Genomic DNA, 57,671 nt, shown 5'->3' on the forward strand with positions numbered 1-57,671 from the left:
GGAATGAAGGGTAGGGTGGGCTTGACCGGCCAGTCGCCATCGGCGGCATGCAGGTCGGTGTGGCACACACCCGATGCCACTACTTTCACCAGCACCTGGCCCGTCGTGACCTCGGGAATGGCGACTTCCTCGATGCACAGGGGCTTGCCGAACTCGCGGACGACAGCGGCTTTCATGGTTTGCATGGGTGGCTTTCAGAACGAATGGGTACGAAGCCTTCACTTTAAAAAGCGGCTTGGCGAGCGGTGTTGCGCTGGATCAAAAAAGCACGCCATCGCCGCGGCCATTGATGCGCATCAACGCCGTGAGACGGTGGGTGCATCACAGTGGCTGATGCGCCACTCCGCGACCCTGTCGAATGTTCCGGCCGACTGCGCTTCACGCGAGGTCGAACTCAAGCTCCTGTTGTCGCCCTCGGACGTCGACACGTTCCGGACGGCCGTGACCACCCGATTGGCGCCGCATAAGCCGCTGCCCGGCGTCTCCCGCCTTCACACCACCTACTTCGACACGCCCGACCTGTTCCTGCGCCGACAAGGGCTGGAACTGCGCGTCAGAAAGCAGGGCGGGCGGTGGACCGAAACCGTCAAGACGATCGAATCGTCCGGCCGTGGTTTCGGACTGCACGACCGCGGCGAATGGGAGGCCCACATCGACAGCGCGGAGCCCGATCTCGCGGCGTTGCGCATGCGGATCGAGCCGGATGCGAGGCCGGCTCTGATCCTGGCGGAACCGGGTCTGGCGCAGCGGCTCGTGCCGGTGTTCGATGTCGTCGTGCGCCGCTCACTCTGGCAGTTGTCTCCGCCGGAAGGCACTCGCATCGAACTGACGCTCGACGAAGGCGAGTTGCGCTGCGGCGCTGCGCGCGAGCCGATTTGCGAGGTCGAGTTCGAGCTGAAGGCTGGCGCGCCTGCGGCGCTGTTCGACGCGGCCCTGCTGCTGCAGGACGACGTGCCCTTGCGCATTGGTCGTCTGGGCAAGGCAGACCGGGGATATGCGCTGCTGGCGGGTCGGACCCATGGGTCGCGCGCAACGATGACGACGACGACGACGACGACGACGACGGCGAGGGTTACCTCCGCACAGCCGGTGCTGTTCGCGCGCGATGTGACCGTCGAACAGGGCTTTCAGGCCATCATCGAAAATTGCTCCGCGCACGCTTTCGGCAACGAGGCGGGCGTCATGCGAGGGACCGACCCCGAGAGCGTGCACCAGATGCGCGTGGGCATTCGGCGACTGCGTTCCGCGTTGCGCCTCTTCTCCCCCATCATCCCCACGCCGGCGTTGCTCGGTGGCGAGCTGCGATGGCTTTCGGCGGCGCTGGGCGCGGCACGCGACGCCGAGGTACTCGCGGGCGAGACCCTGCCGGCACTGACCGCCGATTCGGACTTGGACTCGGATTCCGATTCCGATCGCACTGCCGCAGTGCAATGGACCTCTCTTTTGCAGACGGCTTCGCTTTCTGCCGACACGTATCGCAGCCGCGCCGCCCACGCACTCGCATCGCCTCGCTATGCGCGTCTGACGTTGGGGTTGGCTGCGTGGCTCGGATGCGAGTCCTGGCAGTCGTCGTCGGGCAAGCGTGCGCGCAAGGCATTGCAGCAACCGTTGCACGCGCTGGCACGGGGCGCCGTCATGCGGCTTCATCGCAAGCTGCGAGACACCGGCAAGCGCTTGGCGCGCGCCACGCCCGAGCAGCGCCACCGGGTGCGCATTGCGGCCAAGCGCCTGCGCTACGCCATCGATTCTTTTCAGTCGCTGTATCCAAGCAAAGCGACGCATCGCTATGTCAGGCGCCTAGGCAAGTTGCAGGACGCGCTCGGCCAACTCAACGATGCGCAAGTGGCCGGGCGACTGCTGCATGACTTCGTGCAAAAGGAGCAGGAGCTGGAGCACTCCGTGCAGTCGGTGGTGAGGCAACTCGACCGCCGCAGCGATCTTGCGGAGCCTGAACTGCTGCGGTGCTGGAAGGCATTCAGGCGGGCTGAACTGCCGTAGCGCGGTTCCTGATGCGCTAGTAGAAGATTAGCGAGATGAGCCGCATGATCATGCGGTCGGTGGCGGCTCGGCGAGCCGTGCGGCGCCGCGCTGCGGAAGAAGTCGGTTCGGGCTACGTCTTGTGCCGTGCGGCTTCGACCGTTCGCTCGACGGCTTCCTTGGCCGAGCGTGCAGCGGCGCCCGTTGCGGTCACTGCCGTGTTCAGCGCGTCGCGTGTGGCTTGCGCTGCTTTTTCTGCTTCTTCTTTGCTGGTTTGCGTCGCGCGCTGCAGCGAGTCCTCGGCCTTGGCCAGCGCCTCCCTGGTGGCGGCGGTAGCCTTTTTGCTTTCCGCCTCCGTGGCCCGAGCGGCCTCCCGGGTTCCTTCTAGCGCCCGGCCTGACGAAGCGGAGGCCTTGGCCTCGAGGCGAGTGGCGGCTTCGGCTGCCTTTTGCGCTGCGCGACGGACCCCTTCGGCAATCGACCTGGACACCTTGCCCGTTGTCGCCTGGCCCTGGCGTGCGGCGAGTCGCGCCGCATTGGCGGCTTCACGCGCTGCGCTTTCCGCTTCGTGCGCTGCCTTGATGGCTGCGCTTTTGGCGCTCGACGCCACGCCCGGCGGGGCGCTCGACTGGCTCGGTGCCGCAGCATCGGCGGCCATCGCGGGCGTGCTGAGCAACATCACGATGGCGGCGGCGACAGCCGCAGCAGCGACTGCGGCGGCGGTGAGCGCGATGAGTCTCGGAAGTCGTGGGGTCGGTTTCATGGAGGCGTCCTTGTTCGGTGCGGCGATTCTTCGGCTGGCGCGTCCGGCGGGGCTTGCGCCAGATCAAGGCCGGACGCTGCGGCGCGTGATGAACTGAAGCATCACTGCACCCTGCGAGACAACACATTGCGATCCCCAAGCCCAAAGGAGCACCTGAACCTCATGAGCGGTGGGCCGCTCGCCGCGCCAGCACCGGCACCCCCCGTCGGGTTGAAAGAGGCCGAAGCACAACGCCGACTGGTGCGTGACGGCGCGAACGAGTTGCCGGTTTCCCGCCCACGCAGCATGTTGCGGCTGGCGCGCGAGGTGGCGTTCGAGCCGATGTTCCTGTTGCTGGTGGCGTGCGGCGCCCTCTACCTGGCCCTGGGCGACCTGCAGGAGGCGCTGATGCTGCTGGGCTTCGTCTTCGTCGTGATGGCCATCAGCTTCGTCCAGCAGCGGCGCAGCGAACGCTCGCTCGATGCCTTGCGCGACCTGTCGAGTCCTCAGGCTCGCGTCGTCCGCGATGGAAAGGAGCGCACCGTCGCAGCCCGCGATCTGGTGGTGAGCGACATCGTGATACTGGCCGAGGGCGATCGCGTGCCGGCCGATCTGTTGCTCATCGTTTGCGCCAATCTTGCGGTCGACGAATCCTTGCTGACCGGGGAGTCGGTGCCTGTCGCCAAGCAGGCGGCGTCGCTCGCAGGTGCGGTGTTTGCCGGTACCCTGGTCACGCGCGGCACGGCGCAAGGCCGGGTCACTGCCACGGGCGTGCACAGCGCGCTGGGCCGCATCGGCCAGTCGCTTGCTGCGATCAAGACCGAGGCCACCCCGATCCAGCAGGAGACGCGACGTGTGGTCACGCGCGTTGCCATCGTCGGCCTGGTGTTGGCGGCTGCACTGGCCATTGTTTTCGGCTTGCTGCGTGGCGACTGGTTGCAAGGGCTGCTCGCCGGCCTGACGCTGGCAATAGCGTTGTTGCCGGAAGAGCTGCCGATGGTGCTGACGCTGTTTCTCGGCCTCGGTGCATGGCGCCTTTCCCGCGAGAAGGTGTTGGCCCGCAGCATCCCCGCGGTCGAACTGCTCGGCGCCACGACCGTGCTGTGCGTGGACAAGACCGGCACGCTGACGGCCAACCGCATGACGGTCAGGCGCCTGTGGTCCGAAGCGGCGGTGCACGACATGGGGCGCGACACGGTACGCGACAGCGCGAAGGCGGATGCCACGCCGCTGCAGGAGGAACTCCATGGGGTGCTGGAGTACGCGGTGCTTGCCAGCCACCGTCGCGCTTTCGATCCGATGGAATCGGCCATCGGCGAGGCCGGTCAACACCTGCTGGCGCACACCGAGCACCTGCACACCGACTGGACCTTGATCGACGACTACCCCCTGTCGCCCGAGATGCTGGCGATGTCGCGGGTCTGGCAATCGCCGGATCTGCGGGCGCTCCTCATCGCGGCGAAGGGCGCCCCCGAGGCCATCGTCGATCTATGCCATCTGGACGCCCGTCGCAGTGCCTCGGTCGCCGAGCAGGTCGTTGCGATGGCGGCAGACGGATTGCGCGTGCTGGGCGTGGCCCAGGCGACTTTCGCTGCCGGTGCGCTGCCCGGTCTGCAGCACGACTTCGACTTCCAGTTTCTCGGGCTGGTCGGACTCGAAGACCCGGTGCGCCCGGACGTGCCGCAGGCCATCGCCGAATGCCGGGCCGCCGGCATCCGCGTGGTGATGATGACCGGCGACCATCCGGCCACGGCGCTGTCGGTGGCCAAGCAGGCAGGCCTGGGCACCGATGCACCGGTCATCACCGGCACCGAGCTTTCCATGCTGAGCGATGCCGAACTCGATGCGCGACTGGCCGAGACGCTCATCTTCTGTCGCGTGCAGCCCGAGCAGAAGCTGCGGCTCGTGCGCGCCTTTCGTGCGCGCGGCGACGTGGTCGCGATGACCGGCGACGGTGTCAACGACGCGCCTGCGCTCAAGGCGGCCGACATCGGCGTGGCAATGGGTGCGCGCGGCACCGAGGTGGCGCGCCAGGCTGCGGCGCTGGTCTTGCTGAACGACGACTTCGCATCGCTCGTGACCGCGGTTCGCTACGGTCGGCGCGTGTTCGCCAACCTGCGCAAGGCCATCGTCTTCGTGGTGGCGGTGCACGTGCCGATCATCGGCCTGTCGATCCTTCCGGTGCTGTTCGGCTGGTCGATGTTGCTGATGCCGGTGCACATCGTGTTCTTGCAACTGATCATCGACCCGGCCTGCTCGATCGTGTTCGAGGCCGAGCCGCTGGAGCCGGATGCGATGACCGTGCCGCCGCGCCGGCCCGACCAGCGCCTGTTCGACAGCGTGGTGCTGATGCGTGGTTTGTGGCAGGGCCTGGGCTTGCTGCTTCTGCTGCTGGCAACCTATGCCGGGGCCCGGCTCATGGCGCCATCGGATGCGGGCCGGGACGACATGGCGCGGGCGCTCACCTTCGTCGTGCTGGTGCTGGCCAATCTCGCGTTGATCCACACCAACCGATCGTGGAGCCGCACTGTCTGGTGGGGCCGTGCGGTGACGGGAGGTCAGTTCGGCTGGATCGTTCTGGCAACGCTGGCCATGTTGGGGGTGGTGCTGAGCGTGCCCGTGGTCGGTCGGCTGTTCGCCTTCACGATGCCGCCGCCATTCATGCTGCTGTGTGGACTCGGCGTGGCGGCCTTGAGCCTGCTTTGGTTCGAAGGCGTGAAATGGCGCATCCGTGTGCGGAGCCACCATGTCGACTGATCGATCGGCTCAGAGACTTTGTTCCGCAGCGGTCTGGCATGCAGCGCAGCGCACGGCGGTCGGCATTGCCGTCAAACGCTGCAGCGCGATGTCGCAGCCGCAGTCGATGCACTTGCCGTAACGGCCTTCGGCGATCAGTTTTTCGGCGAACTCGATCTCGGCCAGCCGGGTCTGGTCGATCTCGATCTCTTCGACCCGAACGTTTTGCGCCTGCAGCGTTTCGGCGTCGTCGCTGAAGTTGTGAACCTCGCTTGCGCCAGCCTGCCGTGCCGTCCTGAGGTCGTCGTTGGCAAGACGTATTTCGCCTTGTGCGCTTTGTTTCATCGCATGAAGTTGCCGCGAGAGAGCGTGAATGTCCTGGGCAGTGAGTTGGGTCATGAAGCGAATCCTTGAGGGAAGGGAAGGGAAGGGAAGCGAAGGGAAGGGAAGGGCCGACGGGGTCTGCGCGACCCAGAAAGCATTCACTCTAGAAGCCTGTCGTGAAGGAGGTGTTGCGCTGGATCAAGGCGCAGCATCCGCACCTGACTGAAGATGGGCTCTCTATGCGCGTGCTGATCATCAACGGACATCCCGACCCGAAGGCTTCGCACCTTTGCGACGCGCTGGCCGATGCCTATGCCGACGGTGCGCGTGCCGCAGGTCACGAGGTCGCGCGCATCGATGTGCGTGCGCTCGAATTCCCGCTGCTGCGAAGCCGGCACGAATGGGAGTCGGAGCCACTGCCGCCCTCGCTGCAGGCGGCGCAAAACGCCATCGGGCATGCACAGCATCTCATGGTCGTTTTTCCGCTGTGGCTCGGCGACATGCCGGCGCTCTTCAAGGGATTTCTGGAACAGGTGATGCGTCCCGGTTTCGCGGTCCCCAAAGCGGAGAGCTTCAAGTCGAAGCCGCTGGCGGGCCGCACCGCGCGCATTGTGGTCACCATGGGCATGCCGGCGTTTCTCTATCGCCTGTACTACCGGGCTCACAGCCTGCGGCTCCTCAGGCGCAATGTCTTCGGGCTCGTCGGCATCAAGACCGTGGGCGATGCCGTGGTCGGTTCGGTCGAGACCTTGACCGAGTCGCAGCGCGCACGTTGGCTTGCTCGCATGCACCGCTGGGGGCGTCGACTGGGTTGATGCAGGTCAAGCTCGCGGGGCGACTCTGCGTCCGGCAGCGGCGCCCGCGCCAAGGTAGACCGGTACACCGGCTGATCGACGCCTCAGCGTGACGGGTGATCGAGCAGGTCTCTCGCCAGTCGCGCCTTGCGGGCTTCGACCCACCAGCCAGGCGTCGCGCCCGTCAGCGTTTCGGTCACCGAGGTGAATGGGTGGAAGTCTTGCAGAAAGGTCGCCACGAGGTGACCGTCCCGCAGATCCACTTCCGCCGATGCGCCCAGCCAGTTCTGGGTCAACGGATGGATAGCGCGTGGGTTGTGAACCAGCAATGTGCCTTCGTTCCAGCACTCGTGCTCGGCGCCGCGCGAACCGACTTCGTAGGCAAAGCAGGTGGCGCTGCCGGCAGCTCGATGGTGCGGGCGGCAGCGGCCGTGACGCAGGATTCGCACGGCGTCGCTGTGGTGCGCGCCTTCCTGGCCCATGCGGTTGAATTTGGAAACCATGGCGCCGTCGCTGCACAGCAAGACGGCGGCGATGTTCTCGGCGCCGGGTTGTGCAAAGAAGCCGGCTGGGAACATGCAGTCGATTTCTCTGGACTGTGCGGCGGACCCATGAATCTCCAAGTGGCTCTCGAAGTCGACATAGTCGTGATGCCGCGAACCGAACAGGAAGTGAAGCAATGCCATGGGCAGCTTGTTGCCCGAGGCTTCGCCCCTGTGCAGATCGTGGATTGCAATGACCAGCGGCTTGTCGGCAACACTTGGCGAGCGCCATGGCGCCTGCAGCAGTTTGCGAATGAGGGCGCCACCTGACCCGATGGAAACGTCGTGCGGGATGCGTGTCGAAAGGACTCGGCGACGACTGCCTGCGTCGAGTGCGGTGGTCGCTTCCACAGCGGCAACGAGGCCGTCACGGCGCAGCAAGAAGTTAGGGCTGTGACGGCTCGCGTCGACGGTGTGGCCGGCGTCGCGAAACATGGCGAGCAGGTAGATGTCACACATCGCAGTGTCGAATCCGCTGGTCTGGAAGTAATCCTGAAAGTCGCGACTCTCCTGATGACACAGCACATGCAGATCGCGGAGCATGTTGCGCGCAGGCGCCAGTAAGGGCGAGTCGCGAAGCGCCAGAAACTGGGGGTGCAACTGCGCGTCGGGCCTCCCGGTCGCAGCGAACAGGTCGGTTTCGATATCGTTCATCGGAGGTCGCTCCTGGCCGCACGCTCGGGCAGCCGAACCGGTATGTAGGCAAGCCCCTTGTCGCGCCGCACCAGCAAGGCGGCAGTGCGCCCGGCCGGCAGGCGCGAGAGGATGTGGACGTAGGCATCGACCCGATCGACGGCGGTCTCGTTGATGGCGACGATGACATCGCCGGTCCGAACCCCTTCACTGCGCGCAGCGCCGGCCGCTTCGCGTACCAGCAATCCGTTCACCTCGCCAAGTCGGATCCGTTGCGCAGGCGACAGCTCGACGAGCCGCAGTCCGAGCCCGTCGTTCCACGCCGGCGGCGTCAACGCTGCCGCGCCCTTGCCGGCGATCCCGTTACCCGCCGTGGGCTCCTCCGCCAGCGTGACCCCGAGGGTCATCGAGCGACCGCCGCGCCACAGTTCGAGCCGCACTCTGGAGCCGGGCGGGCGTTGCGCGAGATTGCGGCGCAGGTCGGTGTAGTGCGGCATGCGCGCACCGTCGACCGCGCGCACGATATCGCCACGCAACAGGCCTGCGGTGGCCGCTGGGCCTGTGGCCTCGACCCGAATCACCACCGCGCCCGCCGCTTCTTCGAGGCCGAAAGAACCGGCTAACCCCGAAGTGACTTCCTGAAAATCCGCGCCCATGCGGGCGCGCCGTACCGAGCCGTGGTCGCGCAATTGCACCGCCACTTCGAGCGCCAGGTTGATGGGCACTGCAAAAGACAAGCCCATGTAGCCGCCGCTGTCGCTCAGGATCATCGAGTTGATGGCGACGACTTCACCCCGTGCGTTGAACAACGGGCTGCCTGAACTGCCTGGGTTGATGGCGACATCGGTCTGCACGAAAGGCAGATCGTTCGCACCCGGCAGGTAGCGCCCGGTGGCGCTCACCACCCCCGCGGTCACCGTGTTGTGAAAGCCGAAAGGCGAGCCGATGGCGGCGACCCAGTCGCCCACGGCCAGTGCCGACGAATCGCCGAACACTGCGACGGGCAGGTCGGTGGCGTCGATGCGCAGCAAGCCGGTGTCGGTGGCCTTATCGACGCCGAGCACGCGCCCGACGAAGCGGCGGCCGTCGCTCAGGTAGACCTGTACTTCATCGATGCCGGTGATGACGTGCGCACTGGTCAGGATCAGGCCATTGCGGTCCATCACGACACCTGTTGCGGTGTCTCGAAAGCCACCGACAGGCAAGCTCGCAGGAAGTGGCCTGGGCAGGCGGTCGGCAAAGTCGCTGCCGGGTTCGACTTCGAGTTCGCCGTCGTCGGTGGCCGAGTTACTGGCAAAGCTCAGCGTGGTGATGTCGACGACCGCTGCGCTTCGCGTTGCGAAGACTGCGGCGAATGAGGGTGGCGAGCCGGCAACGGGGCTTGCCGCGACAGGTGGCGCCACCGGCTGCGCGCCGATGGCGATGCACGCACTCGACATTGCAATGCAGGTCAAAGCCTGTATCGCGTGGCGAGCGGTTGCAGCAAGCCGCGACTTAGGGAGAGCGGAGCGGAACATCGTTTTGTGCGTTTTGCAGGCCTGACGGGAAGCCCAAGGCTAGAGGAGCTTGGGCACCCGGGACTTGCGCCAGATCAAGTGCTTCTTCGTGCATTCAGAGGATGCTGTGCGCTTCAGGAGCTGCTCCTCAACCGGCGATGTCTTCGGGCACCGCACTCAATAAAAAGGCAAATCCATGTCGCTTTTTCATGCCGTCGTCTGGGTCGACCATCACACCGCGCAAGTCCTGCAGTTCGACGCTGCGCAAGTGCTCGAAAAGCAGGTCAAGGCTCACGAGCACTACACGCGCCAGCATGGCAGCGAGGTCCGTAGCGAGCATGAGTTCTTCGGTGCCGTGTGCGATGCGATGCAGGGCATCACCGAGGTGCTGATCGCCGGCTCCCACACCGCGCAGGCGGACTTCCGCCACTACGTCGAGAAGCACCGCCCCGAGGTGGCGCATCACATCGTCGGATGGGAGACAACCGGCAACTTGACCACCCACGAACTCGTCGCCCTCGCACGGCGCTACTTCACGACGCATGCGGGAATGGCCAGCCCAATGAAGTCTTGATGGGCGCGCTGGGCTCACGCCCGCTGTCTGCCGGCGTTTCCGTGCAGGCCCTGCGCGCCTGGCTGGCCGATGCCACCGGTCAAAACGTCGACATGGTGGAGACGCACATCTCGTGGGTTCTGCTGACGCCCCGGCTGGCTTTCAAGCTCAAGAAGCCGGTGCGGCTGTCGTTCGTCGACTTCAGTACGCTGCAGGCACGAAAGCACTTTTGCGACGAAGAGCTGCGGCTCAACAAGCGCCTGGCGCCGTCCTTGTATCTGCGGGTTCTCTCGGTTCGCGGCACGCCTTCACAACCTCGTATCGGAGGCGGAGGAGAGCCGATCGATCACGTCGTGTGCATGCGGCGCTTTCCTGATTCGGCGCTGCTGCGCGATCTCGTGGTGAACGATGTCGTGGTCGGAGCGGCCGGAATGCTCGACAGCTTCGCCCAACGACTCGCGTCGTTCCACGCCCGTGTCGAGCGCGCTGCAGCGGACTCTGCCTTTGGCGAGCCTGCGCAGATCATGCGAGCCATGCACGAGGTCCTTAACGCATTGCCGACCGATGCTGAAGGCGCAATCGCAGATCGGCTTGCAAAGCTCCGAGCCTGGACGCAGGACCGCGCGCAGGCGTTGCAGCCGGCGTGGCAAGCGCGCCGACTCGCCGGTGCCGTACGCGAATGCCATGGCGACCTTCATCTGGCCAACATCGTGCGGCTCGACGGCGAACTCACCGCGTTCGATTGCATCGAGTTCGATCCCGCCCTGCGCTGGATCGACGTGATGAGCGACGTGGCCTTCCTGACGATGGACCTGGCAGCGCACCATCGGCCGCGGCTTGCCTTCCGCTTCCTGGACGCATGGCTGCAGCACAGTGGCGACTACGCCGGCATGGCCGTGTTTAGTTTCTACGAGGTGTATCGGTCGCTGGTGCGGGCGCTCGCGTCTTCGCCCGCTGCAGGGCATGGCGGCATGCAAGATGTGCCCGACTACATCGCCACGGCGGAACGCTTGACGCAATCCGCGCAGGGTGGCCCACGCCTGCTCATCACTTATGGCTTCTCGGGCTCCGGCAAGTCGAGCGTCGCCTTGCGCTTGTTGCAGGGAGCGGGCGCCGTGCGCATCCGGTCCGACGTCGAACGCAAGCGCCTGTTCGGCCTGGATGCGCTCGCGCGTTCGTCCAGGCACGGCATCGACCTCTACGCCGACGAAGTGACGCGCCGCACCTTCGACCATCTGCAGTCGAGTGCCGCGGCGGTGCTGCGAGCGGGGTACCCGGTGATCGTCGATGCGGCATTTCTCGGGGGCGAACAGAGGCGGGCGTTTCGTGCGCTGGCCTCGTCGCTCGGCGTGCCATTCGCGATCCTGCATTGCCGCGCGGCTGAAGCGACATTGCGGCAGCGCGTCGCACGCCGGACCGCACTGGACAACGATGCGTCCGATGCAGACCTCGACGTGCTGGAGCGCCAGCTCGCGACCCACGAGCCGCTGAGTGCCGAAGAACGTGCACTGACGTTCGATGTTTGCACCGACATCGACATCGACATCGACATCGACATCGACGCCGATATCGCAGCCCTCTGCGCGCGCTGGCAAGACCAACATTCGCCGGCGGATCAATGGTCGTCCGTGAGGAAGTAGCCAGAAAACCGCGTTCGCTTGATCTTGCGCAATCGTCCGATGGACCTCGGAAGTTTGAATGTGATCTCCGCCGGGTGTCCGGCGCAGCCGGAACTTTCAATGAAGCTGCCCTCAACTCTGCGCGACATGCTCGATGGCCTCGGTGAGCGTGCGGCGACATCGTTCGCCGTGCGGCTGCCAGACGGCACCGCCTTCCATGTCGGTGACGCCAACCCTGCGTTCACTGTCGTCTTCCATACCGACGCCGCACTCTTCTCGACAGCCACCCGTGGCCACATGGGGCTGATGGAAGCGTACTTCGATCAGACGGTCGACGTGGAGGGTGATTTCGGTGCGGCGTTGGCAGCCGGCATGGCATCCGGCTTCGACCGGAAGTCCGGTGCGGTCAACGGCATGGAGAACGAACTGCTCGAATTGCGTCATTCGAACCGCGACCCGGCCAAAGCCAAGCGCAACGCACGCGCGCACTACGGACTCGGGACCGACTTCTACCGGCTCTGGCTGGATGAGCCGTTGCTGATGTACACCTGCGGCTACTGGCCCACAGGTACGGAGACGCTGGAGCAGGCACAGCGCAACAAGATCGATCATGTCTGCCGAAAGATCCGTCTGCAGCGCGACGACAGCTTCGTCGACATCGGCTGCGGATTCGGCGGCTTCATGTTTCGCGCGCACGAAACGACCGGCGCGTCGGGCGTGGGCGTGAACACGACCACCGAGCAAGTGGTGTGGCTGCGCGACGAGATCACCCGGCGCGGCCTGGCCGACGCGCTGAGCGTGCGCGAAGCGGACTTTCGGGAGGCCGACCAGCAGTACGACAAGGTGGTCTCCATCGGCACGCTCGAGCACGCAGGGCGCGACCAGTTGCCCGAGGTCATTCGCGCGCACGCCGCCTTTCTGAAGCCCGGCGGGATCGGCATCCTTCACTTCATCGGGCATGTGGGGCACTACGAAACCGAGCTGTTCATTCGCAAGCATGTCTTCCCGGGTGGCTGGATTCCAAGTCTTGCGGACGTGATCGTCGAGATGGAGCGCAACGGACTCGAGGTGCTCGACATAGAGAATCTGCGGCGTCACTATGCGCCCACGCTCGATGCCTGGGCCGAACGTTTCGAGCAGCGCTGGCCCGCTGTCCATGAGCTCGACCCGGATCGGTTCGATGAACGATTCCGACGTGTCTGGCGCACGTATCTCACTGGCTGCGCGGAGATGTTTCGCTCACCCGGCGGATACACCCACCTCTTTCAGATTGTCTTCAGCAAGGGCAACGTGACAGCCAACAGCTATCCGATGGGTAGGGAGCATGTGTATGAGCGCTGAAGCGGCGAGCTATGGCGAACGTCGGCAACGGCTGCTCAGGACTTTGCACAGCGATCCCGTGCCGGAAGCCGCTCGCATCGGTCTGAGCAAGCAGACCTCCAATCTTTTCCGGGCTCGCCGGGAAGGTGCCAAACATCGCTTGGACCTCAGTGGCTTCAAGCATGTCCTGTGCGTCGACCGCATGGCGGGCACGGTGCAGGTCGAAGGCCTGGCGACCTACGAAGACATCGTCGAAGGCACATTGCCCTATGGCGCAATGCCTGCCGTGGTGCCGCAGCTCAAGACGATCACGGCGGGCGGTGCGGTAGCGGGCGTAGGCATCGAGGCGACATCGTTCAGGCAGGGGCTGGTTCATCACACGCTGGTCGAGTTCGACGTGTTGTTGCCGGGTGGCGAGATCGTCACGTGCACGCCCACCAATGCGTACCAGGATCTGTTCTTCGGCTTTCCGAACTCCTATGGATCGCTGGGCTACGCACTGCGCCTCGTACTTCGAATCCTGCCGGTTAAACCGTGCGTGAGGGTGGAGCACATTCCGTTTGAATCCGCCGCTGGCTTCTTCGCCGCGCTCTCCGAGGCGTGCGAGGGAGACGCGGATTTCGTCGATGGCGTGGTGTTCAGTCCCTCGACATTCGTGCTGAACGTCGCACGATTCGAAGAGGTCGGAGGACCACTCAGCCGTTATGACTTCGAGAAGATCTATTACCGGTCCCTGCTCGAAAAGCCGGTCGATCATCTGAGTGTTCAGGACTATCTCTGGCGCTGGGACACCGACTGGTTCTGGTGCTCCAAGAACTTTGGCGCACAGAACCCGGTAGTGCGCCGCCTGTTCGGCCGGTCGCACCTGAATTCAAAGACCTACGCGCGCCTGATGCGGATGGGTGCACGGGTGGGATTGACCCAGCGCCTCGCGCGTTTGAGCGGCATGTTTGCCGAGTCCGTGATTCAGGATGTCGATATCCCCATTGCATCGGCGGGTGAGTTTCTGGACTTCCTGCAGCGCGAGATCGGTATTCATCCCGTATGGATTTGTCCGGTGCATGCGCCCGATCCCAGCGCAAACTTCTCGCTGTATCCGCTTCGGGCCGGGCAGCTGTATGTCAACTTTGGGTTTTGGGATGTGGTGAGAACACGCCAGGTGCACGAGCCCGGGTATTTCAACCGCCTGATAGAGCAGGAAGTGCTGCGGCTCGGCGGCATCAAGTCTCTGTACTCCGACTGCTACTTCACCCGTGACGAATTCGGGCACGCCTACGGCATGCCGCGGTACGAGGCGCTGAAGCAGAGATACGACCCAAAGCGTCTGGCGCCGCATCTGTACGACAAATGCGTGATGGGTCGTTGACGTTCAACGAGTTGATCGACCGCAATTTCGCTTATTGCCATTTGCACGAGGCTATTCGAATGAAAAACGTTTCTTCAAAAGTCGCTGCAAGGCGACTGCGCTTCGCCGGATTCCTGGTTGTCGGCGTGCTGTCCTTGTACGAGGTTGCAGCGAGTCAGCCACGCGGCGAGTTGCTTTATTCGACCAATTGCATCGCGTGCCACAGCACTCAAGTGCATTGGCGCGACAAGAAGCTGGCGACCGATTGGGGCTCACTGCGAGAACAGGTGCGACGTTGGCAGGACGTCGCATCGCTCGGCTGGCGCGACGACGACATCATCGAAGTGACGCGCTATTTAAATGACCTGTACTACAACTATCCGGCGTCGAACGCGGTCGGCAGCCGACCGCCAGAGTCATCGACCGCCAGCAGTTCGCATTGAGTTTTGTCGCTCGCCGACAGGCAGAACATTTGATCTGCGACAAACGTCTCATCCGCTGAACGAGTGATCCTTTCGGCTTGCAACGAAAGAAGCGCATGCCACATCTCGCCGCCCGAATCATTCGCCAGGAACACGCAGCACTTGCTGCCATGTTGCGCTCCGCGGTCATGCTGCTGGCGCAGCACCGCCGCAAGGGCACGCTGCCCGACTTTGCGGTGCTGCGCGCGATGCTGTTCTACGTCGACGAGTTTCCAGAGCAGCGCCATCACCGCAAGGAGACGGAGTTGCTGTTTCCCAGATTACGCGCCAGGACGCCGATGTCGCGCGAATTGCTGGACCGGCTCGACGACGACCACGCGCGTGGCGAAAGAAAGATCCGCAACGTGGAACATGCATTGCTCGGCTTCGAGATGATGGGCGAGTCGCGCCGGATGGACTTCGAGTCCGCGCTGGAGCGGTATACCGATTTCTATCTGGAACACATGGCTCTCGAAGAGCGCGAGATCCTGCCGTTGGCCGAAAGGGTGCTCACGCCGGAAGACTGGCGCGAGCTCGACGCGGCCTTCAGCGCCAATCGCGATCCGCTCACCGGTTGCACGCCCGACGCACCGTACCAGGCGCTCTTCACTCGCATCGTCAACATGGTGCCGGCGCCGATCGGCCTTGGAGCGGAGGTGTGAGCGGAGGGCGTAGCGGCCGTGCCTGAATCCGGGGCGGTTTTTGTTTCGGGTATCGTCGGTGGCAGCCCGTTGCCCGGATGGTGAAACTGGTAGACACATCGGACTTAAAATCCGCCGCTTCCTGAATAAGGAGCATGCCGGTTCGATTCCGGCTCCGGGCACCAACCAGACACAAGGGAGCACTTCATGCCTCGCTACAACGCTCCGTTCGAAATTCATGTGCACGGCGATGTACCGTTGCGCGCCGATGTGACCTTTGCGCAGATCCAGGAGGCGCTGACGCCGCTCTGGCAATACGCGGGTGCCAAGTCGCTCGCCGACGGCGCCACCAGCGTTTATGAAGAAGAGCCCGGCATCCGGTTCGAGCAAAAGGAGCATGTGCTCCAGCTGTGCTGGACCGTCGCCGGCGATGAAGATTTCCGCCAGGCGCTCGACGAGATGGCCATGGCGCTCAACGAACTCTCCGACCGCGGCGCTGCCATCGAAATCACCTTCTACGACACCGAGTTCGACGAAGAAGAAGACGGCGACCCTGAAGACGAATCGCGCGACGACTTCATCATGCTGTTCGTGGGCCCCAATCCGGCCGCGATCATGCAGGTGCAGCGCGACCTGCTGGTCGAAGACGTGGTGAACCTGATGGAACGCCACTTCGACGGTGCCGAATTGAGCGGCGTGGTCGCAGAAATAGACAAGCTCTTCGGCGAGCGTTTCGACGCACTCGTCAATTCGCTGGAAATCGGCAAGCGCCCGCGTGGCGCGGGTGGCAGCGGTGGTTCGGGTGGTGGCGGACACGGCGGTGGCCGCCGGCCGCGCCACCTTCACTGAGTCGTCCTCCCCAGCGCGTCAGTATCCCGCGCTGATTTCCGATGCGCGGTACGCCGTGCCATCGAAGCGCAGCGTTTTCGAGCCGAACTTCGTCGGCCGTTCCTGCGTCGTGCATTCGTCTCCCTGCGCGACCGACCGCGTTCCCGACCGCGTTTGATGCAGCACGAGATCGGCATAACCATTGCTGATCGTCCGCGCGATCGACAGGCTGCCCTGCACCGTCTCGAAGTTGCCGTTGCAGTTGGTGTCCCATTCGCCGCGCTCTAGCGTCGTCTCGAGCTTGTCCAGCACCTTCAGCAGCTTGAGGCCGTGCGGCACGTAGAGGGTCAGCGTTTCGTTGGAGAACGGATTGGTGCGTGAGCTGCCCTGACGGACGATGCGCAACCCGAACGCGCGCGTTTCCGGCGCGAGCGTGTAGCGCGCGGTGTCGACCTTGATGTCGGCGATGCGCACCGCGTCTTCGGCGAGCGCCGATTCTTCGAACATCCGGCTGACGACCTTGGCCCGCTCGGTATTGCCGTTGTCGGCTTGCTGCACGACCATGACGTCGAGGTCGAAATCGGCCATGTCCGCTTCAGAGCCTGCCCGGACCAGTGGGAGCACGACGATGAAACGCCCCGGTACGCCGCGCCACGGCTGGCAGACGGCCCGCTCGTGGTCGAGCTGTCGCTTGGGATGCAGTTTCTCGTGCATCCGCTCTGCGAGGCCGCTGTCGCAGGATGCGTGGCCTGCGATGCCGTAGCCGGCCAGGACGGCGGCCACGAGCGGCAGTCGCAGGCGGCTGATCATGTGGATCCAATGCGTCGTGTAGGTCACGTATTTCGTGCAGGGCGGGCGCAGCACGTCGATCACCTCGATCAGGCCGCTGCCATAGCCGCGGCTGAAAACACGGCGGCCGGCGCCGCCGATCGAAGCAACCACCGGCTCGCTGCCGCGTCGAGTTGCGACGGGTGACCGCTGGCCAAGAGCAAGGTCGTGCGGGTATCGCGTGTCGTATCGGTTGCGTCGGCCGTATCTTCTTGTCGGGTCGCGCTCACGGCAAGCTGCTGTGACGCAGCGAGCAACCGCCGTGTCTGCTGCGCCACGGGTGCACCCGTGTCGATGTAGTGCACCTCGGCGCCGGTGCTTGCTCGAAGCTGCTCCGCGACGAGCGGATAGTGCGTGCAGCCGAGGACCAGCGTATCGACCTCGCCGGCCGCGATGCCGAACGTGCCCGCAGCCGCGGCGTACCTGGCGCACAGCGACGCGATGCCGGCCGCGTCGTTCGCTTCGATGGCTGCCGCGAGCCCGTCGCATGGCACCAGACTGAAGTCGGCTTGCGCGGCGAGCGATGCAAGCAAGGCGTTGAACTTGGCACTCGCGAGGGTGCCGCGCGTCGCGAGCACGGCGATGCGGCGCGTGCGGCTGATCGCCACCGCCGGCTTCAAGGCAGGCTCGACGCCCACGAGGGGCAGTGCAGCATGGTCGACCCGCAACAAGTGGATCGCGGCGGCCGTGGCGGTGTTGCATGCGACCACCATCGCCTTGATGTCGTGCGCGTCGACCAGGTGGCGCGTTACCGCGCGGGTGCGTGTCGCCACGTAGTCGTCGCCGCGCTCGCCGTACGGCGCGTGGGCGGTGTCGGCGAAGTAGACGAAGCGCTCGTTGGGCAGCTCGGCCTGCAGCGCGTTGAGCACGCTGAAGCCACCGATGCCGCTGTCGAACACACCAACCGGTCGATCGCTCAAATCGCTTCCAGCGCGATCGTCTTGAGCGCGCCGGACGCGATGCGCTTTTGCCACTCGGCCGGGCCGGTGATGTGAACGCTGGTGCCGCCCGCATCGACCGCCACCGTCACCGGCATGTCGACCACGTCGAACTCGTAGATCGCCTCCATTCCGAGGTCAGCGAAGCCGACGACCTTCGCCGTCTTGATCGCCTTGCTCACCAGATAGGCCGCACCCCCGACCGCCATCAGGTAGGCGCTCTTGTGCTTCTTGATCGCCTCGATCGCGACCGGGCCGCGCTCGGCCTTGCCGATCATCGCGATCAGGCCGGTTTGCGCGAGCATCATTTCGGTGAAGCCGTCCATCCGCGTGGCGGTGGTCGGGCCGGCCGGGCCGACGGCTTCACCCTTCATCGGATCGACCGGGCCGACGTAGTAGATGACGCGGTTGGTGAAGTCGACCGGAAGCTTCTCGCCCTTGGCAAGCATGTCGGCGATGCGCTTGTGCGCCGCATCGCGGCCCGTGAGCATCTTGCCGTTGAGCAGCAGCGTATCGCCCGGCTTCCAGCTCGCCACTTCGGCGGGTGTCAACGTGTCGAGGTCGACGCGTTTGCTCTTCTTGTAGTCGGGCGCCCAGTCGACATCGGGCCACAGGTCGAGCGAGGGCGGCGTGAGATACACCGCGCCGCTGCCGTCCATCACGAAATGGGCGTGCCGCGTGGCCGCGCAGTTGGGGATCATCGCGACCGGCTTGCTGGCCGCATGCGTCGGGTACATCTTGATCTTGATGTCGAGCACCGTCGACAGGCCGCCCAGGCCCTGCGCCCCGATGCCGAGCGCGTTGACCTTTTCGTACAGCTCGATGCGCAGTGCCTCGACCTTGGTCAACTCGGCGCCCGATGCCTTCTTGGCCTGCAGCTCGTGCATGTCCAGGTCGTCCATCAGGCTTTCCTTGGCCATCAGCGCGGCTTTCTCTGCCGTGCCGCCGATGCCGATGCCGAGCATGCCGGGCGGGCACCAGCCCGCGCCCATCGTCGGAACCGTCTTGAGCACCCAGTCGACCACGCTGTCGCCGGGGTTCAGCATCACCAGCTTGCTCTTGTTCTCGCTGCCGCCGCCCTTGGCCGCGACCGTCACTTCAAGCGTGTTGCCGGGCACGATCTCGGTGAATATCACCGCCGGCGTGTTGTCCTTGGTGTTCTTGCGGTCGAACTCCGGGTCGGCCACGACCGACGCGCGCAACGTGTTGTCGGGATGGTTGTAGCCCTGGCGCACGCCCTCGTTGATGGCGTCGTCCAGCGAGCCGGTGAAGCCACCCCAGCGCACGTCCATGCCGACTTTCAGGAACACGTTGACGATGCCGGTGTCCTGGCAGATCGGCCGGTGGCCGGTCGCGCTCATCTTGCTGTTGGTCAGGATCTGTGCGATCGCGTCCTTGGCGGCCGGGCTCTGTTCGCGGTCGTACGCTTTGGCCAGATGCGCGATGTAGTCGGTCGGGTGGTAATAGCTGATGTATTGCAGCGCGGCGGCGACCGATTCGATCAGGTCGGCCTGCTGGATGGTGGTGGTCATCGTGCGGTCTTTTTGTGCGGTGGGGAGCCGAAATTATCCCCCACCGCCCCGCGATGTACCTTGCGTCAGGCCGGCGGCCGCTTCATCTGGCAGGACGTTGGCTGTGCGCTCACATACGAATCCCAGACCACTTCGGAGCGGAAGCCGTAGCCCGTGTTGTCGGCGTCGTGTTTCACGCCGGGGCTGCCCTGCTTGGCCCACACGCCGAGGTAGATCGGGGCGAGCATCTGGTGATCGACCTTGCGCATCTCGACTTCGCCGACCGGGCTCTCGTACTTCATGCCTTCCAGGGCGAACGCGACCTTCTTCGGGTCGGTCGATTTGGCCTGCCGCATGGCAGCGCGCAGCATGTTCATGGTGTACCAGTGCGACGCGTAGATGAAGTCGTCTTCCGGCGATTTCTTCTTGTATGCCATGGCGATCTTTTCGAGCGCGGGCGTCGGTGCGTTGCTGCCCCAGTTCCACATCACGTTGACCTTCTCGACGCCCCACGAACCCATCTGCGCCGGGATGCCCGGATTGTTGGCGTTGAAGGTGTAGAAATTGATGTTGAGGTTGTAGTCCTTGGCGGCCTTGAAGAGCAGGCCGAGGTCGGTGCCCCAGTTGGAGGTGATGACCGTGTCGGCGCCCGACGCGGCGATCTTGGCGACGTAGGGTGCGAAGTCGCGCACCGTGGCGATCGGCACGTAGTCCTCGCCGACGATCTGGATGTCGGGCCGCTTTCTGGCGAGGTAGGCGCGCGAGGCCTTGGCGACCTGCTGGCCGTGCGTGTAGTTCTGGTTGAACAGGAACACCTTTTTCACGTCCGGCTTCTTCTGCAGATAGGTCGTCAGGCCTTCGATCTGCATCTCGCTTGAGGGATAGAAACGGAAATGCCAGAAGCTGCACTTGTCGTTGGTCAACCCCGGGTCCATCGCCGAATAGTTGAGGTAGACCATCGCGTTGTTCGGGTCGCGATCGGCCTGCTTGTTGATGGCGTCGACCAGCGCAAACGCTACGCCCGAGCCACCGCCCTGGGTCGCGTAGCGGATGCCCTGGTCGGAAGCAGCCTTCAGCGCCACCGTGCTTTCTTGCGGTGAACCCTTGCCGTCGAACGGGACGATTTCAAGTTTCGGGTCGGTCGGCGTGGCATTCGCGTTGAGTTGCGCGACGACTTCGCGCAGTTGGTTGAGCGAGCTCTGGCCTGTGAATGCGAAGGCGCCGGAAAGCACCTCGATGAAGGCGATTTTGACCGTCTCTGCGGCCGACGCTACGCCGCATGCGGCGAGCGCTGCAACGCACAGCAACGACCGGACCGGGCGGATGAAACCTAAGCGCTGCATGCGTGTCTCCAATGGGTTTTGTTATGGAGAAGGACAGTAGGGCGCGCGTCGCAGCGCCGACGTCTCCCACGCGACATTTCTGCGCAGGGACTATCCCTTAGATGCCTCTGAGCGCGGGCGCTTTTGAAATCCCTGCCAGTGAGAACCCTTCTTGTTCGGCCCATACTGACACTCCGTTTCATCACTGCGACCACAGCTTCTCCTCATGACCACACGCACCGAGCGCGACACTTTCGGCCCCATCGACGTTGCGTCGGACAAGCTCTGGGGCGCCCAAACGCAGCGCTCGCTGCAGAACTTCGACATCTCGGGCGAGCGCCAGCCGCGTGAAATCATCACGGCGCTGGCGCAGGTGAAGCGGGCGTCGGCGGTGGTCAACCACGCGCTCGGCCTGCAGGACGAAAAGAAGACTCAGGCCATCGTCGCCGCGGCCGATGAAGTCATCGCCGGGAAGCACCCGGACGAGTTCCCGCTTGTGGTGTGGCAGACCGGCTCCGGTACGCAGACCAACATGAACGTCAACGAGGTGCTGGCGAACCGCGCGAGCGAGTTGCTCGGCGGAGAGCGTGGCGAAGGGCGGCTGGTGCATCCGAACGACGACGTCAACCGCAGCCAGTCGAGCAACGACGTGTTCCCGACTGCCATGCATGTGGCTGCCGTCGAGGCGCTCACCCACAAGCTGCTGCCTGCCATCGCCAAGCTGCGTGGCACGCTGGAGCAGAAGTCGCTCGACTTCATGGACATCGTGAAGATCGGGCGCACACACCTGCAGGACGCGACGCCGCTCACGCTGGGCCAGGAATTTTCGGGCTACGCGGCGCAGCTGAAACACGGTGAAGCGCATGTGCGCGCCGCGCTGCCGCACCTGTGCGAGCTGGCCCTCGGCGGCACGGCGGTCGGCACCGGGCTCAATGCGCCCAAGGGCTATGCCGAGCAGGTGGCGGCCGAATTGGCGCGCCTCACGGGGTTGCCCTTCATCACCGCGCCGAACAAGTTCGAGTCGATGGCTTCGGTCGATGCGCTGGTGCATGCGCACGGCGCGCTCAAGACATTGGCCGCCAGCATGAACAAGATCGCCAACGACGTGCGCTGGCTGGCCAGCGGCCCGCGCAGCGGCATCGGCGAACTGAGCATCCCCGAGAACGAACCTGGCTCTTCGATCATGCCGGGCAAGGTCAACCCGACGCAGAGTGAGGCGGTCACCATGCTGGCCGCGCAGGTGATGGGCAACGACGTCGCCATCAACATCGGCGGTGCGTCGGGCAACTTCGAGCTCAACGTGTTCCGCCCGATGGTGGCGCACAACTTCCTGCAGAGCGTGCGATTGCTGGCCGATGGCATGGTGAGCTTCAACGACCATTGCGCCGTCGGCATCGAGCCGAACCGCGAGCGCATCGCCGAGTTAGTCCAGCGCTCGCTGATGCTGGTGACGGCGCTGAACACGCACATCGGCTACGACAAGGCGGCCTACATCGCCAAGAAGGCGCACAAGGAAGGCAGCAGCCTGCGCGAGGCGGCTGTGGCTTCAGGGCACCTTACTGGTGAGCAATTCGATGCCTGGGTCATTCCTGAAAACATGACCGGCCGCTGAGAGCTGTAATGCCAGGGCGCCCGGCGGAGCGCCCGGAATTTGCGTTGAGTCAGTGCTCGCCCGGCGCGCGCGCCATCAGCTTGTCGGTGTACGCAATCGCCATCGCAGACATCAGGAAGGTGATGTGGATCACCGTCTGCGCGATCAGCACCCGGTCGGTGTAGTTGTCGGCGTTGATGAAGGTCTTGAGCAGATGAATCGAGCTGATGCCGATGATGGCGGTGGCCAGCTTCACCTTGAGCACAGAGGCGTTCACGTGGCTCAGCCACTCGGGCTGGTCGCGGTGGCCTTCGAGGTCCATCCGGCTCACGAAAGTTTCGTAGCCGCCCACGATCACCATGATGAGCGGGTTGCTGATCATGACCACGTCGATCAGCGCCAGCACCACCAGCATGATGGCCGTCACATTGAGCGTGACGATCGGCGCCGCCGTCTTGTAGCCAATGCTGCTGATCAGTGCCTGCAGCGCGGTTTGGCTGCCGAACGCCGCCTCGACCAGATGCAGCAGTTCGACCAGGAAGTGCACCACGTACACGCCCTGCGCGACGATCAGCCCGAGGTACAGCGGCAACTGCAGCCAGCGGCTCGCGAAGATCAACTTGGGCAGGGGGCGCAACGGCTGAACGTTGCCTTGCGTGGGAAATTACGGGTCGGGAATGGACATCGGGCGTGGAGGGCGGAAAAGGCAAGTTTAGGGGGCGGAAATGGGTTGCTACGCCGTCGCCTTTGGCTAATATGGACCCGTCAGTAGCCCGTAAGTGCGCCCGTCGACATTACCGCCCACAGGCGTTCCCGTCATTACAAGCAGGTTCAGGAGACAACCATGAGCAGCGCATCCACGATCGAATCGGTTCTTGTCGAGAACCGTGTTTTTCCCCCGGACGAACGCGCGCAAAACGGCGCGCGCATCGCCAGCATGGCGGCGTACGACGCGCTGTGCAAGGAAGCCCAGACCGATCCCGAGGGCTTCTGGACGCGCCTCGCCAAAGAGAACCTGACCTGGACGACGCCCTTCACGCGCACGCTCGACGAGTCGAACGCGCCGTTTTATCAATGGTTCGGCGACGGCGAACTCAACGCCAGCGCCAACTGCCTCGACAAGCACATGGGCACGCCTGTCGAGAACAAGACGGCGATCATCTTCGAAGCCGACGACGGCACGGTCACCCACGTCACCTACAAGGAACTGCTGGCGCGCGTGAGCCAGTTTGCCAACGGGCTGAAGGCAGCAGGTATTCAGAAGGGCGACCGCGTCATCGTCTACATGCCGATGACGGTCGAGGGTGTCATCGCGATGCAGGCCTGCGCCCGCATCGGTGCAACGCACAGCGTCGTGTTCGGCGGCTTTTCGGCCAAGGCGCTGCAGGAACGCATCATCGACGCCGGTGCCGTGGCGGTGATCACTTCCAACTACCAGATGCGCGGCGGCAAGGAACTGCCGCTGAAGGCGATCGTGGACGACGGCATCGCGCTTGGCGGCTGCGAGTCGATCAAGAACGTGCTGGTGTACGAGCGCACCAAAACCGCCTGCAACATGGTGGAAGGTCGAGACAAGACTTTCGACGGGCTGCTGCAGGGGCAGAGCACCGATTGCCCAGCCACGCCGGTAAACGCCGAGCACCCGCTCTTCATCCTTTACACGTCGGGCTCGACCGGCAAGCCCAAGGGTGTGCAACACGCGACTGGAGGCTATTTGTTGTGGGCCAAGCTCACGATGGACTGGACCTTCGACATTCGTCCCGAAGACGTCTTCTGGTGCACCGCCGACATCGGATGGATCACCGGCCACACCTACGTCGCCTACGGTCCGCTGGCGGCCGGCGCCACGCAAGTGGTGTTCGAAGGCGTGCCGACGTTCCCGCACGCAGGCCGCTTCTGGCAAATGATCGAGAAGCACAAGGTCTCGATTTTCTACACTGCGCCAACGGCCATCCGCTCGCTGATCAAAGCGGCCGAATCCGATGAAAAGGTGCATCCGAAGAACTGGGATTTGTCGAGCCTGCGCATCCTCGGTTCGGTCGGCGAGCCCATCAACCCTGAAGCCTGGATGTGGTACCACCGGAATATCGGCCATGAGAAATGTCCGATCGTCGACACTTTCTGGCAGACCGAAACGGGCGGCCACGTGATCACGCCGTTGCCTGGCGCGACGCCGCTGGTGCCGGGTTCGTGCACCTTGCCGCTGCCGGGAATCATGGCCGCCATCGTCGATGAAACCGGCAAGGATTTGCCCAACGGCGCCGGCGGCATGCTGGTCATCAAGCGGCCGTGGCCTTCGATGATCCGCACCATCTGGAACGACCCGGAGCGCTTCAAGAAGAGCTACTTTCCGGAAGAGATGGGCGGCACGATTTATCTGGCGGGCGACGGCGCCGTGCGCAGCACCGATCGCGGCTACTTTCGCATCACCGGACGCATCGACGACGTACTCAACGTGTCGGGTCACCGGCTCGGCACGATGGAAATCGAATCGGCGCTGGTCTCCAAGACCGACATCGTGGCCGAGGCTGCCGTGGTCGGCCGTCCGGACGATGTGACGGGCGAGGCGGTGTGCGCCTTCGTCGTCCTCAAGCGCGGTCGACCCACCGGCGACGAGGCCAAGCAGATCGCCAACGAACTGCGCGCGTGGGTGGCGAAAGAAATCGGTCCCATCGCCAAGCCCAAGGACATTCGTTTTGCCGACAACCTGCCCAAGACGCGCAGCGGCAAGATCATGCGGCGCCTGTTGCGCAGTATCGCCAAGGGCGAAGCCATCACGCAGGACACCTCGACGCTGGAAAATCCCGCGATCCTCGAACAACTCGGTCAAGCATACTGACGGGTCGTTTATCGGGAGTGAATCATGGGTGTCAGAACCGGAGCGTTGGTGTTGGTAGTGGTGTTGATCGCGGCATTGGCTGCGCTCAACTGGGGCGGGCTGTCTGCGCCGACGATCATGTCGATCGGCGTGATGCAGGTGACGGCGCCGCTCGGGCTCATCATGCTGGGGCTGACCGCCTTGCTCGGGCTGATGTTCCTGATCTACGTGTTCTATCTGCAGAGCACGTTGATGCTCGACACGCGTCGCCACACCAAAGAGCTGCAGGCGCAGCGTGAATTGGCCGACAAGGCCGAGGCCTCGCGCTTTACCGAGTTGCGGGCCTTCATCGAGGCGCAGGAGCAGAAACAGGCTACACGTGCCGCCGATATGGAGCGCGCTGTGCTGGCCCGGGTAGATCAGTCGGACAACACGATGGCTGCACACATCGGGCAACTGGAAGACCGGCTCGACCGCCGCTCGGCGACCATCATCACGCCACCGCCGGGCGCCTGACTCGGCGCACCGTCAGCGCTGTCGGTTACTTGGTCGAAAGCACCCAGGCAGCCAGCTTCCGGGCGTCGGCGTCGCTGACTTGCGTGTTGGCCGGCATTGGCACCGGCCCCCAAACACCGGAGCCGCCCTTCTTGATCTTGGTCGCCAGCATGTCGACCGCGCCCTTGTCGTCCTTGTATTTGGCGGCCACGTCCTTGAACGACGGTCCCAGCACCTTGCGCTCGACCGCGTGGCAGCTCATGCAGTTCTTCGATGTCGCCAACACCAAATCAGCCGGATCGGCTATGGCGGTGCCCGTCACCAAGAGGCCGAAAACGACGGAGAACAGTACTTTTTTCATGGATCGTGCTTCGAAGGGCAGGTTACATTCTGGTAACAGGCATTGTAGGTAGCCCGTGTTCCGGCGCCCAATGCCTCATCGATTCCCCCTGAAAGATGCGCCATGTTGTTTCTGCTGATAGGTGTGCTGGGCGCGGTGTTGAAGTACCTCGAGGTCGGCTTCATCGCTCAATGGAGCTGGTGGATCGTGCTGATTCCCTTCGCGCTCGCGGTGGCATGGTGGGCTTACGCCGATGCGTCGGGCTACACCAAGCGCCGGGTTATCGAGAAAGAAAACCTGCGCAAGCAAAACCGCATCGACCGCCAGCGCAGCGCGCTGGGCATGTTGAACAGCCGGTCTTCGCAGAAGCGGCGCAAGTAAGCGCAGGGCGATCGACCGACCGCCTGGCGTCGATCAGTACTTGTCCAGCACCGCACCCGAACTCGCGCTCGACGCATTGAACGCGAACTTGGCCTGCACGCCGCGCGTGTAGCGTGGCGCCGGCGCCTTCCACGCTTTGCGGCGCTTGTCGATCTCGGCTTCGGGCACGTTCAATTCGAGCACCAGCTTGTGCGCGTCGATGGTGATCGAGTCGCCTTCTTCGACGAACGCGATGGTGCCGCCGGCATAGGCTTCCGGAGCGACGTGGCCCACGACCATGCCCCAGGTGCCGCCGGAAAAGCGGCCGTCGGTGATCAGGCCGACAGTTTCACCCAGGCCGGCACCGATCAGCGCGCCGGTAGGGGCCAACATCTCCGGCATGCCCGGTCCGCCCTTGGGGCCAAGGTAGCGCAGCACCATCACGTCGCCAGCGACAATCTTGCCGGCAAGGATGGCGGTCAAGGCCGATTGTTCGTCGTCGAACACGCGCGCCGGGCCGGTGATGACGGGGTTCTTCAGGCCGGTGATCTTGGCAACCGCGCCCTCTGGAGACAGGTTGCCCTTGAGGATGGCGAGGTGACCCTGGGCGTACATCGGCTTGTCGATCGGGCGGATCACGTCCTGGTCGGCGCGCGGGACGTCAGGCACGTCTTTTAGCACTTCGGCAATCGTCTCGCCGGTGATGGTGATGCAGTCACCGTGCAACAGGCCGGCCTTCAGCAACACCTTCATCACTTGCGGAATGCCGCCGGCCTGGTGCAGGTCGACCGCGAGGTACTTGCCGGAGGGCTTGAGGTCACACAGCACCGGCACTTTCTTGCGCATGCGCTCGAAGTCGTCGATCGACCATTCAACGCCGGCCGTGTGTGCGATCGCCAGGAAGTGCAGCACCGCGTTGGTCGAGCCACCGGTCGCCATGATCACCGCCACCGCGTTCTCGATCGCCTTCTTGGTCACGATGTCGCGCGGCTTCAGGTCCTTCTTGATCGCCTCGATCAGCACCTTGGCCGACTCCTTGGCCGAGTTCTGCTTTTCGTCGTGCGGATTGGCCATGGTCGACGAGTAGGGCAGCGACATGCCGAGTGCCTCGAACGCGCTCGACATCGTGTTCGCGGTGTACATGCCGCCGCACGAGCCGGGACCGGGAATGGCGCGCATCTCGATCTCGCGCAGGTCTTCGTCGCTCATGTTGCCGGCGGCGTTCTGGCCGACCGCTTCGAACACGCTGACGATGTTCAGGTCTTGCCCCTTGTAGCGGCCCGGCAGGATGGTGCCGCCGTAGACGTAGATCGCCGGCACGTTGGCGCGCAGCATGCCCATCATGCCGCCCGGCATGTTCTTGTCGCAGCCGCCGACCACCAGCACGCCGTCCATCCACTGACCACCAACGCAGGTCTCGATGCAGTCGCTGATGACTTCACGGCTGACCAGCGAGTACTTCATGCCTTCGGTGCCCATCGCCATGCCGTCGCTGATGGTCGGTGTGCCAAACACCTGCGCATTGCCGCCGGCTTCCTCGATCCCTTCGATGGCCGCATCGGCCAGTTTCTGCAGGCCCGAGTTGCACGGTGTGATGGTGCTGTGGCCGTTGGCCACGCCGACCATCGGCTTCTTGAAGTCGGCCTCCTCGTAGCCCATGGCATAGAACATCGAACGGTTGGGCGCGCGCGCTTTGCCTTCGACGATGTTGGCGCTGCGGCGGTTGATCTGGAGGGGTTCGTTGGCCATGGTGTCTCTCGTTGGGTGATCTTGTGGGACGCCCAGTATCGGCCGAACGATTGATTGCTTCCAATCCTATTTTGGGAGGCATTGATATGCTGCGCGTATGAAAGAAGCCATAGTGGATCTGCGTGCCTGGCGGCAGTTCGTCGCTGTCGCAGAAGAACTGCACTTTGGGCGCGCGGCAGTGCGACTGCACATGACGCAGCCGCCGGTGACGCAGGCGATCGCGCAGCTCGAGAAGACGCTCGGCGTGATGCTGTTCGACCGAACGCGACGCCGCGTTGCGCTGACTCCGGCCGGCGAAACGTTGTTGCCGGACGTACGCGAACTGCTGGCCCGAGCACAGGCGCTTCCCGCCCGTGCTCGGGCTGCTGCCGCAGGTGAAGTGGGCCGTGTGCGGCTCGCGTTCGTTTCGACCATCGGCTTCGAGACACTGCCGGCCTGGGTGCGTGAATTCAGGGCGCTGTGCCCCGAGGTCGCGCTCGAACTCGTAGAAGCAACCGGCGACGCGCAGCTCGAAGCCTTTGCGCGCGGCGACATCGACGCCGGCCTCATGCTGCATTCGCCAGGCTTCGCGCCGCCGGGGCTGGAGCGCCTGCCGGTGTCCGAAGAGCCGCTGGTGCTCGCGTTGCCGGCACGGCATCCGCTGGCCCGCGTAAATCGACCGTCGCTGAGCGATGTGCTGGCGCAACCGCTCGTGATCTTTCCGCGGCGCATCCTGCCTTCCCTGCACGATGCCATCGTCGGTCTGTATCACACGGCCGGCCTGGCACCTGCCATCGCGCAAGAGGCGATCCAGATGCAGACCATCGTCAACCTTGTGTGGGGCGCCATCGGCGTGGCGTGGGTGCCTCAGAGCGTGACGCAATTCCGTCGTGCCGGCGTGGTTTATAGGAAAGCAGAGGAGCTGGCATCCGCCACGCGGCGCAAGTCGTCACCTGTGTTGCCGGGCTGCGAGACGAGTCTGGTGTGGCCTGCGCAAAATGCCAACGCGGCGCTGGCATGCTTCGTGGCGTTCGTGCGGCAGCGGGGCGGCGGCTGAGTTCGACCGCAGCGATACGCCCGACGCCGACTCGAACATGGCGGCAGGGCGCGGCACAATGTCCGCATGCTCATGTATCCGCAGATCAACCCCGTTGCCCTCCAGCTCGGACCGATCGCCATCCACTGGTATGGCCTGACCTATCTGGCCGCATTCGCGCTTTTCTTTTTTCTGGCGACGCGGCGCCTGCGCCACGAGCCGTACCGGTCGCTCGATAGCGCAGCGGCATGGGCGCGCAAAGACATCGAGGACATGCTGTTCCTCGGCGTGATGGGTGTCATCGTCGGCGGCCGGCTGGGCTATTGCCTCTTCTACAAACCCGGCTACTACCTGACGCATCCGCTTGAAATCTTCTTCGTTTGGCAGGGCGGCATGAGCTTTCACGGCGGCATGCTCGGCGTCATCGCTTCCATGATCTGGTATTCCCATTCGCGGGCGCGGCCGTTCTGGCAGGTGATGGACTTCATCGCGCCGTGCGTGCCGTTGGGGCTGGCGGCGGGGCGCGTCGGCAACTTCATCAACGGCGAGCTGTGGGGCCGCTTCAGCAGTCCCGATCTGCCGTGGGGCATGGTGTTTCCGCAGAGCGGCTCGATGCTGCCGCGGCATCCGTCGCAGGTGTATCAGTTCCTGCTCGAAGGCATTCTGCTGTTCGTGCTGCTGTGGCTCTATGCGCGCAAGGAACGCAAGCAAGGCCAGGTGGCGGCGATGTTCCTGATCGGCTACGGCATCTTCCGTTTCATCGCCGAGTTCTTTCGCGAACCGGACGACTTTCTCGGCCTGCGGGCGCTCAACCTGAGCCAGGGCCAATGGCTCTGCGTGCCGATGGTGCTGTTCGGCATCGGCCTCTGGTTGTGGGCCGCGCGGCGCCCGGTGCCGGCACGGGTCACGACGTTATAGGAGGGGGACGTGGACATGGCGGAGATTCCGAACCTGGTCGGGCCGCAATACGGCGCTTTCGTCAACAGCGAAATCAAGCGCTGGGCTGGCGTCGTGAAAGCCTCGGGGGCCAAGCTCGAATGACGGTCGCGGTGAGCGCCTCGGTCTCTCTGCAGCGCGAGGGTCACGTCGCATGGGTCACGCTCGCGAACGCATCCAGGCTGAATGCGATGACGCGTGCCATGTGGCGCGAACTGCGTGACGTGTTCGCCGTTGCCGGCAACGACGAAGGCTTGCGGTGCATCGTCGTGCGCGGTGCCGGCAGCGCCTTTTGCGCGGGTGGCGACATCTCGGAGTACCCGTCGTTTCGATTCGACACCGAGCGGCTCCGCGCTTTCCACGAGGACGAGGTGTGGGCCGCGCTGCAGGCGATGCTCGACTGCCGCGTGCCATTGGTCGCGCAGATCGAAGGCGCTTGTATGGGCGCCGGCCTGGAGATCGCGAGCTGCTGCGACATCCGCATCGCCGGCGTCTCCGCGAAGTTCGGCGCACCGATCGCCAAGCTGGGCTTCCCGATGGCGCCGCGCGAAGCCGCGTTGGTGTACGGTGCGATGGGTGACGTGCTCGCGCGCGACATGCTGCTGGCGGCCGGCGTGCACAGCGCCGCTCGCTTGTACGACGCGGGCTTTTTGCTGCATGTACTGCCCGACGCCGAGGTGCCAGTCGCCGCGCGCGACCATGCGCTGCGAATCGCGGCGCTGGCACCACAGGCCGCGCGATTCAACAAGCGCACTTTCGCTGCCTTGAACGAGTCGGTATCGAGCGAGGTTCAGGGCCTGCTGCGGGGCGCGTACGACTATGCCGATTCTCCCGAGCACCACGAAGGCATTGCTGCCTTCCTCGCCAAACGCGCTCCCGTTTTTTGACGTGGCTTGTTCTAGTCGTGGCGGGATCTCGAACGCGCCAGCGTCATGATCGCCAATCTGCTCGATGCGCTCGATGCGCTCGATCTGGAGCCCGGTGCGCGTACCGCAGTGCAGGTCAAAAAATCGGTCGAGGCGTCGTCGCCGAACTGCCGCGAAACGCCATGGGCAAGGTTCAGAAGGCGCGGCTGCGAGAGCAGGACAAAGCGTTGTTCTCGCGCTGACATCAAGAGCAAACCCGCACCCAAAAAAACGGCCCCGGGATCCTAAGGATCTCGGGGCCGTTGTTTCGAATAGGTGTCTGCGAATGGAGCCGAACCCGCATCCTGAACCAGGGTTCAGGTGGGCGAGGGCAGCAGGGCTTCGGGTTCATCTAACGCGAGATGATCACGCCTACCTAGCGATGTACCAAGCCCGGCTCCGGAGAGCATTGGAACAAGGAAATATTAAGTTCGACAACACCGCAGACAAGCACGAGTCTACGCCAGCCCCACGCTCGCTGTGTAGGCCATCAGAGCAAATGTCCATCGCCCGCGAGGGCATTGTCGAGGCGCTGCAAAAGCTGCGGCAGGCGTGGGTCGTCCAGCTCGGCGTGATTCGCTGTATCTGAGGGCGTGGCCATCCTCACGAGCGGTGCGACCGGGCTCCCGGCTGCGGCGACGGGCGCGGGCGCGACCTCGGCAGCAGATGCGAATGCGGCCTGCGCCTGAATCAAATCGAACGCGATATTCAGCGAGGCCAGCACGGCGATGCGGTCGCGCGCCTTCACCTTGCCGGCATCGCGAATCTTGCACATGGCAGCGTCGACGTGGTCGACCGCGCTGCGCAATTGCGACTCGCCGTCTGCGGGGCAGCCGAGCAAATAGCTCTGGCCCATGATCTGTACTTCTATCTGCTTCATGCTGCGGAATCTTCAGGAGAGGGTGGGTCGGCCGGCAGCCTTTCGAGCAGCGCGTCGATGCGCGTTCGAGCGGCAGCGAGCCGCGATTTGAGCGCGTCGCGCTCCCGCGTCAGCGCATCGACCTGTTCCTGCAACAGCGCATTGGTGCGTTGCACCTCTTCGTGGCGAACCAGGAGTCGCTCGACTCGGTCGGCGATCTGGTCAATGGGACTGGCGGCGGACATGGGTCTGGATTGTAGGTTCCCGCGATTGCAAGTTCTTTCAATTTAGAATCCGGCCCGTTGGTGCTGGCGCCGTGGTTCACGCGGCGCAGTTCAACGGGAAGCAGGAGTCGCGGTCTTCACCACAACGAAGACCGAAGCCACCTGCGCTGCCCCCGCAACGGTCAAACAGACGATGCCGGCGTTCATGCGCCGACATCACTTTCCCCAGCAGCCACTGGGCGCCCTGAAACAGGCGCCTGGGAAGGCGGGTCGAGCACTCTGTCAGCCCGGATACCGGCCAACGAAGCGGCAAGCCGCGCGCGTCACCGTTGGGTGGCGCGCGCAGCCGGCCATTACGCCCAACCACCGGCGGGGAAGCCGGTGACGGGCACTGCTATCCGGTCCTCTCAAATGAAAACCAGTGTTCCCCTGCTTGCCGCCTTGCTGCAAGTGCCACTCCTTGCGCTCGCACAAAGCCCGTCATCGCTCAGCGAAACGGTGGTCACCGCGACCCGCGTGCCCCAGCCCCGGTCTGAATTGGTCGCTGATGTGTCGATCGTCGACCGTGAAACGATCGAGCGCAGCGGCGCCGTCGGCGTTGCCGACGTGTTGGCACGTTTGCCCGGCGTCGAAATCACGCGCAACGGTGGTGTCGGCAACACAACCAGCGTGTTCCTTCGCGGCGCCGACACGCGTTTCACGGCTGTGTATGTCGATGGCGTGCGTGTCGATTCGCAGTCGACCGGCGGTGCTACATGGGAAAGCATTCCGCTGGCGCAGATCGACCGCATTGAAGTGCTGCGAGGCCCGGCCGCCGCGGTCTACGGCTCGGACGCCATTGGCGGCGTGATCCAGCTCTTCACGCGGCGCGGCGAAGGGGTTGCCACTCCGTACGTCGGCTTCGGTTTCGGCAGCAAGGGCTTGCGTACATCGCAGGCCGGTGTCAGTGGTTCGGTTGGCGCTTTTGACTATTCGATCGGCGCGGCGTATCAGGAAAACGCTGGGTTTGACGTACGCACGCCATCGGTCGCCAACCATGATCCGGACAAGGACTACTACCATGCGAGCTCGGCTAACGTGCGACTCGGCTACCAGATCAACGCGCAGCACCGGATCGACGCCACGGTGCTCGAGAGCGAAACCAATTCGGGCTACGACAACTATGGCTACAACCCGAAGCAGCCGGTGAACGACCGCAATCTCTACCATTTGCGAACCGCCGGCCTGAGTTGGTCGGCGCAGTGGACAGAGGCCTACAGCACCAAGCTTTCGGTGACCGACTCAAACTCGCGATACGAAACGACGCCGTCGGCTTACATCACGCAAACGCAGCTGCGCAATTACCTGTTCCGGAACGAGTACCGCCTCGGCGCCAGCCTGTTCACCGCGGCTTTAGAGCGTCGTGAGGACAAGCTCTTCAACCCGGCACTGGACAGCTTCAGCACCACCATCTTCAGGAAGCGCTCGCAAGACGCGCTGGCGCTCGGCTACGGTTTCAATCAGGGCGCCCATTCGCTGCAACTGAACGTGCGTCATGACAACGACAGCGAGTTCGGTGGCAAGACCACCGGCAGCGCGGCCTACGGCTATTCGTTTGCGCAGAACTGGCGTGCGACCGCTTCGGCTGGCACGGCATTCCGCGCACCCACCCTGTACCAGCGCTTCAGCGAATACGGCAACGCGGCCCTGCAGCCCGAGACCTCGCTCAACGCCGAGATCGGATTGCGATACGCCGATGCCGCGACAGCAGGCAGCATCGTGGCCTACCGCAATCGCGTGCGAAATCTCATCACTTTCGACAATGACTCGACCGCGTGCAGCTCCGGCTTCGGTTGCTACGCGAACACCGCCCGCGCCGTGCTGCGGGGCGTTACCCTTGCGGGCAGCCATCACATCGGCGACGTGACGTTGCGCGGTTCGCTCGACTTCCAGGACCCGAAGGACGCCGAGACAGACAAGCTGCTGGCCTTGCGCTCGCGTCGGCATGCCACGCTGGGTGCTGACTGGCGTGTTGCCGGATGGACCTTGGGTGCCGAAATTCAGGCCTCGGGCTTTCGCTATGCGGATGCGGCCAACAAGAAGACGCTCGGTGGTTACACGCTGTTCAATCTCAGTGCGAGCACCGAGATTGTTCGCGACGTCACGCTTTTGGCGCGCGTCGACAACTTGGGTGACACAAACTACCAGCTGGTCGATGGCTACGCAACTCCGGGCCGTGCTGTCTATGTCGGGGTCAAGTGGCAGCCACACTGAACGCCATGACGACGGTCTGCGCAATGGCTTTCCGCTGACGATGCCGCATTCCTTGTACCCCGATGAGCGCGCGGCTGACCGGCCGCGCGAGTTCATTCTCGGCGGCCAGAGGAGCGGCAAGTCACGACTCGCCGAGCAGCGGGCGGTCGACTGGCTTGCTGCGTCATCCGATCACCGTGCAGTGATGGTGGCGACGGCGCAGGCGCACGACGACGAGATGCGCGCGCGCATCCTGCGACACCGGCAGGACCGCGCTCTTCGCTTGCCAGCGATGTCAACTGTCGAGGAGTCTTCCGCACTGGCCGAGGCCATCGTTGCGCATTCCGCTGCCGATACGATGGTGGTCGTCGACTGCCTTACGCTGTGGCTTACCCACCTGCTGATGCCCTACACGCCCCGCACTCCCCACATGTCGTATGTGTCGGACGGTCCGGCGACGGACATGGCCTTACCTATCGACGCGACCCAGCGTATTGCAATGCTCGTCGCTGCCTTGCGCGGCGCGCGCGGCCCGATCGTGCTGGTCGGCAATGAGATCGGCCTCGGCGTCATCCCATTGGGCGGTGAAACGCGTGCTTTCGTCGATGCGTTGGGCCGGCTCAACCAGGAAGTGGCCGCAGCATGCGATCGCGTCACGCTGATGGTGGCCGGCTTGCCGCTGACGTTGAAGGCACCGGCGCGGCCGGTTTGACGGACATGAACAAGATCATCACGGCGCTCTGGACCATCTGCGTGCCGATGGCGCTGATGTTTGTGGCAGCGCTGCCGGCGCGTGCCGTGATCGTCACCGACGAACGCGGCGTCGCCGTCGACTTTCCGCAGCCGCCGCAACGCATCGTCGCGCTGCTGCCATCGCTCACCGAATCGGTCTGCGCACTTGGCGCCTGCAGCCGGCTCGTCGGTGTTGACCGCTATTCGAATTCACCCGAGCTGGTGCGCGCGTTGCCGCAAGTGGGCGGCGGCCTCGACCCGAACGTCGAAGCCATCGTCGCGCTCAAGCCCGACGTGGTGCTGCTCGCCAAGTCGTCGCGCGTCACGCAGCGGCTGGAGCAACTCGGGCTCAAGGTGCTGGTGCTGGAGCCGAAGAACCATACCGGCGTGCAACGTGTGCTCGATGCGCTCGGCCAGATGCTCGGCGCCGACGATGCGCAGCGCGTGTGGCGTGCCATCGATTCCAGCGTGTCGGCTGCGGCGCAGTCGCTACCGCCCGAAGCCAGGCGGACGCGCGTTTACTTCGAGATCGACAGCACGCCGTATGCAGCCGGTGAAAGCTCTTTCATCGGCGAGACGCTGACGCGGCTGGGCGTGCAGAACATCGTCCCGGCGGCGCTCGGGCCCTTTCCCAAGCTCAACCCGGAGTACGTCGTTCGCGCCAATCCGGACCTCATCATGGTGGGCGAGCGCAGTGCGCAAGGGCTTGAACAACGGCCCGGCTGGTCACTGATTCGTGCCGTGCGCGACAGGCACATTTGCCGCTTCACTGCGGCGCAGTCCGACGTGCTGGTGCGGCCCGGCCCGCGCATGGGCGAGGCAGCCCGTTTGATGGCGCAGTGCATCGCGAACCAGTCGAAATGACGCAACAACGATGAGCCTCGCTCAAGTCGATCAGCACCGTCGCGCCCTCACGCTGGGCGTTGTTCTGCTCGCGTTGGGTCTCGTGCTCGTGGTGGTCGGCATCGGCATCGGCAGCACCGGTTTCGAGAGTGTGGTCGCCGCCAGGCGGGATCCGGTCGCATTGCAGATCGTCCGCGAGATCCGACTGCCGCGCACCCTCGGCGCCTGGCTCGCAGGCGCATTGCTCGGCCTGGCCGGCGCCGTTGCGCAAGGGCTCTTTCGCAATCCGTTGGCCGACCCTTATCTGCTTGGCAGCGCATCGGGCGCATCGCTCGGCGTGGCGGTCGCACTGGTCGTGTTCGGGGCTTCGCCGGCCAGTACGCATTGGGTGGTCCGGCTCGGCCTCACCGGTGCGGCCTTCGTCGGCGCTGTGCTGGCGGTGCTGCTCACGCTGCTGCTGGCGCGCGGCGTGCAGCAAACGTTGCGGCTGTTGCTGGCCGGCGTGATCGTCGGCGTGGTGCTCGGCGCAGCCAAGGATCTCATCACCATCGCCTCGGCCGACCTGCTTCAGGCGATCCAGGCGTTCATGCTGGGCAGCACCGGCCTCATCGGCTGGAGCGCTTGCGGGGTGATGGCCGCGTTGGCGGTGGTGTGCCTCGTGTGCGCATGGGCGTTGGCGCCGGTGCTTGATGGCCTTGCGCTCGGCGAGGCCACGGCTCGCAGCCTCGGCTTGCCGCTCGGCGCGATGCGCATGGCGCTGGTCGCGGTGCTGTCGATGGCCACTGGCGCCGCTGTCGCGCAGACCGGATTGATCGCGTTCGTCGGCCTTGCTGCGCCGCACTTGGTGCGCTCTGCCGTCAAGACCACGCACGCGCGGCTGATCGTGCTGTCGGCGTTGATGGGCGGGCTGTTGCTGATGGCGGCTGACCTGCTGGCGCGCTGGCTCGTAGCGCCGCAGGAGTTGCCCGTCGGCGTGCTGACGGGAGTGCTCGGCGGCTCGTATTTGCTGTGGCTCATGCACCGGCGCAGTTCGAGGGGCGGCCTTTCATGACGCTCACGAAGCGCGCCGCCGTCGAATGCAAAGCGTTGAGTGCCGTGCTCGGGACCGCAGAAGTGCTGCACGGCATCGACCTGGCGATCGAGGCGGGCCGATGGACCAGCATCGTCGGACCGAACGGCGCCGGCAAGTCGACGCTGCTGAAGGCGCTCGCCGGCCTGCTGCCGCACCGGGGCGAGGTGCTTCTCTTCGGCGAGCCGATGGCCGCGCTGTCTGGCCGCTCCCGTGCACAGCAGCTCTCGTGGCTCGGGCAGGGCGGCGCAGGCGAGGGCAGCGCCGACGACCTGATGGTCTACGACGTCGCGATGCTCGGTCGCCTGCCGCACCAGCGCTGGCTCGCTGCGCCAACCGAACGCGACCGCGCAGCCGTCGAGCGGGCGCTGCGCAGCACCCAGGCGTGGGACTGGCGCATGCGGCCGCTCGGCCAGCTCTCCGGCGGCGAACGGCAGCGCGTGTTGTTGGCCCGCGCGTTGGCGGTCGAAGCGCAACTGCTGCTCATGGACGAGCCGCTCGCCAATCTCGATCCACCGCACCAGGCCGACTGGATGACGACCGCGCGCGCGCTCGTCGCCGAAGGGCGCACGGTGGTGAGCGTGCTGCACGAACTCTCGATGGCGCTGGCGGCCGATGCGCTCGTGGTCATGGCGGGTGGCCGCGTGCTGCATCACGGCGCATGCAGCGACCCCGCGACCCATGCAGCGCTCGAAGAAGTGTTCGATCGTCGCATTCGCATCCACCGCGTGGCGGAGCAATGGATCGCTCTGCCTCGCTGAACTCACCGAATTCAACCGCACAAGCGCACCACCGCAGGACCGACTCTCATGGAAATTGAAACACCACCTTCGGCCAAGCCGTATGAAAAGCCCGAAGGGGAGCGCCGCGGCATCGTCATCGTCAACACCGGCGATGGCAAGGGAAAAAGCACTGCGGCTTTCGGTCTGGCCTTGCGCGCGCATGGGCGCGGCAAGCCAGTGAAGGTCTGGCAATTCATGAAAGCGCCAAGCGCGCTCTTAGGTGAACACCGGATGTTCGAGCAACTCGGCATCCCGATCGAAGGCCTCGGCGACGGCTTCGGCTGGAAAGACCAGCACCTCGAACAGTCGGGCCAGCTTGCGCGCGATGGCTGGTTGAAGGCCAAGGCGTCGATCCTGTCGGGCGACTATTTCTTGGTGGTGCTCGACGAGATCACCTGCCCGCTCATCTGCGGCTGGTTGCCGCTCGACGACGTGCTGGTCACGTTGCGCGAAAGGCCCAAGCAGGTGCACGTCGTGCTCACTGGTCGGCGCTGCCCGCCGGAGTTGATCGAACTCGCCGATACGGTCACGGAGATGCAGATGGTCAAGCACGCGTTCACCGCCGGCATCCCGACGCAACGCGGCATCGAGGACTGACCATGTCGCAGCCGACGCCAGACGCCTTCGCAGCAGCCGATCAGCGCGCCGTGTACCGCGCCATCCATGAGCGTCGCGACATGCGGCACTTTGCCGGCGGCGAGGTGGCACCCGCGTTGCTGCGCCGGCTGCTCGACGCTGCGCACCACGCGCCCAGCGTCGGCTTCATGCAGCCGTGGCGATTCATCCGCATCCGCGATGCAGCGCTGCGCCAGCAACTTCACGGCCTGGTCGAGCAGGAGCGTGTGCAGACGGCGCAGGCGCTCGGCGAGCGCGAAGACGCGTTCATGCGGCTCAAGGTGGAGGGCTTGCTCGAAGCAGCCGAAGTGCTGGCCGTGACGCTCACCGATGGACGCGAGCGCCATGTGTTCGGCCGCCGCACCTTGCCGCAAATGGACCTTGCATCGGCCGCTTGTGCCATCCAGAACCTGTGGCTCGCCGCGCGGGCCGAAGGGATGGGCATGGGGTGGGTGTCGCTGTTCGATCCTGTCGCGGTCGGCGCGTTGCTCGGTCTGCCGGAAGGCGCGGAGCCGATCGCTTTGCTGTGCCTGGGCCCGGTGCATGGCTTCTACGACGAGCCGATGCTGCAGCGCGAGCGTTGGGCGCAACGCTCGCCCTTGTCGTCGATGGTGTTCGACGATCGATGGGGTCGGCCCTCGGCCTTGTTCGACGCGCCGCAGGTCGGTACCTGCAACTCGGACTGAGCGGCCGCGTGACGACTGCCTTCGACGCGTTGCCGTGGGTCGCCAGCGCGGGCGTTTTGAGCGGCGCTCTCTGGTTGGCCCTCGCGATCGATCACTGGTTCGGCGAGCCTCCGGTGCGCTGGCATCCGGTGGTGTGGATGGGCAACTACCTCGACCGGATCGGGCGGTGCATTCCGACGCCGCCGGCGCAAGCTTTTGCGGCGGGCGCTGTGGCGTGGTGCGGCGGCGCGGGCGTCGTGTTCGTCGTCGCCATCGTGCTGCAGAGGTGGCTGCTCGAACTGCCCGCGTGGGCGACCATCGCGTCGTTGGCGTTGCTGCTCAAGCCGCTGCTCTCATGGCGCATGTTGCATCGCGAAGTCGTCGCGGTGGAGGTTGCCCTGGGTGCGTCGCTCGACGCGGGGCGCGCGCAACTCGCAAGGCTGGTCAGTCGCGACGTCGCCGCACTGACCGAAAGCGAAGTGCGCGAAAGCGCCATCGAATCGCTGGCAGAGAACCTCAATGATTCGGTGATTGCGCCGATCTTCTGGTTCATGTTGCTCGGTTTGCCCGGTGCCGCCGTCTATCGCTATGCGAACACCGCCGATGCGATGTGGGGCTACCGCGGCGCACGCGGCGGGCGCGACTGGACATGGGCCGGCAAGTGGGCGGCGCGGGCGGATGACGTGCTGTCGTGGGTGCCGGCCCGCATCACTGCAGTGCTGCTGATGGTGTCGGTGCGCCTGTCGCACGCATCGCTTCGGGCCTGGTGCGAATTGCGCCGCGAGGCGCCCCGAACGCCGTCGCCGAACAGCGGTTGGCCCATGGCCGCCATGGCGTTGGCGCTCGGGGTGCGGCTCGGTAAGCCGGGTGTGTACGCGCTCAACGCGACGGCGCGGCCACCGGTTGCGGCCGACACGGCGCGCGCCGTGGTACTCGGCCACCGGGTCTTGCTGGCGCTGGCAGCCATCGCTGCCGCCAGCGCGCTGGCGTGGTGAACGACTCATCGGACGAGCACGGTGGCCCCGATGCTGCCGGTGCCGTACCGCACGACTTTTCCAGCAACGGCAATGGCTGCGGTCCCTGTCCGATAGCACTGAAGGCGCTGCAGTCGGTCGATGCGAGCCGCTATCCCGACCCGCGCTCGATCAGGTTGCGCGTGCGACTCGCTGCGTTTCACGGCGTCGATTCAGCGCGCATCGTGATCGCGGCGAGCGCGAGCGAATTCATTCACCGCATCACAGCTGCCGTGGCGCAGGGCGGTGGCCGATGCGTCGCGCTGCCGGAACACAGTTACGGCGACTACGCCCGCGCCGCGCGGGGCTGGTCTTTCGATATCGTGCGCGAGCCATCGGACTGGAGCGTCGTCGACCTGGCGTGGTCTTGCGATCCGTCGAGTCCGCTCGGGCAAACCCCGACGGGACTCCCGGCACTGCTCGATGCGATGGAGGCGCGGCGCGCCCCTGTGGTTGTCGACTTCGCCTATGCGCCCCTCCGACTGACAGGCGATCCCGCGCTGACCGAAGCACAGCGTGACCGCGTCTGGCAACTGTGGACGCCCAACAAGGCGCTCGGATGCACCGGCATCCGAGCGGCCTACGGCATCGCGCCCAAGGTCGGCGCCCAGCGCCTGCGTGAGCGCGTCGATGCACTCGCGCCGTCGTGGCCGCTCGGCGCCCACGGCGCCGCGCTGCTGGATTGCTGGACGCAAGAGGACGCCCAGGTGTGGCTTGCAGAGAGCCGGCATACCCTGAGAGCGTGGAAGACCGTGCAATGCGAATTGCTTCGGGACGTGACCGACTGGCGGCTCCTGTCCAGCGAGGCAAATTTCTTCTGCGTCGAACCCCGTGTTCCGCTGACACCCTTGCTTACACGATTGCGCGCCGCCGGAGTCAAGTTGCGCGACTGCACCTCGTTCGGGTTGCCCGGTTACCTGCGGATGGCGGTTTTACCACCGGCGAGTTTGCAGGCGCTGTTGTCGGCTATATAAGTTCACCCCTGGATTTCATCGAAGCCACGGATGCCACCGTCCGGCATCGAACATATCGAAATCCCCGCAATTGATTTGCCTTCGGCAATGAATTGACATCTTCGCGCGGTGAATCTCTTCTATTGATTGCCTTGCGGCCTCGGTCGAATGGGCCGCTGCACGCCAAAGTGCCCGCTCGCCGGCAGACCTGCCTTGCTCGCTGTCTCAGCGTCGGCAAATAGCCACTGCCAACCCTTTTGGTACGTGCGAGCGGCTCGGCAGGGCGACGTTACGACCGCCTTGCACATCCGATTCGTTCAAAAGCTGTTGTTTGCACACATCCACACATTTTTGCGGTGGGTTGGCACGTCTCAAACGCTGCATGACCAATCAAAAAACACTTTGATACAGGAATAGGTTTCATAAATATTGAATACAAAAGTTTTTTGTATTTGACAAAGGTGAACTAAATGTAATTAAGAAATTAATAAAGTAAATACTGTCGTAACCGTGTGATTTCGTGATTTTGTTCACCTTCATTTTTGACGTTTACAAATAAAGTTCGCGGCATTCGGAGCCCAAGAGCGAAAAGCTTTTTCCGAATTATCAATTCACTACAACTGTTAATGAATTGTCTTTATCCCTTCTAACTGACTTTTGAACTGGAGTTTTCATGTCAATTACCAATTTGCCTGCCGCCACTCGTCGACCCGCAGGAAAGATCCTTGCGCGTCTGGCTGCTCGGATCAACGCCGGCGTCGTGCTGATGACTTTCATGGCGGTGCCGGCATTCGCACAGACTGTCGTTGCCAAGGACGCCGCAGCCGTTGCTGAGAAAAAAGTCGTCGCTGTCGTGCTGACGCAGTCGAAGGTGGTCAAGGCCGCCGACGGCACCGAACAGTTGCAAGACGCAGCTTCGGTGAAGCCAGGTGACGTCGTCGAATACAAGGCGACCTACACCAACAACACCGGCAAGGCCGTGACCGGACTGGTCGCAAACCTGCCAATTCCAGAAGGCCTCGAGTACCTCCCGAAAAGCGCCAAACCCGGCGCTGCATTGGTCAAGGCTGCTGCCAAGGATGGCGTCTTCGCCGCCGAGCCTCTTACCCACACTGTGGCTGGCAAGACCGAACCGGTTGCATACGGTGACTACCGGTCGTTGCGCTGGACGCTGGGGCAGTTGCCTGCCAACGGCGTGACTGCCGTGGCGGCCCGCGCCCAGGTGCAGATCGTCGTGCCGCCTGCACCAAAGACATCCGCAGCCGCGCCGCAGGCGCCGCCGGTTGCCGTGCAGCCCGCTGCCAACGCCACGCCGCGCTGATTGCCGACGCCCAGCGACGCCCACGCGATTTCTCCCCATTTCCCTATTTCTGTTTGACGTGCACCCCGGTCATTGCTTTTTCCCCACGAAGAAGCATCGGCCGGGTTTTTTTGTTCCTTTTTTGATCACCTCCAGGAGAAATCAAGTGCTTTCCAATTCGCCAACCCGTCGCGCAGGCCTCCAGCCGCGCAAGACATGGGCTGGCGCCGCAATCCTGACGCTGGGCTTCCTTTTTGGAAGTTCCGGAGTCATGGCCGCAGCGCCGCCCGCCAACACCATCATCGGGAACCAGGCCTCGGCCACGTACCTCGATCCGAATGGAGCCAGTCAACTGGCAACGTCTAACCTGGTGCAGACCACGGTTCAGCAAGTCGGCTCCTTCACGCTGGACACCGTTTCATCGGTGACCACGACCGTCATCAACACCAAGACCGGCGCGGCAGGTTCGACCGTCTATGCGCCTCACGTCCTGACCAACACCGGCAACGGCACCGACACTTTCAGCCTGTCGATCGCGGCACCTGCCAGCCCGAACGGCTTTACCCAGGTCCAGGTGTTCGCGGATGTCAACGGCGACGGTTTGCCGGACAGCACGACACCGTTGTGTACCGCCGTGCCCACTGCCGCCTGTAACGTCACCGCACAAACAGTCGCCGGCAACAACGGCGTGTTTCAGTTCGTAGTCGCTTACTCGATCCCGGGTACCGCGACGACCTCGTCGTTCACCTCGCCTGTCTCGGCCACGATCACTGCCACACCGACGACCACGGCGCTTTACGCCGTTGGCAATACGTCGGCAGCCGACGTCGATCACGTGAACCTCACGACCGGTGCGGCTTTCAACTCGACGAAGGGCTTGAACGTCCCGGCGGTTCCATGGTCGGCCAATGGCGGCGTGTGGCCTACCGCTTCGGCCAGCGGCCCGCGCTCAGCGGCGAGCTGTTTAGCGACTGTCGCGGGTGCTACGACACCAAGCGCTGGTTGCGTGTACACCGTGTACACCTTGAATTTCAGCAACACCGGCGCTGCAGCCGGCATGTTCGCGATCAAGGACACCTTGCCTGCAGGCTTCACGTACGTTCCTGGCTCTGCCGTCTGGAGCAATGCTCCTGGCGTCGCCCTGACCGACGCAGCCCTGGGTGATTCGACCGGCATCGACTACCAGGCATCCGGCAACGTCGTGACCGCCGTGGTGAACTCGTTGGGCGCCAACGTTTCGCAAACGATCAGCTTTGTGGTGATGGTGAACAACACGGCCGTCATCGGCACGTCGACCACCACCAACACCGCGATGTACAACCCGATCGACGCGACAGGCTCCACCTCGAGCGCCCCGACCGGTGTGACTTCGCCGACCAATCCTGCGTCGTTCACCGTCACGGGCACCTTCGGCATCGTCCTGGGTTCTGCTGCCGGTAGCTCAACGACAGCGATCGACACCAGCGCTGGCGTGCCCAATGCAACCGCCAACGACACCACCACGATTGCCAGCGCCGCCGCCGGCAGCACGGTGAAGTTCACGCAGACGGTGTTCAACACCGGCAACTCGAGCGACATCGTCAATCTGACGGCCGCCTTGGGTAACTTCCCTGCGGGCACGACCTTCAAGTTCTTCGCCGCCGACGGCCTGACGCCGTTGATCGACAACAACAGCGATGGCGTTGTGGACACGGGCCCGATCGCGGCCGGCTTGAGTGCGACGATCGTGGTTGCGGCCACGTTGCCTTCGCCAGCAGTTATTCCCACGGGTCCGTTCAGCGCGATCGTGACGGGTACATCGACTGGCGACAGCACGAAGTCTGAAACGACTCGCGACACCATCACCACCCTTGTTGGCGTGCTGGCCGACCTGACCAACACCGCCAGCGGCAATGGCGTGAGCGGCACCACCGGCAACGGCGACGTTGGCACAGGCCCGAGCCCTAGCCCGACCACGACGAACTCCACGGCGGCCGGTACCGGCACGGTCTTCACGTTGTTCGTGAAGAACAACGACACGGTTGCCAATACCTACAGCCTTGCGGCGAGCCAGACGACGTCCTTCCCAGGCAGCCTGCCAGCTGGATGGACGGTCAAGTTCGTGGCGTCCGGTGGCACCTGTGCCACGGTTGCGACCATCACCACGGTTGCCGTGCCGGCCAACGGTGGCCAGACGCAAGTCGAAGCCTGCGTGACGCCACCCGCATCGCAGGTGGCAGTGACCGCGCAGTTCATCTACTTCCAGATTCGCTCCACCCTCACAACGTCGACGGGCGCCATCGCCATGGACACCAAGACGGACGCCGTGACGGTGACCATCGCTGCAACGTACAGTGCCACGCTGACGCCAAACAACAATGGTCAAGTCGCTCCTGGCGGCTCCGTTGTGTATGCCCACACGCTGACCAACACCGGTGCCCAGAGCTGCGCAGGACCGTACACGGTTGCTGCAGCCCTGCCGCCTGCCGACGTCAGTGCCGGTTGGACAACCGCGCTGTACATCGACAACAACGGTGACGGCATGATCGATGCTGGTGACACGCTGATCTCCGGCTCGATTGCCGGCCCGCTGTTGGCAAGTGGCACGCAAAAGCTGCTGGTCAAGGTGTTCGCACCTGGCGGCGCCACAGCAGGCGCGACCGACACGGCCACCGTGACGGTGACATTCCCGGCTGGCGCAACCTCCTGCGGTACGCCATCGGCGACCGACCTGAGCACTGTCGTGACCGGTCAGATGCGCCTTGACAAGCTGCAAGCGCTCGACACAGCTTGCACCGGTTTGGTCACGCCAGTCGCAGCCACTGCCCTGGTTGCCAAACCAGGCGAATGCATCGTCTACAAGATCGTCGCGACCAACCAGGGCGCAGCCCCGGTCACGCAGATGTCGATCAACGACGCAGTGCCGGCCTACACCAGCCTCACGGGTGCCACGCAACCGGGCACGCGGTGCAGCTCCGTCAACACGACCCCGGTGCTTGCCAATGCGAACTACGTATCGACCGCCTCCACGGTGAGCTGCGGTACGGCCGCCACCGTCCAGCCCGGCGGCAGCGCCACGCTGATGTTCAACGTCAAGGTCAATTTCTGATCTGCGTTTGACTTCCGGCGGGTCTCCAGCTCGCCGGATTTTTTTGCGAAGCACCACCTCGGCGGAGGTGCTTCGCCTTTTTCCTCTGCGGCTTGAACGGGCCCAACGCCACAAGCACGCCCAGGCCCCAGCGGAAAAAGTCTCCAAATATTGAATGCCCCTGCGCAACGGGGGGCAGCGGAAGGTTCATCGCGTGTATTCCCATTTAGAAAAGGCCAGCGCTGGCTTATTGCGATGGCGCAAGGTCGGCAAGGCGCTCGTTGCCGGCGCTGCACTGCTGATCGGCAGTGCGTTGGTGCAGGCGGCGCCGGCACCGGGCGGCGCCGTGATTCGCAACGTCGCTACAGGCACCTATGTGCCGACCGGGTTTGCACAGACCGAGACCATTTCTTCCAATGCCGTTGTCGCTACCGTGCTGTCGGTGGAGGCATTGACGCTGACACAAGACCAGTCGGTCACACGACCTCCCGCGGCTGTTGTCACGCTGAGCCACCTGCTCACCAATACCGGCAATGTGGCGTCCAGCTACACGCTCAACTTAAGCAACGACGGCGCGGGTTGTACCCCGGACACGCTCGACCTGTCTTCGCTGCGCATCGTGCGCGACAGCAACAACAACGGCGTGATCGACAGCAGCGATCCCGTCATCGCGCTGAACAGCGCCGGAGCACTGCTTTTGCAACCCGGCCAGACCGCTGCACTCCTGGTTCAGGGCACCGTGCCTACGGTCGGTGCCGGCAATGCCTGCCTGTCGCTCGTGGCCACCACAGCGTTGCAAAGTTTGAATGCCTTCAACCACGATGTCGTGACGGTTGGCAACGTGGCAGTTATCGTGATCACGAAAAGCGCGACATACCCGGGCTTGGTGATCCCGGGCACGACCCGAATCGACTTCACCGTGTCGGGCGCAAACATCGGTTCGCAAGATGCGCAGCCCAGCAACGTCGCGGCGCCCACCAACACGCCCGTGCTCGTCAACGGTGCGCCCGCGACACTGGTACTGGTACGCGACCTGGTGCCCGCTGGCACGCAATACATCGTTGGTTCCCTGCAAAGCGCTGCGGCCAATTCGACCAAGCTCTTCAGGTTGTCGGGTGACGCGTCCTTTAGCTATCGCACGGTCGAAGACGCCTCTGCCATCGAGGTGGCCATCGGCATTGCGACACCGGTGGTGCGCAATGCGTCTTTCGTAATGCAGTTCGGCGTCAAGGTCAACGCCAGCCTGACAGGCGACATCCGCAACACCGCGCAGAGTTATTACAACGACGCGATAAACCCGACGGCAGCGACGTCCAACACGATCGTCATCGCATCGAGTCAGGCACGCATCGGCGTCGCCAAGGCGGCTTCTTCGCCCAAGGTCAATCGCGGCGCTGACGGTCAACTCGACGGCACCGCCACGGTCCGTTTCAGCGTCAACATCCGTAACTACGGCACCCTGCCGCTCTACGATGTGCTGGCCCCCGACGTGCTCGAAGGCCTCGGCGCCAGCCAGTTCGGCACCTTCACCGCGGCGGCCGTTCCGGCGGCCAACCAGTACACCATCGTGCCGGGGTCGGTGTTGATCGGTGGCAATCAAGGCAACAACGTGAGCGGCACGCTCGCTGTCGCCAATACGAGCTTCGCCGGTACCGCGACCGCGTCCAACCTGCTGTCCCCCGGTGCTGTGTTGCCGGTCGGCGCACAGGTGACCGTGCAGTTCGACGCCCGCGTCAATTTCACCGGCCGCGCGGACACTCTCTACAACAGCGTCAAGGTATCGAGTGCACTCGCTGCCGGCGCATCGCCGACGATCTTCGACGACTCCGTCGACGGCGCCGACCCGGATCCTGATGGCGACGGCAACCCGAACAACAACAGTTCGCCGACACCGGTGTCGACGCAGCTTCCTTCGCTGACGCTGGTGAAGAGCGCATCGCTGCCGCGTCGTGTCACTTCCGGCGTATTCGACATCGACTACACGCTGAAGATCACCAATACCGGCGTCGCTGCCGCGCCGAACGTGCGCGTCATCGACAACCTCAACTGCACATTCGACATGGACAAGCCGGAAGGCTTGATTGCTGCCTGGGCGCTGGTGGGTGCGCCCAAGGCAGCCAATGGGTTTCTGAATCCGGCGGCCAGTTTCACTGGCCGGGCAACCTGCAACCGCACCCAGATCAACAGCGCGGATCCTTTCAGCCTGCCCACCGAAGCGGCACTGAGCACGACCGATGGCAGCCGCGCCCTGGCGCCCGGCCAGAGCGAGCAGAGCACGTTCACCGTGCGCGTCACCGAAAAACCTATCGCTATCGGCAACCGCGTGACGGTGATCAACAAGGCCTGGGCGGCCGCGTTCGAGCAAAACACCATCAACGTCACGCCGGCCATGCTGGTCGCGGCGACCTCGAATTCGGTGCAATCGCTGCTGATCGATCCGCAGGGCACCGTCTACAACTCGGTGACGCGCCAGCCGGTGGCCGGGGCACTTGTCACCTACACGCGGCAGTCTTGCAACAGCGGCCCGGTCACGCCCATCACCGCCGCTGAAATCTCGGGCGCCGATTCAGGCACGTACACCTTCAACGCCAACGGCAGTATGTCGATGACGACGGGGTCCGATGGCGCCTACCAGTTCTACCTGCAGTCGCCACCCATCACCGGCTTGTGCACCTACGGCCTTTCCGTGACGCCCCCGGCGGGCAGTGGCTATGTCTACCCGTCGGCGCTCATTCCACCGACGCCGGGCCGCTATGCGAGTTGCGGCGCCATCGTGCCCAACAGCGCGGCGCCGCAAACTGCCGATCCGACGAGCTACTATTTTGCGGTCGTGTCCGGTGTCAATCCTGACGGTACTGCCTGCGATGTGGTGCACAACCATATTCCGCTGGACCCCGGCAATGTGCTGGGCCTGCTGCTGCGCAAGGACGGCAGCAAACGCCAGGCCGAGTTCGGCGACTTCATCGACTACGCGCTGACCGTCACCAACAAGACGGGCTTTCCGATCACTGGTGTGAACTTCAGCGACAGCCTGCCACCCGGCTTCGCCTTCGTGGCGAACAGCGCGCGGCTGAACGGTGCCGTCGCTGCCAACCCGGCAGGCGGCGCAGGGCCGTTGCTGGGCTTCGGATTTCCGGCGCTGACCCTGGGACCGGATCAGTCTGCTGTGGTTCGGTATCGCCTGCGTATCGGCGTGGGTGCGCCGACGAATGGCGATGCCGTCAACCGTGCGCGCGCGTCCTCGGGTCCGATTCAATCCAACCTGGCCAGTTGGCGAGTGCGGGTCACGGGTGGCGTTTTCTCGGACGACGCATTCGCCTTTGGCAAGGTGTACCTGGATTGCAAGCGCGACGGCAAGCAAGAGGGCCTGGACGAGCTCGGCGTGCCCGGTGTGCGCCTGTACTTGGAAAACGGCACCAACGTCGTGACCGACGTCGAAGGCAAGTGGAGCCTGTACGGCTTGAAGCCCATCACGCATGTGCTGCGGCTGGACCAGACCACCTTGCCTCGCGGCGCGCGCCTGGAAGTGCTGGACAACCGCAACTCGGGCACGCCCGAAAGCCGTTTCGTCGACTTGAAGAAGGGCGAGTTCCACAAAGCCAACTTCATCATCACCAACTGCGACGACAAGGCAATGATCGATGAGGTGGCCGCCCGTCGCTCCGCCATTGCGGCGTTGCCCGACACCGAAGCCGAAGCGCAGGTCCGCCTGCGTCTGGACCCCGAGGGCAAGATCATTGCGGTCGGCGACACACGCTCGCTGCCGGCCAGCGGTCAGTCGCTGTCCAGCGGCAGCACCGGTGCGGTGCAACGCACGTCTGCGCCGCTGATTGCGCTGCCGGTGCCTGACGGCAAGACCAGCACCTTCGTGAGCGCGGCTGGCGGTACGGGCGGCGGCGGCACTTTGGGCAGCATGAGCGCCGCAGCACCCACCCCGGCCGGCAGCCTCTTTGCGTCACTCAGTGGTTTGCCGACCAATGGACTGCCTTCGTCGGCTGTGAGCGGTAGCGCGACCGGCGCAGGCGCCTTTGCGAGCCGCCCGATCGGCGCCAGCGGTGCCATGCTGGAGCCGCGCAGCCAGGCCCTGCTGATGCAAGCCACCCCGAGCGCCATCGACCTCGAAGTGCTCCTGCCGCAGATCGACAGCAACGCACTCGGCTTCATCGGCCTCAAAGATGGCGACACCGTTGCCAGCCAGTCTCTCAACGTGCGCGTCAAGGGCGAGGCGGCCTTGTCTCTGCGCCTGACCGTCAACGGCATCGCGATCGATGCGAGTCGGGTGGGCAAGAAGACGCAACTCGCCTCCAGAAAGATCGGTGCTTGGGAATACATCGGCGTGCTGCTCAAGCCGGGCCGCAACACATTGCAGCTCGATGCGGTCGACGATTTCGGCAACGCGCATGGCGCGCCGGTACAGATCAGCCTGACTGCTCCGGACAAGCTTGCCGCCATCCAGATCGATTTGCCCGAAGTGGCACGCGCTGACCTGCGCACCCCCGTCATCGTCAAGGTGCGCTTAGTCGATGCCGCAGGCGTTCCGGTCACTGCCCGAACCCAGCTCACCCTTGAAAGCGACCGCGGCCGCTGGCTGGACGAAGACCTGAATCCGGCCGAGCCCGGCACGCAGGTGTTCATGGAAGGCGGCACGGCGGAGTTCCGTCTGCTGCCGCCCGGCGAGCCAGGCGATGCGCGTATCCGCGTAACGGCCGGCGACCTCGTCAAGGAAGTGCGACTTGCGTTGTTGCCCGAGATGCGTCCGATGATCGGTGTCGGCATTGTCGAAGGCGTGTTCGACTTCACCAAACGCGGCAACCTCGCGCTGGGCGCCATGCCTGCCGGTGCCGCCTTCGAGGCCGAGCTGACAGGATTGAAAGACCAGAGCGGCGACCGGCGCGCCTCCGGCCGTGCGGCGTTCTTTTTCAAGGGCACCGTCAAGGGCGACTATCTGTTGACCGCGTCTTTCGACTCCGACAAGACCGAAAAAGACCGTTTGTTCCGCGACATCCGCCCCGACGAGTTCTACCCGGTCTACGGCGACTCGTCGGTGAAAGGCTTCGATGCGCAAAGCACGCAGAAGCTCTATGTGCGCATCGACAAAAATCGCAGCTATCTGCTGTACGGCGACTTCACTACCGCCAGCAGCACCGAGGTGCGCAACCTGAGCCAGAGCAATCGGTCGCTCACCGGACTCAAGCACGTCTATGAAGACGACACGGTGCGCGCCACCAGCTACGTGAGCCGCACCGCGCAGGTCCAGCAAGTCGAAGAGTTTCGCGCCGTCGGTACCTCGGGCCCTTACTACCTGAGCGCCACGGGCGGTGATTTCGTCGACAACAGCGAGCAGATCGAAGTCATGGTCCGCGACCGCAACCAGCCGAACATCGTGCTGCAGCGCACCGCCGTGACACGCTTCGTCGACTACACGGTCGAGCCGTTGACGCGCCGCATTCTGTTCACGCATCCGATCTCCTCGGTCGATGCGAACCTGAACCCGCAGTCGATTCACGTCACCTACGAAGTCGACAGCGGCGGGCCCAAGTTCACCGTGGCCGGCACCGATGTCCAGGTCAAGGTGGGTGAGCGCGTGCAGCTCGGCGTGGTCGCCAGCACCGACCAGAACCCGCAAAACAAACGCAAGCTCGAGGCAGTGACCGGCATTGCCCGTATCGGCGACAACACGACCGTGGCGGCCGAACTTGTCCATACCGAATCCGACGCAAAGGGCAAGGGGAACGCAGGCCGGGTCGAAGCGCGCTATCAGGACGAAAAACTCGCCGTCGTCGCGTTGGCCAGCAAAACCAGCGAAGGTTTCGACAACCCCGGCGCCTCCATCATGGCCGGGCGCACCGAAGTCTCGGCCCGCGCTGAATACAGGGTCGATCCAACCACTGCTGTGCGCGCCGAAGCGCTCTACAGCAAGGACGCACTGCTGACCGGCGGCACCAAGGGTGCGACGGTGAGCGCACAGAAGAAACTGAGCGACACGCTCGTGGCCGAAGTCGGTCTGCGACAGGGGCAAAGCACGACGGGCCTCGGCTCCAGCTCCGGCTTCGACTACGGGCAGATCTCCACCTACAACGGCCAGCTCGGCGGCAGCGTCGGTGCCGGCAACGTGACCGCACTCGGCTCGGCAGCCACTTCCGCCAGCACCCAGAACGAGAGCCTCACCACGGTGCGCGCGCGCCTCTCATCGGCGGTTCCCGGTCTGCCACAGGCACAGGTGTTCGTCGAAGGCGAACAAGACGTCAAAGACGGCAGTCGCCATACCGTTGCGGTCGGCGGCAATTACGCGATCACCGACAAGACGCGCGCTTACGCCCGCTATGAACTGGTCTCGTCGCTGAACGGGCCCTATGACGCGACCAGCACGCAGACCCACAACGTGGGCATCGTCGGCATCGAGAGCGCCTACATGGAAGGCGGCCGTGTGTACAACGAGTACCGCCTGGCAGACAGCATCGACGGCCGTTCGGCGCAAGCCGCTTTGGGTGTGCGCAACACCTTCAAGGTGACCGACCACCTGGGACTGACTGCCGGCATGGAACACACACGCACTCTGAGCGGTGCCAGCAACAGCGTGAACAGCGGCAACGGCTACGCGTCCACTGGCCTGGGCGAATCGACTGCCATCACGGGCGGCGCGGAATACAGCGATGGTGGCTTCAAGGCGAGCGGTGTGCTCGAAGCCCGCAATGGTGACGACGCCAACACGCGCCTCTTCAGCGCGGGCGCCGGCTACAAGCTCAACCCTGAAGTGAGCCTGCTGGCGCGCAGCGTGATCAGCGACAGCGAAGGGCAGGGCGCCAATGCCGGCAACGAGCGTCACTTGCAGCGCCACCAGATTGGCCTGGCCTACCGGCCGGTCGACACCGATACGTGGAACGCATTGGCACGCTACGAGCATCGCTCTGAAAAGATCGTCGGTGGTGGCAACTCGGCCGGCGCCCTCAGCGGCGGAAGCGCTTTTGGCAGCGACTCCGGCAACGCCACCCTGCCGGGCACCACCAGTGCCGACATCGTTTCAGCGCACCTCAACTTCAACCCTGAACGCGGCACCGTCATCACCGCGCGCTACGCCGCCAAGGTCAGCCGCGCCGACGACGGGGTGCTGCCCAGCACTTACTGGGCTCACCTGGTGCAAGCCCGCTGGACCAAGGACCTGAACGCCGACTGGGACGTCGGCGTGCAGGCGGGCGCGCTTTACGGCAAGGGCGGCGGACTGCAAAAGACCGCCGGCGTCGAGGTTGGCTACCAGGCCTACAAAAATACGTGGGTCTCGGCCGGCTACAACGTCGTCGGCCTGAAGGACCGCGACCTGACCGCCAACGAGTACACGAGCAAAGGTGCTTATGTACGACTGCGTTTCAAGTTCGACGAGACGGGGTTGGGCTTTGCGTCGGCGGGCGGAGAGCCTGCATCCGCCACGCCTGTGGATGCCATTACCGCTGCCAACGAAGCAGCTCGCGCCATGCCGGTGATCGCGCCGGCGCCGCTCGCCTTGCCGGCCAAGACCACGCTGCAGGCCGAGACGCTGTTCGACTTCGGCAAGTCATCGATCAAGCCCGAATCTCACGCCGCACTCGACGTGCTGGCGGCGCAAATCAAGGCCGCCGACTTCGACGTGGTGATCACTATCGGACACACCGATTCGGTCGGTTCCCAGGACTTCAACCAGAGCCTGAGCGAGCAGCGCGCCAATGCCGTGCGCGCCTACCTCATTGCCCATGGCGTGGACGCTGCGCGCATACGCAGCGAAGGCAAAGGTGAGAAAGAGCCCATCGCATCGAATGCAACGGCGCACGGCCGGGCGCAGAACCGTCGGGTCGAGATTGAAGTTCTCGGCCAGGAAAAACAGCACAGTGGGCAACCGCCAGAGCCGACGAGTCGACATTGAAAAACAACATGACGAGCAAAAGTGACCGTAAGTCCATGGTGTCATATCTGATTCATCGCATCGGAAGACAAGTACCAAGAACTGCACTGCGTGCAGCGGCCGGGCTGTTGAGCAGTGTGCTGTTGGCGCAGTCAGCGATCGCCGCATGTACCCCTGCTGTCGTCAACGGTGACTTCCCACTCGGTTCGGGTGGATGGACCATGGGTGCAGGTTGGGGCTACAACAGCGCGGCTGGAAACATCGGCACAACAATCGACAACCTGGGTACGCAGGCTGCAACGGTCTTAGTCACCAATGCGAAGCCCGGCGCTCTGGTGTCGTTTTCGATGCAGCACGGCGGTGGTGGCGGCCCGGTTAACTCGCGGTTGGACATCATTTACAACGGCGTCCTGTACATGGCGATCAACACGAACAATGGCGGTGGCTCAGGTGCCAGTAGCCCCCCAGGGATGGGCGGTGGCGCGACTTGCGTCAGTGGCTGTGGTTCCAACCCGCGAAATGTTTTTAACAACTACTCTTTCCGGCTACCGGCTGGGTCCATATCGACGGCCAATTTGTCCTTCAGCGCAGTGCAGCTCAATGGTGGTGTTGTGGACGACGTCTCAATTGACAATGTTGTTGTCGAAATGGGCCCCGCCATTTGCCTGAGCGAAAGAACGATTGGCGGCTCAGGCGGTGCTTTCGCGCTTGGAGGCACAAATATTGACTACGTCGTCAACACAATAGCTGTCGACGCCACTAAAACCCAGGCCGTGGGGGCAAGCGCCACCTTCGAAATGGATGGAACCACGTCCCAAACCGGTAATCAGGCCATGAGGGTTGTGGGCAGTTCTGCGACTGTGACGCAGACGAGTATTCCCGCGGCTTACGCCTTCCAGCAAGCAGTGTGTACTGGTGGAGGCGGAACCGCTACTGCCAATCCTTCGGGCAATGGATCGTTTTCCATCACTGGGCTAACCGGGATGGCTAACTGCACCATCACCAACGCGGCGCTACCTATCGTCAGAGTTAAAAAAACAACCACTAACGGTTCGGGAACCACGGCATTTGGTTTTACGTTGAACGGCGCATCACCCGGCTCCGAAAACATTTCGTTTACCAGTCCCAGCACAAGTCCTGCATCGCCAGCGGCACACACGGCGACTGCAGGCTCAATCACTGCTGTCACCATCACCGAGTCAAGCGTACCAACAGGTTGGCCTGCAAATCCGACTGGGGTCTCGTGCATAGACGCCAACGGTGCGAGCACGGGCAATGGTGGGGGAAACCTTGGCACTTTGTCAGGAAATGCGGCTACGGTGCCCGTCACGGCCATGCGAGGCGGTGCCGACATCACGTGTACTTTCACCAACTCGTTAGTGCCTGACCTGTCCATCGTGAAAAGTCAGCGGCTCGGCACGACGGGTACTTTTATAGGGCCAGGTACTGGGTTGAAAGCGCCCGTTTCGGGCACGGTTCAATACCAGTTGGTGATTGCGAACGCTACTGGCAGGCCCACTGCCAGCAACATCACATACAGCGACGCAGTGCCTTCGAACTTCGGCTCGCCAACAGTGGTAAGTACATCGCCTTCGGCCGGAGTCACGTGCCCAGCGCCCACGTTCAGCGGCAACACGTTGAATGGTGGTGGACTGACGCTGCCGGCCAATGGAACCTGCACTATTGTTTACTCCGTGACAGCCAATACGCTCACCAGCCCGTCTGCAGGGGTTGTCAACACTGCCACGGTCACCACGACTCCCACGGGCGGCACGGACACCAATACGGCAGATAACACTTCTTCAGTCACGACCTTCATCAATCCCATTATTCGATTGAATGACTCCGTCGTCGGTACCCCGCCCCCGGGGGATAGTGCATTGTTCAACCTGTCGATCGGCGGAGCCAATGCCACCACAGCATTTCCCGGAGGCGGTACCAACCCCCAAAACAACCAAGGCAACGGCGGCACTACCGGGTGGGTAATGATCGATGCGACGGACTCAGGGATTGCCTGGTCTACCGTGACGGTGGCTGAAACCGCCGGCAACACGACGACGCTTGCCTACTACAAACCAAACCTGACTTGCTTCGACGGGAATGGTGCGTCCTTTCCCCCAAGCGGGTGGACCTACCCGGGCGGCCCGATCGCAGGCGGGACCTACTCCAACGTAGTCGCGGCACCGCAGAACCCGGCTGTTGGCGCTGCAGCAATGATCACCTGCACTTACACCAACACGGTGAAGACGGCCACATTGCAAACCACCAAGTCCTGGGGCACAGGCAGCCTGGCCAGCGACACGGCCAACATTGCCGCCACCACCGGCGGCACGCCCGGCAATGCCCCGGCGTTTAGCAGGGCAGGTGGCACAGCGGGTACCAGCGGCGCACCCGTGACTGTGAACGTTAACAGCAGTCTGATCTTCCCTGCAGAGACCTTCGTCTCGGCGGGCAGTGCCGCCAAATACACCACGGTTCTGGTCTGTACGGCCGATGGCGGCGCCACGGCCAATTTCTTGAACGGCACCAATGTTCCGGCGAATGGTCAGAACAGCAACACGCTGGTGATAGGCGCGGCTGACGACGGCAAAGCGATCGTTTGCACCTACACCAACACGCTCAAGCCTGCATCGATCATCTTGCAGAAGACCTGGCGCAACGGTACCGACAACAACGGCACCACCAGCACAACCACCATTCCAGCCCTCAGCACGGGAATGGTCACAGCAACGGGCGTGGTGAATTCGACGTCGGGCGCGACGCCGCCGAGCAACAACAGCACCAGCAGCACGCCGGGTACGGCGGCGGTGGGTGCCACGCTCACGCTTCCCGTTGAAACCCTGGGAGCGGGGGCCGCGCGCTTTGGCATTGGTGCCGCGGCGCCGGTCTACTCCTGTACCGACGGCACCACCACCCTCAATAACATCGCCCAGGGCGGCACCGTGACGGTTCCTGCCAGCAGCGGCAATGGCACGCTGACCTGCACCCTGACCAATGCCGCACTGCCGGTGTTGGTGTTGGCCAAGGCAGCGCGTCCTGGTTCACAGTCACCTACGTTCAACTTCACCGTGAGCGGCGCCACCAATGGCAGCGCGGCGCTCGCGTTCACCCCGAACAACTCGGTGGTCACGCAATACGCGGCGCAGGAACATCGCGGCACCGTGGGTGCGGCGGTGACCATCACCGAGGCGACTACCGCCAACTGGCCCAGCGCACCCGCATCGGCGGTGTGTACCGATCTGAACGCAGCCAACTCGGGCAACCCGGCGACGATTCCGATTGTTTCCAACAACGCCACTGCCACCTACACCGTCCCGGCCGCCAACATGGTGCTGGGCGCCAACATCCAGTGCGTCTTCACCAACGAGCAGCCCCAGGTCACGCTCAACAAGACATTCGTCGGTGTGGCGCGCGATTCGGGCAACTTCACCTTGCGCATCAGCGGCGTCAACAGCCAGCCAGGCAATGCCGACGTGACAGCGCCTGCCACCTACGCCAGTGGCGGGGGCGGCACTCCTTTTGTCGTGGTCAACGCCGGTCAGACAGTGACATTGAGTGAGACGGCTGGCTCAGGAACCTCGCTGTCCAACTACACCCCCACCATCAGCTGCAGAGACGGCAACAATTTGGCGTACGCCACGACGGTCGGCGTGCCCGGCAGCTGGACGCTGACGGCGCCCAGTGGCTTCATCTCGGGCAACAGCGAGTTCATCCGCTGCGACATCATCAACACGGCCCCGACCACGCTCCAACTGAACAAGACATGGGCCGCCAACTCGACCGCGGGCGACCAGATCACGGTGACCACCACGGGCGGCAGCACCAACCCCACCGTGTCGTCGACCGCAACCGCTGCGGCCTCGCCCACCACGACGACCGGCAGCCCTGCTGCGGTGACGGTGGGCAACACCATCAACTTGCCGGCAGAGACGTTCACCCCGGCGTCCAGTGCCGCCAACTACACCACGGCGCTGTCGTGTACGGGGGGCACCTTGAGTGGCACCGACGGCCAGGTGAACAACACCTTGGTGATACGCGCGGCCGACAACGGTCAGCCGATCGCTTGCACCTACACCAACACCCCCAAGCCTCTCAACTTTTTCAGGCTGCGGTTGAGGAAGGTATTTGCCGGCAACATCACCCCCAACGACGCCATTACGGCGACCACCACCGGCGGCACTTTCTCAGGCAGCCCGTCTAATCCCACGCTCACTGCGGACGCCCTGGGTGGAAGCACGCCGACCACTGGCGCATCGGTCTTTGTCACCCAGGGGAACACCATCAGGCTGCTGGCGGAGAACTTCACCACCGGCAGCCAGGCCAACTACACGACGACGGTGAGTTGCAACAACACGGCATCGCCGGTGACCAATGCCACGCCGCCGGTGAACTTCACGGTGTCGTCGGTCGAGCCGTCGATTACCTGCACTTACACCAACACCCCCGTGGCCGCCCCTCCTGCGATTCTCAACACCACTAAAGTGCTGCAGGGCATTAACGGCGTTGCGGCCACGCCGGGTGCCTCTGTGAAGGCGGGCGACATCCTGGACTATCAGATCAGCGTGACCAACACCGGCGGCTCGTCAGGCCCGACTACTCTGACCGACACCGTTCCGGCCAACACC

General features: G+C 64.2%; 46 protein-coding genes, 1 tRNA gene, 2 pseudogenes and 1 riboswitch (2 of these 50 cut by a window edge). Of the genes and pseudogenes, 34 read left to right on the forward strand and 15 right to left on the reverse strand.

Going from position 1 to position 57,671, the window contains the following annotated elements:
- A protein-coding gene (gene adhP / locus QN413_RS12875; RefSeq protein WP_323496991.1) for an alcohol dehydrogenase AdhP crosses the window boundary here: on the reverse strand, positions 1-185 show its beginning. 847 nt of this gene lie to the left of the window's left edge; only the first 185 of its 1,032 coding nucleotides appear in the window; the start codon lies at positions 183-185; the stop codon falls past the left edge of the window.
- A gap of 127 nt (positions 186-312) precedes the next feature.
- Here adhP and QN413_RS12880 point away from each other — a divergent pair, with 127 nt between their 5' ends.
- A complete protein-coding gene (locus QN413_RS12880) occupies positions 313-1,998 on the forward strand; it encodes a CHAD domain-containing protein (protein ID WP_323496992.1) in 1,686 nt (561 codons plus the stop codon).
- Positions 1,999-2,110: 112 nt separating this feature from the next.
- On the opposite strand, the gene QN413_RS12885 is transcribed toward QN413_RS12880, so the two are convergent.
- Positions 2,111-2,740, reverse strand: a complete 630-nt coding sequence (locus QN413_RS12885) for a hypothetical protein (RefSeq protein ID WP_323496993.1) — start codon at positions 2,738-2,740, stop codon at positions 2,111-2,113.
- Positions 2,741-2,902: 162 nt separating this feature from the next.
- On the opposite strand from QN413_RS12885, the gene QN413_RS12890 reads away from it, so the two are divergent.
- Positions 2,903-5,476, forward strand: a complete 2,574-nt coding sequence (locus QN413_RS12890) for a cation-translocating P-type ATPase (RefSeq protein WP_323496994.1) — start codon at positions 2,903-2,905, stop codon at positions 5,474-5,476.
- 9 nt (positions 5,477-5,485) lie between these two features.
- Here the strand turns inward: QN413_RS12890 and QN413_RS12895 are convergent, their stop codons facing one another.
- The gene (locus QN413_RS12895; protein WP_323496996.1) at positions 5,486-5,854 is read right to left on the reverse strand and encodes a TraR/DksA family transcriptional regulator; all 369 of its coding nucleotides are present in this window, start codon (positions 5,852-5,854) and stop codon (positions 5,486-5,488) included.
- Between the two features lie 101 nt (positions 5,855-5,955).
- Between QN413_RS12895 and QN413_RS12900 the strand changes: the two genes are divergently transcribed.
- On the forward strand, positions 5,956-6,594 hold the full coding sequence (locus QN413_RS12900; protein WP_323496997.1) for an NAD(P)H-dependent oxidoreductase: 639 nt from the start codon (positions 5,956-5,958) through the stop codon (positions 6,592-6,594).
- A gap of 83 nt (positions 6,595-6,677) precedes the next feature.
- On the opposite strand, the gene QN413_RS12905 is transcribed toward QN413_RS12900, so the two are convergent.
- Entirely contained in the window at positions 6,678-7,769 is a 1,092-nt protein-coding gene (locus tag QN413_RS12905) for a hypothetical protein (RefSeq protein ID WP_323496998.1), read from the reverse strand.
- Complete coding sequence (locus tag QN413_RS12910; protein WP_323496999.1) at positions 7,766-9,187, reverse strand: trypsin-like peptidase domain-containing protein; 1,422 nt, start codon at positions 9,185-9,187, stop codon at positions 7,766-7,768. Before QN413_RS12910 ends, QN413_RS12905 begins: the two co-directional genes overlap by 4 nt.
- A 253-nt stretch (positions 9,188-9,440) precedes the next feature.
- Here QN413_RS12910 and QN413_RS12915 point away from each other — a divergent pair, with 253 nt between their 5' ends.
- The 8 genes from QN413_RS12915 (at position 9,441) to QN413_RS12950 (ending at position 16,032) form a co-directional block, all read left to right on the forward strand.
- Positions 9,441-9,818 carry a hypothetical protein gene (locus QN413_RS12915; protein ID WP_323497000.1) on the forward strand — a complete coding sequence of 126 codons (378 nt, stop codon included), beginning with the start codon at positions 9,441-9,443 and terminating at the stop codon, positions 9,816-9,818.
- Positions 9,818-11,437 carry an AAA family ATPase gene (locus QN413_RS12920; protein WP_323497001.1) on the forward strand — a complete coding sequence of 540 codons (1,620 nt, stop codon included), beginning with the start codon at positions 9,818-9,820 and terminating at the stop codon, positions 11,435-11,437. The genes QN413_RS12915 and QN413_RS12920 overlap by 1 nt, the downstream gene beginning before the upstream one ends.
- Positions 11,438-11,536: 99 nt before the next feature.
- Complete coding sequence (locus tag QN413_RS12925) at positions 11,537-12,757, forward strand: cyclopropane-fatty-acyl-phospholipid synthase family protein (RefSeq protein WP_323497002.1); 1,221 nt, start codon at positions 11,537-11,539, stop codon at positions 12,755-12,757.
- Complete coding sequence (locus tag QN413_RS12930; RefSeq protein WP_323497003.1) at positions 12,747-14,102, forward strand: FAD-binding oxidoreductase; 1,356 nt, start codon at positions 12,747-12,749, stop codon at positions 14,100-14,102. The genes QN413_RS12925 and QN413_RS12930 overlap by 11 nt, the downstream gene beginning before the upstream one ends.
- 59 nt (positions 14,103-14,161) lie before the next feature.
- On the forward strand, positions 14,162-14,524 hold the full coding sequence (locus QN413_RS12935) for a cytochrome C (RefSeq protein ID WP_323497004.1): 363 nt from the start codon (positions 14,162-14,164) through the stop codon (positions 14,522-14,524).
- 95 nt (positions 14,525-14,619) lie between these two features.
- The gene (locus QN413_RS12940; protein ID WP_323497005.1) at positions 14,620-15,204 is read left to right on the forward strand and encodes a hemerythrin domain-containing protein; all 585 of its coding nucleotides are present in this window, start codon (positions 14,620-14,622) and stop codon (positions 15,202-15,204) included.
- A gap of 71 nt (positions 15,205-15,275) precedes the next feature.
- Positions 15,276-15,368: transfer RNA gene (locus QN413_RS12945), tRNA-Leu, on the forward strand.
- 22 nt (positions 15,369-15,390) lie between these two features.
- Positions 15,391-16,032 carry a DUF6806 family protein gene (locus QN413_RS12950; RefSeq protein WP_323497006.1) on the forward strand — a complete coding sequence of 214 codons (642 nt, stop codon included), beginning with the start codon at positions 15,391-15,393 and terminating at the stop codon, positions 16,030-16,032.
- 18 nt (positions 16,033-16,050) lie between these two features.
- Here QN413_RS12950 and QN413_RS12955 read toward each other — a convergent pair whose 3' ends face one another.
- From QN413_RS12955 to QN413_RS12970, 4 genes are all read right to left on the reverse strand, one after another.
- A complete protein-coding gene (locus QN413_RS12955; protein ID WP_323497007.1) occupies positions 16,051-16,884 on the reverse strand; it encodes a hypothetical protein in 834 nt (277 codons plus the stop codon).
- A gap of 5 nt (positions 16,885-16,889) precedes the next feature.
- A complete protein-coding gene (gene murI, locus QN413_RS12960) occupies positions 16,890-17,759 on the reverse strand; it encodes a glutamate racemase (RefSeq protein ID WP_323497008.1) in 870 nt (289 codons plus the stop codon).
- Positions 17,756-19,309, reverse strand: a complete 1,554-nt coding sequence (locus QN413_RS12965) for a fumarate hydratase (RefSeq protein WP_323497009.1) — start codon at positions 19,307-19,309, stop codon at positions 17,756-17,758. The genes murI and QN413_RS12965 overlap by 4 nt, the downstream gene beginning before the upstream one ends.
- A 65-nt stretch (positions 19,310-19,374) precedes the next feature.
- The gene (locus QN413_RS12970) at positions 19,375-20,631 is read right to left on the reverse strand and encodes a branched-chain amino acid ABC transporter substrate-binding protein (protein WP_187052268.1); all 1,257 of its coding nucleotides are present in this window, start codon (positions 20,629-20,631) and stop codon (positions 19,375-19,377) included.
- Between the two features lie 205 nt (positions 20,632-20,836).
- Here QN413_RS12970 and fumC point away from each other — a divergent pair, with 205 nt between their 5' ends.
- A complete protein-coding gene (gene fumC, locus QN413_RS12975; RefSeq protein WP_323497010.1) occupies positions 20,837-22,222 on the forward strand; it encodes a class II fumarate hydratase in 1,386 nt (461 codons plus the stop codon).
- Between the two features lie 49 nt (positions 22,223-22,271).
- On the opposite strand, the gene QN413_RS12980 is transcribed toward fumC, so the two are convergent.
- On the reverse strand, positions 22,272-22,838 hold the full coding sequence (locus QN413_RS12980; RefSeq protein ID WP_323497011.1) for a YqhA family protein: 567 nt from the start codon (positions 22,836-22,838) through the stop codon (positions 22,272-22,274).
- 207 nt (positions 22,839-23,045) lie between these two features.
- Here QN413_RS12980 and acs point away from each other — a divergent pair, with 207 nt between their 5' ends.
- Positions 23,046-25,040, forward strand: coding sequence for an acetate--CoA ligase (gene acs, locus QN413_RS12985; RefSeq protein ID WP_323497012.1), 1,995 nt, complete (start codon positions 23,046-23,048; stop codon positions 25,038-25,040).
- A 24-nt stretch (positions 25,041-25,064) separates the two neighbouring features.
- On the forward strand, positions 25,065-25,535 hold the full coding sequence (locus QN413_RS12990) for a LapA family protein (protein ID WP_323497013.1): 471 nt from the start codon (positions 25,065-25,067) through the stop codon (positions 25,533-25,535).
- Positions 25,536-25,560: 25 nt separating this feature from the next.
- On the opposite strand, the gene QN413_RS12995 is transcribed toward QN413_RS12990, so the two are convergent.
- A complete protein-coding gene (locus QN413_RS12995) occupies positions 25,561-25,875 on the reverse strand; it encodes a c-type cytochrome (RefSeq protein ID WP_323497014.1) in 315 nt (104 codons plus the stop codon).
- A gap of 102 nt (positions 25,876-25,977) precedes the next feature.
- Here QN413_RS12995 and QN413_RS13000 point away from each other — a divergent pair, with 102 nt between their 5' ends.
- Entirely contained in the window at positions 25,978-26,235 is a 258-nt protein-coding gene (locus QN413_RS13000) for a TIGR04438 family Trp-rich protein (protein ID WP_323497015.1), read from the forward strand.
- Between the two features lie 33 nt (positions 26,236-26,268).
- Here the strand turns inward: QN413_RS13000 and ilvD are convergent, their stop codons facing one another.
- Positions 26,269-27,963, reverse strand: coding sequence for a dihydroxy-acid dehydratase (ilvD, locus tag QN413_RS13005; protein ID WP_323497016.1), 1,695 nt, complete (start codon positions 27,961-27,963; stop codon positions 26,269-26,271).
- A 97-nt stretch (positions 27,964-28,060) separates the two neighbouring features.
- Here ilvD and QN413_RS13010 point away from each other — a divergent pair, with 97 nt between their 5' ends.
- The 5 genes and pseudogenes from QN413_RS13010 to QN413_RS13030 all read left to right on the forward strand — a co-directional run bounded on the left by QN413_RS13010 (position 28,061) and on the right by QN413_RS13030 (position 31,068).
- Positions 28,061-28,999 (forward strand): LysR family transcriptional regulator, encoded by a 939-nt coding sequence (locus tag QN413_RS13010; RefSeq protein ID WP_323497017.1) that lies wholly within the window; start codon positions 28,061-28,063, stop codon positions 28,997-28,999.
- 66 nt (positions 29,000-29,065) lie between these two features.
- Positions 29,066-29,896, forward strand: coding sequence for a prolipoprotein diacylglyceryl transferase (lgt, locus tag QN413_RS13015; protein WP_323497018.1), 831 nt, complete (start codon positions 29,066-29,068; stop codon positions 29,894-29,896).
- A gap of 24 nt (positions 29,897-29,920) precedes the next feature.
- Positions 29,921-30,019 (forward strand): annotated as a pseudogene (locus QN413_RS13020) (tripartite tricarboxylate transporter substrate binding protein); the annotation flags it as partial.
- A gap of 8 nt (positions 30,020-30,027) precedes the next feature.
- Entirely contained in the window at positions 30,028-30,801 is a 774-nt protein-coding gene (locus tag QN413_RS13025; protein WP_416352177.1) for an enoyl-CoA hydratase/isomerase family protein, read from the forward strand.
- Positions 30,802-30,846: 45 nt separating this feature from the next.
- Entirely contained in the window at positions 30,847-31,068 is a 222-nt protein-coding gene (locus QN413_RS13030) for a hypothetical protein (RefSeq protein WP_323497046.1), read from the forward strand.
- 241 nt (positions 31,069-31,309) lie between these two features.
- On the opposite strand, the gene QN413_RS13035 is transcribed toward QN413_RS13030, so the two are convergent.
- Together QN413_RS13035 and QN413_RS13040 are read right to left on the reverse strand one after the other, a co-directional pair.
- Entirely contained in the window at positions 31,310-31,699 is a 390-nt protein-coding gene (locus tag QN413_RS13035; protein ID WP_323497020.1) for a cell division protein ZapA, read from the reverse strand.
- Positions 31,696-31,923 (reverse strand): DUF904 domain-containing protein, encoded by a 228-nt coding sequence (locus QN413_RS13040; protein ID WP_323497021.1) that lies wholly within the window; start codon positions 31,921-31,923, stop codon positions 31,696-31,698. The genes QN413_RS13035 and QN413_RS13040 overlap by 4 nt, the downstream gene beginning before the upstream one ends.
- 41 nt (positions 31,924-31,964) lie before the next feature.
- Positions 31,965-32,220, forward strand: a riboswitch (cobalamin riboswitch).
- Between the two features lie 93 nt (positions 32,221-32,313).
- On the opposite strand from QN413_RS13040, the gene QN413_RS13045 reads away from it, so the two are divergent.
- The 12 genes from QN413_RS13045 to QN413_RS13100 all read left to right on the forward strand — a co-directional run bounded on the left by QN413_RS13045 (position 32,314) and on the right by QN413_RS13100 (position 53,067).
- Entirely contained in the window at positions 32,314-34,155 is a 1,842-nt protein-coding gene (locus tag QN413_RS13045) for a TonB-dependent receptor domain-containing protein (protein ID WP_323497022.1), read from the forward strand.
- A 40-nt stretch (positions 34,156-34,195) separates the two neighbouring features.
- The gene (locus QN413_RS13050) at positions 34,196-34,846 is read left to right on the forward strand and encodes a bifunctional adenosylcobinamide kinase/adenosylcobinamide-phosphate guanylyltransferase (protein WP_323497043.1); all 651 of its coding nucleotides are present in this window, start codon (positions 34,196-34,198) and stop codon (positions 34,844-34,846) included.
- 47 nt (positions 34,847-34,893) lie between these two features.
- Entirely contained in the window at positions 34,894-35,730 is an 837-nt protein-coding gene (locus QN413_RS13055; protein WP_323497044.1) for a helical backbone metal receptor, read from the forward strand.
- A 10-nt stretch (positions 35,731-35,740) separates the two neighbouring features.
- Positions 35,741-36,760, forward strand: coding sequence for an iron ABC transporter permease (locus tag QN413_RS13060; RefSeq protein ID WP_323497023.1), 1,020 nt, complete (start codon positions 35,741-35,743; stop codon positions 36,758-36,760).
- A complete protein-coding gene (locus tag QN413_RS13065) occupies positions 36,757-37,539 on the forward strand; it encodes an ABC transporter ATP-binding protein (RefSeq protein WP_323497024.1) in 783 nt (260 codons plus the stop codon). The genes QN413_RS13060 and QN413_RS13065 overlap by 4 nt, the downstream gene beginning before the upstream one ends.
- 48 nt (positions 37,540-37,587) lie before the next feature.
- Positions 37,588-38,157, forward strand: a complete 570-nt coding sequence (cobO, locus tag QN413_RS13070) for a cob(I)yrinic acid a,c-diamide adenosyltransferase (RefSeq protein ID WP_323497025.1) — start codon at positions 37,588-37,590, stop codon at positions 38,155-38,157.
- 2 nt (positions 38,158-38,159) lie between these two features.
- Complete coding sequence (gene bluB / locus QN413_RS13075) at positions 38,160-38,861, forward strand: 5,6-dimethylbenzimidazole synthase (protein ID WP_323497026.1); 702 nt, start codon at positions 38,160-38,162, stop codon at positions 38,859-38,861.
- A gap of 8 nt (positions 38,862-38,869) precedes the next feature.
- The gene (cbiB, locus tag QN413_RS13080; protein ID WP_323497027.1) at positions 38,870-39,835 is read left to right on the forward strand and encodes an adenosylcobinamide-phosphate synthase CbiB; all 966 of its coding nucleotides are present in this window, start codon (positions 38,870-38,872) and stop codon (positions 39,833-39,835) included.
- Complete coding sequence (locus tag QN413_RS13085) at positions 39,832-40,827, forward strand: aminotransferase class I/II-fold pyridoxal phosphate-dependent enzyme (RefSeq protein WP_323497028.1); 996 nt, start codon at positions 39,832-39,834, stop codon at positions 40,825-40,827. The genes cbiB and QN413_RS13085 overlap by 4 nt, the downstream gene beginning before the upstream one ends.
- Before the next feature lie 652 nt (positions 40,828-41,479).
- Entirely contained in the window at positions 41,480-42,127 is a 648-nt protein-coding gene (locus tag QN413_RS13090; protein ID WP_323497029.1) for a hypothetical protein, read from the forward strand.
- A gap of 145 nt (positions 42,128-42,272) precedes the next feature.
- Complete coding sequence (locus QN413_RS13095) at positions 42,273-45,194, forward strand: hypothetical protein (RefSeq protein WP_323497031.1); 2,922 nt, start codon at positions 42,273-42,275, stop codon at positions 45,192-45,194.
- A 193-nt stretch (positions 45,195-45,387) separates the two neighbouring features.
- On the forward strand, positions 45,388-53,067 hold the full coding sequence (locus QN413_RS13100) for an OmpA family protein (RefSeq protein WP_323497032.1): 7,680 nt from the start codon (positions 45,388-45,390) through the stop codon (positions 53,065-53,067).
- An 865-nt stretch (positions 53,068-53,932) separates the two neighbouring features.
- Here the strand turns inward: QN413_RS13100 and QN413_RS13105 are convergent.
- Positions 53,933-54,295: a hypothetical protein gene (locus QN413_RS13105; protein WP_323497033.1), complete on the reverse strand. Its 363-nt coding sequence runs from the start codon at positions 54,293-54,295 to the stop codon at positions 53,933-53,935.
- Positions 54,296-54,380: 85 nt separating this feature from the next.
- On the opposite strand from QN413_RS13105, the pseudogene QN413_RS27350 reads away from it, so the two are divergent.
- Positions 54,381-54,797 (forward strand): annotated as a pseudogene (locus tag QN413_RS27350) (hypothetical protein); the annotation flags it as partial.
- A gap of 129 nt (positions 54,798-54,926) precedes the next feature.
- Positions 54,927-57,671, forward strand: partial view of a hypothetical protein gene (locus tag QN413_RS13115; RefSeq protein ID WP_323497035.1) — the 5' portion only. 1,788 nt of this gene lie beyond the right edge of the window; the window shows 2,745 of its 4,533 coding nt (coding positions 1-2,745); its start codon is at positions 54,927-54,929; the stop codon falls past the right edge of the window.

It is taken from the genome of Variovorax sp. LG9.2 (assembly GCF_035018885.1).
Classification (GTDB): domain Bacteria; phylum Pseudomonadota; class Gammaproteobacteria; order Burkholderiales; family Burkholderiaceae_C; genus Variovorax.

Excerpts from the sequence above, each read along its gene's own strand:
- QN413_RS12885 (WP_323496993.1), bottom strand. The coding sequence starts at position 2,740 with ATGAAACCGACCCCACGACTTCCGAGACTCATCGCGCTCACCGCCGCC.
- QN413_RS12890 (WP_323496994.1), top strand. The coding sequence starts at position 2,903 with ATGAGCGGTGGGCCGCTCGCCGCGCCAGCACCGGCACCCCCCGTCGGG.
- QN413_RS12895 (WP_323496996.1), bottom strand. The coding sequence starts at position 5,854 with ATGACCCAACTCACTGCCCAGGACATTCACGCTCTCTCGCGGCAACTT.
- QN413_RS12905 (WP_323496998.1), bottom strand. The coding sequence starts at position 7,769 with ATGAACGATATCGAAACCGACCTGTTCGCTGCGACCGGGAGGCCCGAC.
- QN413_RS12910 (WP_323496999.1), bottom strand. The coding sequence starts at position 9,187 with ATGTCGAGTGCGTGCATCGCCATCGGCGCGCAGCCGGTGGCGCCACCT.
- QN413_RS12915 (WP_323497000.1), top strand. The coding sequence starts at position 9,441 with ATGTCGCTTTTTCATGCCGTCGTCTGGGTCGACCATCACACCGCGCAA.
- QN413_RS12920 (WP_323497001.1), top strand. The coding sequence starts at position 9,818 with ATGGGCGCGCTGGGCTCACGCCCGCTGTCTGCCGGCGTTTCCGTGCAG.
- QN413_RS12925 (WP_323497002.1), top strand. The coding sequence starts at position 11,537 with ATGAAGCTGCCCTCAACTCTGCGCGACATGCTCGATGGCCTCGGTGAG.
- QN413_RS12930 (WP_323497003.1), top strand. The coding sequence starts at position 12,747 with ATGAGCGCTGAAGCGGCGAGCTATGGCGAACGTCGGCAACGGCTGCTC.
- QN413_RS12935 (WP_323497004.1), top strand. The coding sequence starts at position 14,162 with ATGAAAAACGTTTCTTCAAAAGTCGCTGCAAGGCGACTGCGCTTCGCC.
- QN413_RS12940 (WP_323497005.1), top strand. The coding sequence starts at position 14,620 with ATGCCACATCTCGCCGCCCGAATCATTCGCCAGGAACACGCAGCACTT.
- QN413_RS12950 (WP_323497006.1), top strand. The coding sequence starts at position 15,391 with ATGCCTCGCTACAACGCTCCGTTCGAAATTCATGTGCACGGCGATGTA.
- QN413_RS12965 (WP_323497009.1), bottom strand. The coding sequence starts at position 19,309 with ATGACCACCACCATCCAGCAGGCCGACCTGATCGAATCGGTCGCCGCC.
- QN413_RS12970 (WP_187052268.1), bottom strand. The coding sequence starts at position 20,631 with ATGCAGCGCTTAGGTTTCATCCGCCCGGTCCGGTCGTTGCTGTGCGTT.
- fumC (WP_323497010.1), top strand. The coding sequence starts at position 20,837 with ATGACCACACGCACCGAGCGCGACACTTTCGGCCCCATCGACGTTGCG.
- acs (WP_323497012.1), top strand. The coding sequence starts at position 23,046 with ATGAGCAGCGCATCCACGATCGAATCGGTTCTTGTCGAGAACCGTGTT.
- QN413_RS12990 (WP_323497013.1), top strand. The coding sequence starts at position 25,065 with ATGGGTGTCAGAACCGGAGCGTTGGTGTTGGTAGTGGTGTTGATCGCG.
- QN413_RS12995 (WP_323497014.1), bottom strand. The coding sequence starts at position 25,875 with ATGAAAAAAGTACTGTTCTCCGTCGTTTTCGGCCTCTTGGTGACGGGC.
- QN413_RS13000 (WP_323497015.1), top strand. The coding sequence starts at position 25,978 with ATGTTGTTTCTGCTGATAGGTGTGCTGGGCGCGGTGTTGAAGTACCTC.
- ilvD (WP_323497016.1), bottom strand. The coding sequence starts at position 27,963 with ATGGCCAACGAACCCCTCCAGATCAACCGCCGCAGCGCCAACATCGTC.
- QN413_RS13010 (WP_323497017.1), top strand. The coding sequence starts at position 28,061 with ATGAAAGAAGCCATAGTGGATCTGCGTGCCTGGCGGCAGTTCGTCGCT.
- lgt (WP_323497018.1), top strand. The coding sequence starts at position 29,066 with ATGCTCATGTATCCGCAGATCAACCCCGTTGCCCTCCAGCTCGGACCG.
- QN413_RS13030 (WP_323497046.1), top strand. The coding sequence starts at position 30,847 with ATGATCGCCAATCTGCTCGATGCGCTCGATGCGCTCGATCTGGAGCCC.
- QN413_RS13035 (WP_323497020.1), bottom strand. The coding sequence starts at position 31,699 with ATGAAGCAGATAGAAGTACAGATCATGGGCCAGAGCTATTTGCTCGGC.
- QN413_RS13040 (WP_323497021.1), bottom strand. The coding sequence starts at position 31,923 with ATGTCCGCCGCCAGTCCCATTGACCAGATCGCCGACCGAGTCGAGCGA.
- QN413_RS13045 (WP_323497022.1), top strand. The coding sequence starts at position 32,314 with ATGAAAACCAGTGTTCCCCTGCTTGCCGCCTTGCTGCAAGTGCCACTC.
- QN413_RS13050 (WP_323497043.1), top strand. The coding sequence starts at position 34,196 with ATGCCGCATTCCTTGTACCCCGATGAGCGCGCGGCTGACCGGCCGCGC.
- QN413_RS13055 (WP_323497044.1), top strand. The coding sequence starts at position 34,894 with ATGGCGCTGATGTTTGTGGCAGCGCTGCCGGCGCGTGCCGTGATCGTC.
- QN413_RS13060 (WP_323497023.1), top strand. The coding sequence starts at position 35,741 with ATGAGCCTCGCTCAAGTCGATCAGCACCGTCGCGCCCTCACGCTGGGC.
- QN413_RS13065 (WP_323497024.1), top strand. The coding sequence starts at position 36,757 with ATGACGCTCACGAAGCGCGCCGCCGTCGAATGCAAAGCGTTGAGTGCC.
- cobO (WP_323497025.1), top strand. The coding sequence starts at position 37,588 with ATGGAAATTGAAACACCACCTTCGGCCAAGCCGTATGAAAAGCCCGAA.
- bluB (WP_323497026.1), top strand. The coding sequence starts at position 38,160 with ATGTCGCAGCCGACGCCAGACGCCTTCGCAGCAGCCGATCAGCGCGCC.
- QN413_RS13090 (WP_323497029.1), top strand. The coding sequence starts at position 41,480 with ATGTCAATTACCAATTTGCCTGCCGCCACTCGTCGACCCGCAGGAAAG.
- QN413_RS13105 (WP_323497033.1), bottom strand. The coding sequence starts at position 54,295 with ATGCACGAGACCCCAGTCGGATTTGCAGGCCAACCTGTTGGTACGCTT.